Genomic DNA, 57,671 nt, shown 5'->3' on the forward strand with positions numbered 1-57,671 from the left:
GCGCAAGTTGCAGGCGCGTTATCTGGCCGGGGATTACGCAGCGGCCGCCGATTGCGCGGCGCAGGCCCGGGAACTGTTGTGGGTGATCTCCTCGTTTTTTGAAGAGGCCGAATTTCACTTTTACGCAGCGTTAACGTTGGCTGCCCACGGCGAAGCCGATACCGACCGATTGCAACGCTTGGGCGAGCACCACGATCAACTGCAAACCTGGGCGCAACAGTGTGCGGAAACCTTCGCCAGTCAGACGGCGCTGGTCGCAGCCGAAATCGCTCGGGTCACCGGGCAGTTGATCGAAGCCGAGATGCTGTACGAGCAAGCGATTCAGTTGGCCAGGGACAACGGCTTTGTGCATGTCGAAGCCTTGGCCAACGAACTCGCAGCGCGGTTCTACAGTGCCCGTGGTCTGAGCAAAATCGCCCGCCTGTACCTGCAAGATGCGCGCTACGGTTACTTGCGCTGGGGGGCAGAGGGCAAGGTGCGGCAACTGGAGCTACAGCACCGCTATCTGCGCAATGAAGATACGGCGCCCGGTCCGACTGCGACCATCGCCACCCCAGTCGAGCATCTGGATCTGGCCACGGTTCTCAAGGTGTCCCAGGCCGTTTCAGGCGAGATCGTGCTGGATCGACTGATCGAAATGGTCATGCGCACCGCTATCGAACAGGCTGGCGCCGAGCATGGCCGGCTGATTCTGACCGAAGGCGAGGCGCCGTATATCGCCGCGAAAACCAGTGTCGGTGACGACAGCGCGCTGCTTTGCCATGAGCCGGTAAGTTCATCGATGCTGGCCGAATCGGTGCTCTACCAGACCCTGCGCACCGGTGAAAACCTGTGTCTGGACGATGCCGTCGCCGATCCGGCATTTGCCGCTGATCTGTACATTCATCAACGCGGCGCTCGCTCGATCCTGTGCCTGCCGTTGATGAATCAGGGCCGGATTGCCGGGGCGCTGTACCTGGAGAACAATCTATCTGCGGGTGTGTTCAGTCCGGCGCGCATTGCCGTATTGCGACTGGTGGCTTCGCAGGCGGCGATCTCGCTGGACAACGCGCGGCTGTATCGAGACGTCGCCGAGCGCGAGGCGAGGATTCGCCGGTTGGTCGACGCCAATATCATCGGCATCATCGTCTGGAGTGTCGACGGTGAAATCATTGAGGCCAACGACGCGTTCCTGCGCATGGTCGGTTACGAGCGCGACGATCTGCTGTCAGGCAGGGTGCATTGGCGCGACATGACACCGCCGCCACTGCGCATGAAAAGTGAAGCCGCGCTGGCGACGGCAATCCGCACCGGGCGCGCCCAGCCGTTCGAGAAGGAATACATCCGCAAGGACGGCACTCGCCTGCCGGTGATCGTCGGTCTGGCCGCATTCGAAGCCAGTCAGCAGCAGGGCGTGGCCTTCGTGCTTGACCTGAGCGAACGCAAACAGGCCGAAGAGCAAGTGCGCGAAGGCGAGCGCCGATATCGCCAGGTACAAGCGGAACTGGCCCACGCTAATCGCGTGGCGACCATGGGCCAGTTGGCAGCGTCCATTGCCCATGAAGTCAACCAGCCAATCGCCGCCACCGTGATCAATGCCAACGCGGCGTTGCGCTGGCTCGGCGCGCAACCGCCGAACACCGATGAAGTTGAACAGGGCCTCAGACGCATCATCAACGACGGTAACCGCGCGGCCGACGTGCTCGGACGTATCCGCGCATTGATCCGCAAAACACCGCCGCAACGACATCCGGTGGACCTCAACGCGGTAGTGGGCGAGATGGTCGGGTTTACCCGGGGTGAAGCGGCCCGCTATGGCGCGGCGGTCACCACGCGCCTTGTCAACGATTTGCCTGTCGTGCTGGTTGACCGCGTCGAGCTGCAACAGGTGCTGCTCAATCTGATCATCAACGGTCTGGAGGCCATGGCGGTGATCGAGGAGGGCGAGCGTCGGTTAATCATTGTCAGCGAGTCTGTCGGGAAAGACGTGCGGATTGTCGTAAGCGACTCGGGACCGGGATTTGCCTGCGATCAGGTGGAGGAGGTTTTCACCGCGTTCTACACCACCAAAGTCACCGGGTTGGGGATGGGGTTGTCGATCTGCCGGTCGATCATCGAAGCCCATGACGGTCACTTGTGGGCGGAGGCGAACGCGCCGTGTGGGGCGCGTGTGGTGTTTACGTTGCCGGGGTGTGCGGGGAGGTGAGGGCGAGATGAGGGTATCTGTCGTCAGATACTGGGTGACTTATCGGTATTCATTGAGACCGATTGGTTTCGATATGTCGATATCAGACACAACCATGACGCAATCAGGCTACTGAATCATCTGACAGGCCGGGTAAGGTGACGCGTCTTCACATCAAAATAATCCCATCCAGATCATGGGGTTGATAAGAACTGCGGCGGTTGAAGGGGGCTTCTTTCGGGGGGCTCGGCAGGCAACGACAGTGCTCGATTGCCTTGGTCAACTCGCTAGAATGTCGTTCAGCAGAGAATAAAAAAACCAATGATCAGCCCGAACTCAACGGATTCGAGTAGCCAATTGGCGCAGGGCTTCAAGCCTCGTCACGTCACTATGTTGTCCATTGCCGGGATTATCGGCGCCGGATTGTTCGTAGGTTCAGGACATGCCATTGCGGCGGCGGGGCCGGCGGTTCTGCTGGCTTATCTGTTCTCCGGTTTGCTCGTTGTGCTGGTCATGCGCATGCTCGGTGAGATGGCGGTGGCTAACCCCGACACTGGCTCGTTCTCGACCTATGCCGATCAAGCCATCGGACGCTGGGCCGGTTTCACCATCGGTTGGCTCTACTGGTGGTTCTGGGTTTTGGTGATTCCCATCGAAGCGCTCGCCGCCGGGCATGTGCTGAACCAATGGTTTCCGCAGGTCGATGCCTGGCTGTTCGCGTTGGGCTCGATCATTGCGCTGGTGGTGACCAACCTGTTCAGCGTGGCCAAGTACGGTGAATTCGAGTTCTGGTTCGCCATGGCCAAGGTCGTGGCGATCATCGGTTTTATCGGCGTCGGTTTTGCCGTGTTGATGGGCTGGGTGCCGGATCGTGAAGTCAGCGGCTTGAGTGGGTTGATGGCCGAGCACGGTGGGTTTGCGCCCAATGGCTTGTCGGCGGTGGTCGGCGCTTTCATCACCATCATGTTCAGCTTCATCGGTACCGAAGCGGTGACCATCGCCGCCGCCGAATCGAATGACCCGTCGCGAAACATTGCCAAGGCCACCCGTTCGGTGATCTGGCGTATCGGCGTGTTTTACCTGCTGTCGATCTTCGTCGTGATCTCCGTGGTGCCCTGGAATGATCCGTTGCTGGCCTCGGTCGGCTCTTATCAGCGCGCTCTGGAAATCATGAACATTCCCCACGCCAAGTTCATGGTCGACGTCGTCGTGCTGATTGCCGTGGCCAGTTGCATGAACTCCTCGATCTACATTGCTTCGCGGATGCTGTACTCGCTGGGCCGGCGTGGCGATGCGCCGAAAGCGCTGAAGGCGACCTCTTCTGAAGGTGTGCCGCGCGCAGCGGTTATCGCCAGCACCGTGCTCGGTGCGTCGATTACTGTGTGGAGCTACTTCATGCCTGCCGGGCTGTTTGAATTCCTGCTGGCCAGCTCCGGAGCGATTGCCCTGTTGGTGTACCTCGCCATCGCGGTGTCGCAGTTGCGCATGCGGCGGATATTGCAACAGCGCAACGTCGAGCTGACCTTCCGCATGTGGCTGTTTCCCTGGTTGACGTGGCTGGTGATCGTATTCATCTGCGCCGCGCTGGCGGTGATGATGATCACCCCGCAACACCGCACTGAAGTCACGACAACCATTGGCCTGGCGCTGGCGATTTCCTTCATTGGCCTGTTGACGTCGCGTCATCCCGCGCCGACGGCGAGGGTCACATCGGTGGGGTAGGCGTTTGCGCCGAACCTGATACTCCCTCCACGTATGTCGGAGGGAATGGCAGACGCCTGCGTCGCGACCGATATTTATGAGGCCATGATGTCATCGACCCCCTCCGTAGCCGACGGTGCAACCCAATCCGTAGGGTTTCTGCTGTTGGACAAATTTACCCTGATGTCATTGGCGTCCGCCGTCGAGCCATTGCGCATGGCCAATCAACTGACGGGGCGAACGCTGTATCGCTGGCATACCTTCAGCCCCAATGGCGCGGCGGTCTGGGCCAGCGATGGCGTGCCGATCACCCCGGATGGGTCGTGGAGCAATCCCTCCGTGGCGGACACGGTTATCGTCTGCGGTGGCGTCGGCATCCAGAGCGCAATTACCCGCGAGCACACGACGTGGCTGCAAGCTTTGGCGCGACAGTCCAAGCGCTTGGGCGGGGTCTGCACCGGTAGCTGGGCGCTCGCCAAAGCCGGGTTGCTCGACGGCTATGAGTGCAGCGTGCACTGGGAATTTCTGGCGGCGATGCAGGAAGCTTTTCCGCGTGTGAGCGTCAGCACCAGTCTGTTTACCCTCGACCGCAACCGCTTCACCAGCTCCGGCGGCACCGCGCCGCTGGACATGATGCTGCACCTGATTGCGCGCGATCATGGTCGTGAACTGGCCACCGCCATCTCCGAGATGTTCGTCTACGAGCGCATCCGCAATGAGCAGGATCACCAACGCGTACCGCTCAAGCATGTGGTCGGCACGCACCAGCCCAAGCTGCAAGAAGTGGTGGCGTTGATGGAGGCCAATCTCGAGGAACCGATCGATCTGGATAATCTGGCCGAATACGTCGACCTGTCACGGCGACAGCTGGAGCGGTTGTTTCAGAAATACCTGCAATGCACACCGTCGCGCTACTACTTGCGGTTGCGGCTGATTCGCGCACGACAACTGCTCAAGCAGACGTCCTTGTCGATCGTTGAGCTGGCGTACGTGTGTGGGTTCGTCTCAACGCCGCATTTCTCCAAATGCTACCGCGAGCACTTTGGCGTGCCGCCGAGTGATGAGCGCTCCGGCTCTGAGATGAGTCGCAAACCGGTAGCGCAGCCGTCAACAATCAAGCCGCTGACGACGCTCGACCAAGCGCGCAACGAATCGACGTTTGCCAGTGTTCGAATGATGGAGCGTGGCGATCTGGCGTCCACGGGATGATCGGTCGGTCCTGCTTCGACAGTTGATCACTGGAGATTTCGCATCCGTATAGTTCTTGCTCCATCAGGCGATTGCCAATAAACCCTCCCATTAAGGTCAATGAAGCCGGTGAGTCACCGGCACCAGGAGGGATCATGAACGCCACGCCAATTCCCGAAGGTTTCACCGCGTTTACCCGCAGCAGCCCGTTGCTTGATTTGCTGGGCCCGATCTACGCGAGGGGCAGCGGGCTGCAACTGGAACTGGGTTTATTGACCGACTCACGCCATGCGAATGGCCGTGGCACCTTGCATGGCGGGGTATTGGCGACGTTGGCCGATGTCGGGATGGGTTACGCCATGGCGTTTTCCAGCGACCCTCCACAGCCATTGATCACGGCGAGCATGACCCTAGATTACCTCGGCGCCGTAAAAATGAATGAGTGGCTGGAAGTGCGTTTGGAGTACTCGAAAAAAGGCCGGCAGTTGGCGTTTGCTGCTGTCAGTTTGCATGTTGGGGAGCGCACGGTGGCGCGGGCCAGTGCGGTGTTTGCGGTGCCAATGGGTTGAAAATGTGTGTCCATCAAAAGGTAGGTCATCGATGGAGTGCGTTTTGACGAATAGCGGGTAAATGTTTCCACGTCTTGGATAATTGCTTCTGGGCGATATCCGCACACGAATGACTGCTGTCGGCCAGAAGCTACCGTTCGAGAAACGCAGCTTCTGACCCATTACAGACATCAATTCATTGGCCACTGGTATAGATGAGCACAGCTATTAGCGCTGCGAATGGAGATAGCAGAATCAGTCCACCGACGACAACTGCCCAGCCCCAGGCAAAACCACTCTCACCCTTGAAACGGCCGCCACTCAGTAAGCCCAACACAAACACGCCAATTCGATGAGCTATCAAATCGATAATGAAGTCCATTGACCGTTTCTCCTTGCCGTTTTCCATGAAACGTCAGAACGTCCACTCCCGACCAATACTGACCACTCGATTCCGCTAGGTTCATCTGGAAGTAGACGGTGATACGAGTTGCTGAGTGCCAAAAAGATCAGCTCACTCGTAGGAAAAGTCCTACATTTCCGTCGGAAAAGCCTGAATTTTTGCCGCTAAATTTCCTGTTCAAATTTCTCCCCAGTGACTTTCGAGCGCCGGCTTGTTTAAGCCTGTCCTGAAAAAAATCAATGAATGAGAGATTTATGAACAGCATCTACCGAACTATATGGAATCGCACGTGCACCTATTTTACGGTGCCGTCGGAGTCGGCGTCTGGCGTATTAAAATCGCGAAACAGCGTTGCGCGCTTATCTTCAAGAGCCCCGGCTTTTCCCTTGAGCACGTTGTCTGCCAGCTTGTTGTTGGCCTTTTCCAGCATGGGGCACGCCACTGGTGTGCTCGTCGACGGTACGATCTATAACGGTACCGGGAAAATGGTGACATCAGGTGACAACAACCCTGCATTGCGGGTTATGAATGTCGGTGATGCGACTTGGAGCAACGGTATTCTCAGCACTTCAGGCACTGGCTTGGGCGCTGTGCTGGTAGAAACCAGCTCCACGCTGAACTTGATCGGCATGACCGTGAACTCCCTCATGGCCAATACGCCTGGGTTGGTGGCGTCTGGTGGCTCTAAGGTAAACCTTCAAAACACCGAGGTCGCTACGCTGGGCAACAGCGTCGCGTTGGATATCAAAGAAGCAAGCCAGCTAAGTGGTAACAATGTGCAGATCAATAGCACAGGTTCGGGCCTGCTCGTGACGAATGCGACGGCTGATGTCAGCAATCTCGATATCGTTACCCTCGGAGCCAACGGGTATGGAATTGCAACAACGGGGACCAGCAACGTCAACGTTCGCGGAGGCTCCATTGAAACCACCAATAGCAGGGGCTATGGAATATACGCCACCGCAGGCGGGACGGTGGTGGCGGACGATATTGCGATCAGTACTTCAGGGGGCAACAGTCGTGGAGCGCTGGCCTCAGGAGAGGGGGCTTACATAAGTCTGGACGGCGGCAGCATAACCACCACCGGATCAGGGTACGCCTATGGTGCTCAGGCATCCCAAGGGGCGACCGTTGATGTCAAGAACATGGACATCAACTCTAACGCCGAAGCCGTATTTGCTGATGTTGGAGGGACGGTGAATGTTGAGTCGTCAAACCTGCACTCAACGGCCACTGCCATCTCGGCCAAACAGGGAGGTGTGGTCAATGCGAACAATGTGAAGATCACCAGCGACGGATCAGGGCCTATGCTCCGGGCATCTGCAGGCTCAACCCTCAACTTGACTAACAGTGAAGTGGATTTAGGGGAACACGGCCTCTGGAGCAGCAAAATCGATGGCGGGAAAGCAACGTTCGATAATGTCCGCATCCACGGTGAGCACGGCGGCATCGGTCTCTACTCTGCATCTGGGGGTACTGTCATCGGTAAGAATGTCGATATCGCTCTCAATGGTAATGGCAGCTACGGTGTCTATGTAGGCACGGACGTCAGTTCATCGTTGAGCCTCGAAGACTCACGTGTTGTGGTCAATGGCACGACCGCTGTCGGGATCGCCGCTCTGACATCGGGCCAGCATAGCGTTCATCTCAAAAACAGCCTGGTCAGCTCCAATGACTATGCCATCAAAGGAGGGGTTCTCGCCGGTGTTGATGTGACCGCTGACGGTTCAACGATTGAAGGCAACATCTTGATGGGCTCCCGCAGCGTGGAGACTAGCGGCAAGAAAATCGAACGTATGACACTGGCCGCCACCAATGGGTCGCGACTGAAAGGCGACGTGTCGATCGATCATGATCACACGCTAGACAGCAGCATCAACCTTGAAAATGGTTCGACCTGGCAAGGTGCAGCGCAATGGCTGGATAAACTGGGTGTAAACAGTGGAAGCGCCTGGACAATGACTGGCGACTCTTCGTTGGGTGCTCTTTCGTTGAACGACGGCCGTGTCAATTTCGACCACGCCAACGGCTTGTTCAAAACGCTGACGGTGGGCAATTTGAGCGGCAATGGCAGCTTCTTGCTCAACACTGACCTGGCAACGCTGCAAGGCGACTTGCTCAAGGTTGAAGGACAAGTTGACGGGGAGCACACGCTGATCGTTGCCGATTCCGGCCACCAGGCCCAAGGTGGTGCACTGATGCTGGTGGATACCAACGGCGGCGCGGGCAAGTTCGATTTGTACGGCGGCAAAGTCGACGTGGGTGCCTTCCGTTATGGCCTCGAACAGCGTGGCGATGACTGGTACCTGGCTGGCACTGCACAGGATGCGGGCGGTGGCGAGGGGCCAGTGGGTGATACCGCTGGCGGTGCCGGAGACATCGTTGCGCCCATTGAACCCATTATCAGCAATCCTCAACCAGAGAACCTGAGTAAGGGCGCGAACGCTGCCATCGCTCAACAGGCGGCGGCCACGGGACTCATCGGTGCGCAGATGAACGCCTTGACCAAACGACTGGGCGAGTTGCGTATGGGTAATGATGAGGGCGGTCTGTGGACACGTGGCTTCGGCAAGGAGCAGCGCATCGATACAGGTTCCAGCCGTGCCTTTGAGCAGCAGGTCAACGGTTTCGAGATCGGCGCCGACAAGGCCATTCCTTTCTACAACGGCAAGCTGTACCTCGGCGGTATGGCCGGACAAGGTGAGGCTCGTCAGAACTTCGGCGAAGGCAGCAAAGGCCACATCGACAGCGCCATGCTCGGCACCTATGCCACCTACATCGACCAAAACGGCGTGTACGTTGACAGCGTGCTGAAATACACCCACTTAGACAACAAGGTCGACATCACCAGCAATATGGGCCAGAAGGTCGACGGTAAATACAAGAATCACGCAGTAGCGGCGAGTGTAGAAGTTGGCAAGCAAATCGATCTTGGACAAGGCTGGTTCGTTGAGCCACAACTGGAACTGCAAGCGTTCCGTGTGGGCAGTGGCGATTACACCGCAAGCAATGGCTTGAAAGTCGAACAGGATGCCGTTACTTCTGTTCAGAGCCGAGTTGGCAGCCTGTTCGGTCGTAACATGAAGCTGGATAACGGTATGACTGTGCAGCCATACGCCAAAGCATCGTGGATTACCGAACATGCCGGTGACAGCCATGTGAGCGTCAACGACGTAAGTCTGGACAGCAAATTGCCAGGTTCGCGGGCCGAAATCGGTGGCGGGGCGATCCTGCAAACCGCCGAGAAGCACAAGTTCTTCATCGACGCGGAATACACCAAAGGCGATGGTATCGAACAGCCTTATTCGGTGAACCTCGGCTACCGCTACGCTTGGTAAAAGCCTCTCCTGAAGGCAGTTTCAGATAAAGCGAACAGGACCCGGATCTTTGAATTCGGGTCTTGTTCGTTTGTATTTTTGTTGATGACAATCGGCAGGTTCATTTCGTTATTTCAAACAAGAAACGATTCCTTCCCAGGAAAGTAAGCGCACCTGGGGCAATTGGGGCAAATGACTAATATGCAATTGACGTTTTTGTTGGCCATTGGACGTTTAGACCACTTTCCGATAATGGCCGATAGCAGTCGCTCACAAGCGACTGCTCCCCACTCAGCCCCACACCCTCAAGCCTGATCCATCGCCGTCGCCACGCCCTGATCCTCACCCAGAAACCCACCACTCTGATGCTGCCAGAGCCGCGCATAAATACCGTTTCTGCTCAGCAACTCAGTGTGCGTCCCTTGCTCGATAATCCGCCCCTCATCCATGACAATCAGTCGATCCATCGCCGCAATCGTCGACAGCCGATGGGCAATCGCGATCACGGTTTTGCCCTGCATCATTTCATCGAGGCTTTCCTGGATGGCGACTTCGACTTCCGAGTCCAGCGCGCTGGTGGCTTCGTCGAGCAGCAGGATCGGCGCGTTCTTCAGCATCACTCGGGCGATGGCGATGCGTTGGCGCTGGCCGCCGGAGAGTTTGATGCCGCGCTCGCCGACCAGCGTGTCGTAGCCGCTGTGGCCCTGCTTGTCGCTCAGTTGGCTGATGAAGCCGTCGGCCTGCGCGTTCGCGGCGGCGCGGCGGATATCTTCGTCGGTGGCGTCCGGGCGGCCGTAGGCGATGTTGTCGCGAATCGAGCGGTGCAGCAGCGACGTGTCTTGGGTGACCATGCCGATGGCGCTGCGCAGACTGTCTTGCGTCACGTGCGCGATGTTTTGGCCGTCGATGCGGATTTCACCGCTGTCGACATCATAAAAGCGCAGCAGCAGATTGATCAGCGTCGATTTGCCCGCACCGGAGCGGCCGACCAGGCCGATTTTCTCGCCAGCGCGGATGCTCAGGCTCAAGTTGTCGAGGACCTGACGTTCACCGTTGTAGTTGAAGTTCACCTTGTCGAACGTCACCGCGCCGCCCGCCGGCACCAGCACGCCGGCGTTCGGTGCGTCCTGCACTTTGGGGCCACGGGTGAGGGTGGCCATGCCGTCCTGCACGGTGCCGATGTTTTCGAACAGCGACGTCATCTGCCACATGATCCAGTGCGACATGCCGTTGATGCGCAGCGCCATGGCGGTGATCGCCGCCACTGCACCGGTCCCGACCTGGCCCAGATGCCACAGCCACAGGGCATAGCCGCCGGCACCGATAATCAGCCCGACCACCAGCGCCTGATTGACGATCTCGAACTGGCTGACCAGACGCATCTGGCGGAACCCGGTGAGTTTGAAATCCTCCATCGCCGCGCGTGCGAAGTGCGCTTCACGCTTGGAGTGCGAGAACAGTTTTACCGTGGTGATGTTGGTGTAGGCGTCGGCAATGCGCCCGGTCATCGACGATCGCGCATCAGCCTGCTCCTGACCGACCTGGCCCAGACGCGGCACAAAGTACACCATGGCCAACCCGAACAACGCGACCCAGATAATGAACGGCAGCATCAGTTTCAGGGCAAAGCCGCCGGCCAGGGCGATGATCGCAATGAAGTAAACGCCGATGCCCGGTGCGATTTCGATGAGGGTGAACAACACTTCGCGCACGGCCAGTGCGGTCTGCATGACCTTGGTCGTGACCCGTCCGGAGAACTCATCGGAAAAGAACGAAAGGCTTTGCCGCAGCATCAACCGATGGAAGTCCCAGCGTAGCCGCAACGGCAAATTGATTGCCAGGATCTGGTGCTGAACCATGGTGCGCAGCGCCACCAGCCCGATGCTGATAAACAGCACAATACCGATGCCCCACAGCACACGACTTTCCTGCGCGTTGACTCCACCGCCGGCCTGCCACGTCGAGAGCAGATCGACGACCTGGCCGAGAAAGGAAAACAGCCAGGCTTCGTAGATCGACACGCCGGCACTGAGCAGCGCCAGCGCGAGGATATAACCGCGTGCACCGCGCGTGCAGGCCCACAGGAACCGCATCAGGCCGACGGGCGGAGGCGGTGCTTCGTCGGGAGGAAATGGGTCGAGCCGTTGTTCAAACACGCGCAGCATTGTGGTCTCCGAAATCATCAGGGTCAGGGGATTCTGCCATTGAATCGCGGTGTTGCGGGTTTGCATGTCACCGACTTGTCCCCATCGAGTGTCGTTGCCCGGGATCACTGCGGCGGAGAACCCCACGGATTCCGGGGCATGCCGATCAGCTAAGCTGTTTGCTCAGACGACTTGAGCAGCGCGCGATGCAGCGAACAAATCCGGTTTCATGTTGGGAGTCGATGGACAAAGTAAATGTTTAATTTCTTTTTGACGTTTTTGTTCGTGTTGATCCCCACGGCGTCGCTTTCGCTCGACAGTTACCTGCGTTACCGAGTCGCCAGAAACAAACCGGTGAGCAACGTCTGGAAGGGCTGTAATCATTTGCTTTCCATTCTGCTGCTCATGCAGTTGCTTGGCTTGGCGCTGTACTTCTTCTATATCGCCTGAGCGTGGTGATTGTCGGCCTTCCAGGGAGAGGAACCGTACGTGATCCCTAATTATCGAATTCGCTTCTACTCGCTCATTGGTGCGCTGTTATGCCTGCTCGGGGCGTGGGCCAGTGCTGATGCGATACACAGCGCCGCGACCCTTTGGCAGTTCGACGTCACGACGGGGCGAGGCGTTTCCAAAGTCCGAGAGCACTTGGTCTTCGATCAACAGCCATGGCGCTTCGGTTTTTATCTGCTGATGACCATTGCCGTTTTTATTGCCTCGACGGGTGCTGGGCTGTGGTTGTGCTGGGGTGTTTTGCGCGGGCGGCGGGCGTTCAAGCGCTGGAGTGGGAAGTTCCGTTAATTGTTGGCTCGTTTTGATAGAGGTGGTCGATATGGTGAGTTTGGGGGCCGCACTGTTGGTGATAGGCGTGGGGCTGATTTTGTATGTATCCGATATGTTCGGGTATTCCAGGTCCGTAAACGCCGAACGAGCGCAATTGAAGTCTGCACAGTTGCTAACCAAGGAGCAGAGGGATAATCGCCGTTATTATCAGTGGGCAGGCGCAGGGAAAGTTGTCGGTGTGCTTGCGATAGCGGCAGGACTTTTAATCCTGGCTGTCTTTGCTTGAGCAGCAAAAAATATCGCGCGAAGTTCCCCTTTCAACGAGGCGCGGAAGCTTCTCGCATTTGTTGCGAACCAACTGCCTCGACCCGCGCCGAAATCCACTTGCGACTGTACGCCAGCACACCTTGAGCGATGGCCGTGGGAAAGTGGATAAAGCCATGCGGCGAGTCGGGCAACATATACATTTCGACCCGCGCCGATTGTGCCCAGCGCCTGGCGATGTCGAGGGTGTCGTCGCGCAGTGGATCGAGTTCGCCGGCAAACAGCAGCGCGGGCGGGAAACCGGCGAAGTCGCCGTACAGCGGAGAGAGCGGTGGCTGTCGGCGCTGCTCGTCAGTCAGCTCAGGCGTCAGCAAGCGTAACGCCTCGACCATGCCGGGGCCGTCCAGCACCAGCGTGTCGGCAGGCGCGCTGCGCACACTTGGCGTGCCGGTCAGGTCGTAGACGCCGTAGTACAGCAGTGCGCCGCTAATTCTTTGCAGCAGATCGGGCCATTGTTTCAGCGCCAACAGGGTCGCCGCCGCCAGATGACCGCCCGCCGATTCACCGACCACCACGACGGGCAGCCCGGCAAACTCCTCCTCGTGCAATAACCAGCGAGTGGCGTTGAGGCAATCTTCCAGCAGTCCTTCGATGGGCGTGGACACGGCCAGTCGATAATCCACCGAGACCACGGTCACCTGGCAGCTGTCGACGATGGCCGCGTTGAAGTTGTCGTCCATTTGCGCGTTGCCGATTACCCAGCCGCCACCGTGAAAATCCAGTACCACGCCTTTCGCCGGGCCCTTGGGGCGGATGATCCGCACGGGCACTTTATCGATCAGTCGGCGCTCAGCTGTCAGGCCAAATTTGCCCAACACGCCGGAGCCGCCGATCTGGCTGACGCGCAACAGCGCCTGAATCAAGCGTGGCGTCAGGCGGTTGCGGATCTTGAACCGCGGCAGCCAGGCCAGCTTCCTGTTGAAGGCGCGCACCTGCACCAACTCGCGCTCGCCCTGCGGCCATGGCGTTGCACTGCCCCGATTGGCACTGCTCATCAGCGGTTCTTGATCAGGATGGAAAAATTCAACGCCGCCGCCACACACAGCCACGCCAGATAAGGAAACAGGATCAAGCCAGTGATCAGGTCCAGTTGTATCGCCAGCACCACCATCGCCGCGACCACCAGCCACAACACGGTGAGAATCACCATCGCTGCCAACACCTGATGCGCACCGAAGAACACCGGCGTCCACAGCGTGTTCAGCGCAATCTGCGCCGCCCACAACGCCAGCACGGTCTGGCTGCCGGGGATCAGGCTCAAGCGGTAACCGGCCCAGGCCAGCAGCAGATAGATAATCGTCCAGGCCACCGGGAACGCCCAATTGGGCGGGGTGAAACCGGGTTTGTTCAGCCCTTCGTACCACGGCCCCGGTTTGAACATCACGCCGGTGGTTGCCGCCGCTGCGCAGGCCAGAAGAAAAATGAAAAAGGTCATCGCCAGTCCTTGGCTGAAATCAGCCGGTTGGGGGTTTAAGAAAGGGACGCCTGGGCAAGGAAAAAGTTTGCCATGAATTCAGATTGGCCAGAGAGGCGATTCAATTTGAACTAAAAACTGACCATCGCGTCAGGATAATCAGTGCCTCTTCCTACTGACGTGGATGACATCATGTACACCTATCACATCAAATATCTATTCAACGGCGAGCCTCGGACTTTTCTGCTTGAACTCAAGGAGCAGCAGTTGGCCGAGCATGAGGCTGCGATGCATCTGCTGGAATTGCATCTGGGCGATGCGGAAAACGGCTTGATCATGCCTACAGCGGATTCAACGCCCGAGCAGATTCTTGAACACGCCGAGCGAGTAGGGATTACGGAGATTGAGGTTTTCAGCCAGACCAATTGAAGCAGGCTGACGGCAAACCCATCGCGCGACCGAAGATGGGTTTGTCCGCGTGTTTATGCGCGCTTAAACCGGCATCGCTGCTTCCTGCGCATCGTGCTCCACTTGCGCGCACTCTCGATAGAACCGAAAAAACTCCTCCGCCGGCATCGCCTTGGCAAAAAGCCAACCCTGCCCAAACTGCACACCCTGACGGCGCAAGTAATCGCGCTGCGCTTCGGTCTCGATACCTTCAGCAACGATCTGCAAACGTAAACTCTTGGCCATTTCGATGATGTGGCCGGTCACGGTGCCGGTCGCGGCATCCTGATCGATATTGTCGACGAACGACTTGTCGATCTTCAGCACATCCAGCGGCAGTTGCTGCAAATGCTGCAGGCTGGAAAACCCGGTGCCGAAATCGTCGATGGCCGCTAGATAACCCAGCTCGCGGGCATGGTTGACCGTGGCCCGAGCGGCGTCGATCTCTACAAAACCGCGCTCTGTTGCCTCCAGCCAAATCTGATGCTGCTGCACGTTGGCCCGGTCCAGCGCGGCCTCCAGTTTCGGCAGGAAGCGGCCGCTGCTGACGTCTTTCGCCGCCAGGTTGATTGCCACGTGCAGACTGCGTTCCTTGACCAGCAGCGGACCGAGATCGTCCATCACGTGGTCAATCACTTGATCGGTGATCGGCAGAATCAAACCGCTGTGCTCGGCCAGTGGGATAAACGCATCGGGGCAGACCCGCGTACCGTCCGGGTGCTGCCAACGCACCAGTGCCTCAGCGCCGACGCAGGCGCCGTCGTCCAAGCGAATAATCGGTTGATAGTGAACGACGAACTCGCGATTACGCACCGCCAGTTGCAATTCGGCCAGCGGCGACAGGCGTTGGCGAGTGCGGCGCACGATCAGCAACACCAGCAGGCCGGCGAGTAAACCGCCGATGGGCAGCATCAGCATTTCCCGGCGAACCAAGCCCTGCATCAACTCATGGCGTGACAGCGCGGCGATGGCGACCCAGTCGCCGCTGTGCACGAGGGTGTAGAGGTAGCCGTCGTCGAGCCCCGAGTGCGGACCAGAATGCACCCGAGCGAGAAAGTGTTCCGCGCCGGGGCGCGAGGCGCTGACCAGTTGCCCGGCAGCGGTGCCGACGGCCAGATGCAGATCCTCATCGAGCGTTACATGCAGGAACTGCTGGGGATCGACCAGCACATTGAACGCGGCGTATTGCAGCGCCATCATCGGCTTGGCCGCGACGATGCGCGACTGCACACCGAGGGATACGCGCACGCCGTCGGAGGTGATGAAGTCTTCCTGCCACGGCGTCGCATGCTGGCCGACCGTACCCCACGAACCGCAGGCGTAAATCTCTTCTTCGACGTAACCGATCGACTTCACTGACAGGGTGTTGATGGTCAGCAGTCGCATCTCGTCGATGCTCTCGGGCGTGCAGGGGGCGAGGTTCGAACCGGCGACGCTCTTCAACGCACCGGCCGCTTCGCTGAAGGTGCCATTGGCGCGGCTGGAGGCCACCGCCGCGAGGGTTTCCAGACGTTGCTGCGCAGCCACCAGATTCAACATCCAGGCGACATAACCCATCAAAAGTACCGGAAGCAAGACACACGGAAGGCCCAGGAGAATGCTCCCCCAGACAATGCGTTTTTTGTTCATTTAGCGCCACCTTGGCCACAAGGCCTGTGACGTGCGCACAGCACGGCTGTTTTCAGCCCGTTCAGAATACCGCCGCCGGGATCGGCGGATATTGTTGTAGATCAACTATTCCAATGCCGGCCTTCAATCCCTGTGGCTTGCTCCCACAGGTTTGTGGCAAACCACAGATCTCCAGTAGCCCAAAGAACCCTGTAGGAGTGAGCCTGCTCGCGATCGCGGTCTATCTGCCACATCATTGCTAAATGACCCACCGCTATCGCGAGCAGGCTCACTCCTACAAAATTTGTGTCAAATTCAGGATATCCAGCAATCCCGAGCTCCTAGAGTGTCGCCGCTCAAACTCCACCATCCGACCCGATGGACAATTCACGCACCCCACGGCCCATTCGCGCAGGCATTTTCGTGCTACGCGAATTTGTCATATTTCGTGTCAGTTCAGTGCAGATAGTAGGCAGCCCTACGCTAACCGAAATGAGGCTGCACTGTGTTTCAACGTCTTCTGTGTTCGCTGTCCGTACTGAGCCTGTCCATCGCCGCCGCCCATGCTGCCGAGGCTGTACCGCTCGACACGCCGCGCCTGCAAGGCATCGACAACTTCCGCGACGTCGCCGGCATCACCACCGCGTACACCACGGCCCACGACGGCACGATGCGCGCCGGGGTGTTCTACCGTTCCAACGCGCTGACGCCGACCGCCGCCGATCTGGCGATTCTCAACGGCCTCGGCATCAAAGCCGTTTACGACTTGCGTACCCCCAGCGAAATCGCCGCCACCCCCGACACCATGATCAGCGGCGCAACCTGGCAGAACATCGACATCATCGGCAGCACCACCTCCGGCTCGAACATCACCAACATCTCCTTCAAAAGCGCCGCCGACGCCATCGCCATGATGGAACAGACCAACCGCGCCTTCGTCAGCGACGCCGGCATGCGCGGCCAGTTCGGCAAGCTGTTCAATGAACTCGCCAGCGTCGACGCCGCGCAACTGTTCCACTGCACCGCCGGCAAGGACCGCACCGGCTGGACCGCCGCCGTGTTGCAGAGCATCGCCGGGGTCGACAACGCGACCATCATGGCCAATTACCTCGCCACCAACGACTACACCGCCGCCCGCGTCGCCGCCACGCTCAAAGCGCTGCCGCCGAGCATGGCCGCGATCTACGAGCCGCTGCTCGGCGTGCAGGCCAGCTACCTGCAGGCCGGCCTCGACGAAGTCACCGCGCAATACGGCAGCATGGACAACTACCTCAAACAAGGTCTCGGTCTGTCGCAGGAAACCATTTACGTCCTGCGCGGCAAACTGGTCGAATACAACAGCCTGCCGGGTCAGGCCGGGCTGATCGGCAACGCCGCCGCTGGCGCCGAACTGCTTCGCCAATTGCAGAACAGCAACCTGTCCGGCACCTACAGCGCCTACAACTACTACCTGCAATCGGCCATTGATGCCGGCACCCTCGGCGGTGTCGAATCCCAGGTCGGCGGCCAGGTTCACGCCGACGCCGCCAGCTACCTGCTGCGCCAAAACGCAATGATCGAACAAGCCGCTGCACCATTCGCCAGCGGCACTGACCTCAAGGTCGGCCAATATCGCCTCTGGACCACCGCGCTCGCCGGCTACCTCGGCACCGACGGCTCGGCCCACGCCGAGAGCAGCAACGAACACAGCCAAGGCCTGATGGTCGGCATCACCCAGCGCTTCAGCGAACAACTCAGTGCACGCGGCGGCTTCGGCTACAGCAAAGGCACGGTCGGTGGCGCGGGTGGTGAAGCCGATACCGACTTCACCTTCCTCAACATCGGCGCCCGCTACGGTTTCACCAGCCTTGAACAAGGCCTGTTCCTCGACGCCAACGCCAGCGCCGGCTACGTCGACTACGACAGCAAACGCGACCTCGGCGGCGGCCTCGGCACCGCGAAGGGCGATACCCACGGTAACCTCACCGGCGCCACCGCAGCCCTCGGCTACCGCGCCCCGCTCAACGGCATGACTTTCGAACCGAGCCTCGGTTTCCGCATCAGCCACCTCGACCTGAACGGCTTCAAAGAGAAGGGCAGCGAACTGGCGCTCGACGTCGACGACAACACCGCCACCCACCGCAGCGCTGTCGCCAACCTCAACGTCGCCTTCGCCCCGGTGGCGATGGGCGCATGGCAACTGGTGCCGGGCGTGCAAGTGGGTTACGAACGCACACTGGGCGACAACCAGGTCGACAGCCAAAGCCGCCTGCTGGGCCTCGACATCGAACAACGCGCCGCGTTTGATAATCGCGACCAGTTCAGCGGCGGCGTCAACCTCATGGCCAGCCTCGGCGCCCTCAGCCTCGGCGCAGAAGTCGGCGCCAATGGCGGTGGCGACAGCCACGGCTTCAACGGCGGCCTCAAGGCCAGCTACGCCTTCTAAAAGACACACGGGATCAAGGATGACCCCAATAAACCCCCCCCAAAAAACCAATGTGGGAGCGAGCCTGCTCGCGAAAGCGCCAGACCAGTCAACATCAACATCAACTGACCCAGCGCCTTCGCGAGCAAGCTCGCTCCCACAAATTTGATTCCATCCAATAGCAGCCAATCAAAAGCCCCTCACCCTAACCCTCTCCCGAAGGGAGAGGGGACTGACCGAGGCGTCTTGCGTCATTCATCGACCTGAAAGATCAAGGCGATTATGGATTCAAAGCAAGACTCTCAGTTCGGTGTAGATCTTCAATATCCCCGGCTCGGTCCCCTCTCCTTGGGGAGAGGGCTAGGGTGAGGGTGAGGGGAAAGCCGTTACCGCAAAATCAACTGGCCAACTCGGTCAAACGCCTCCGCGCCCACTCCTCGATCAACCGCGCCGGCGTGCCATCCCCACGCTTAGCGACCCATCGGCGCGGTGCGACGTTTAGCTAAATCTTCTCACCACACGTTACCTTGCAAACCTGTTACCCAATCACCCCCGAGCCCGAAACTCCGCTGGACTCACCCCAAAAGCCCCCTGAAAATACTGACAAAACCGCCCCACATTACTAAACCCAAACCGCAACGCCACCTCCGTCACCGACCCCGAACCCCGCCGCTTCAAAGCATCATAAGCCCGCTCCAGCCGCACCTGCCGCTGATACGCCACAATCGACATCCCGACAAACCGCCGAAATCCCTCCTGCAACGCGCGCTGACTGACATGGCTCAACCGCGCCAGATCCACACCACTGACCAACTGCTCCGGATGCGCCTGAATAAACTCCACCGCCAACTTCACATGCCGTGGCGCAACCATCGGCGCCGGCCGCTGCAACGCCTCGGAAAAATTGTGCGGCCAAGCCTCCAGCACCGCATCAACCAACATCTCGCGCAACCGCGACGGCATCAGCGTCCCGCTGTTGAGCAACAAATCAAACTCCGTCCCCGTGGCCAGATCAATCAACGCCCGAATCCCCTGAAACGCTGCGGTGTTCAGGTCCACGCTGGGTGCAAAAACGATCTTCTGCAGAATCGGTTTATCCAACAGCATCGACAACCGCTCAGTGAGTTGATGACGATTGATCGACATGCCGTGATGCGCATGATCATCAACAAAGCGCATCGTACGAATGTCGGCCTTATCAACCGCCAGGCCCACATGCGTCACACCGATGGACTCGGTCGCGTGGTTGAAGACAATCTTGCCCGCCGTAGGGATCACAAACGTGATCTCATCCTGCGGATCGGGAAACGAAACGCTGAAATCGCCGTGGTAATGCATGCGCCGGAAACTGACGCCATCGTGCCGCCCGTAAACGCCGCCGATAATGATGTTCGACGGCAGCGGCGGGGAGTCGGAATAACGGTTGCCGAAGAATCGGGAGAACAGCGCGCCGAAGTCATCGGAACGGAGATTGTCGGAGCGCAGGATGATTGGCTGGCGAACGGGAGTCGGAAACACCTTGGCGGCACCTTCGGTTGGGGGCTCTAGGACTGGGGTGTAGGGCAGGGCGCCGAGCAGATTAGCAGAGGCAATATGACGCGTTTGTGACAGTCGGAAACATGTCGTTACAGCGCCGCCCCACGTTTACGCAACGGACACTCGGCAGGCCATGGCCGACATGGCAACCTGCTCGCAACTGTACTCAGCAAAAAAACCAAGGCATCGCGCCGAGCGCCCAGCCTTGTTTACCGAGACCTGAAAGCATTCAAGTTAATTGGAGCGGCAATGCAAGCCAACACGCAAACACTCCCCATCAGCCTGACCCCGGAACTCAACTTCGACCACACCGCCGCCAGCGCTTTCGGCGAATCGCTGGCCAGCGAATACACCCAGGCCACGCCATTCCCGCACATCGTCATCGATAACTTCCTGCAAGCAGACGTCATCGCCAGCATCCGCGAACACTTCCCGGTCGAACCGACCCACAACGAACAAACCTACGAGCGCGGCTACAAAGGCCAACTCAAACGCCAGATCAGCCCCAACGCCTGCAGCCCTTACCTGAAGAACGTCTTCAACACCTTCAACTCCGCACCCATGCTGGAATTCCTCGAAAAACTCACCGGCATACAAGGCCTGATTCCTGACCCTTACTTCGCGGGCGGCGGCCTGCACGAAACCAAAACCGGCGGCTTCCTCGGCGTGCACTCTGATTTTCGGCTGAACAAAAAGCTCAACGTTGAGCGACGGTTGAACGTGATTATTTACCTGACCGAGGATTGGCAAGAGGCGTACGGCGGCAACCTGGAGCTTTGGGATGTGGGGATGAAGAAGTGCCTGAAGAAGGTGCTGCCGATTTATAACCGGTGTGTGATTTTCAATACGGATAAGGACAGTAATCACGGGCATCCGGAGCCGTTGACTACGCCGGAGCACATCACTCGGCGGTCGATTGCGCTTTATTACTACACGGCGAGTGGGGTGGGCGGGGAGCCGGGGCAGAGGAATAAAACGCACTATAAGCCGCGGCCGAAGGATCGGTGGAGTTTGGGGTATTACTTGAATAAATTGTTTAAGAAGAAGGGGTGAAGGCTCATACACATTCTGTGTTCTTGCTGATTTTATGCGCACGGATTTGTGCAGGAAATTGGGGGCGGCAGCCATTGTCAAGATGGCGGTCGGCGCCGGCTTCCTGAGCTACACATTACCTTCCGTTCCCCGCGACGTATTGATTACGCTGTTCCCCTAAATCACCGTCGTCTTCCGGGTGCCCCAGGCTCGAGCACATTCTTATCCAGAACCGGTTTACCAAAAAACCGAAAACCGCTAAGTCAACCGATGCCAATTCTCCCAAATTCTGAGAAAAAAGCTCATAAATTGGTGTATTTTGCTGGCAGTTGGCTATTATTTAGAGTTCAATCGAGTTGTGAGTACTTAAAAATAAAAATGGAGGCGGATATGGTAAATCACAACAGGGAAATGGTTTCTTCTTTGTTTAGGGAGCGTAGTAAATTTGTTGTAATTGGACTGACTGGTCGAACTGGCTCCGGTTGTACCACCGCAGCAAATATTTTAGAGAGTTCCAATCCAAGTTTTCCCCGTGTAGAGGCTGTCCAATATAAAGGAAAGCCTTTTTTTGAGCGGCTAAATGGCCGGCGATACGAAATACTTAAGAATTACGCGGATCGCAATATTGTACAGTTTTATTCGATTAAAGTAAGTGATCTTATATCTGCGTACCTTTTATCAATGGAGGAGGAAGAGCTGATTTCTTTTATTATCGGCACTCAAGAAGTTCCCATTGATAATTCTAAGTTGCTTGAGGTTTTAGGTAGTGGTTCTTACGGTAAAAATAAGATAAAAACTAAGTTTGCTCCGATAATGAATAAGTTGTTGGATCACGATGAAAAGTTTGTGCTTTTGGATAAGGAGAAAGAAAAGTTTATTTCGTTTTTGCGGTTGATGCGCAAATTTACAAATGATTTCAAGAGTGATTTGAGAAAGATTGATAATGCTCTCTATGTTTCGATATATCAATCGGCTGGAAACTCGATAAGAAAAATCGGATGTATTCATAAGGATTACAAGTCGGTTGATTTTATGCCTACAAGCGTTTTTCATCTGCCCGAAACGATAAATCGAGTCGTGAAAGGAATCAGGAGCATAAAGGATAAGGCGCTGATAGTTGTTGATGCCATTCGTAATCCATATGAGGCAAGGTTCTTTAAGGATCGTTATTCAGCGTTTTATCTCGTATCTATCAATGCACCTAATGATGATCGTGCAGCATATCTTCATAATGTTCATAAATTTACGGCTGATAAGCTGCGTGAGATAGATGAGCATGAGTCGGGCAAAACGAAAGTTACTCATGCGGATTTTATTAGTCAGAACGTTAAGCAGTGTATAGAAATGTCGGATATTCACTTATTTAATCCAAGGGGTGAGCTCGATAATAGTAATGTTTTAAAGGCTCAGTTGGCGTGGTATGTCGCGTTGATGCTTCATCCGGGGCTTGTCTCACCAACTTCGATGGAAAGGGTAATGCAAATTGCATACTCGGCAAAAAGTAACTCGGGATGCGTCTCTAGACAGGTTGGTGCTGTTGTCACTGATGCAGACTTCTCTATCAAGGCTGTAGGGTGGAATGACGTAGCTAAGGGACAGGTTCCATGTTCATTACGTTCGCTTAAAGGGTTGATTAATGACTTTGACCCAGTTGCCTATAGTAGATATGAACGGACAAACGCCGAATTTAGAATGAGTGCGAGCAAGAAATTAATAAAGTTAGCCGACGTGATGGAGTTTAGTGGTCAGAACTTATCCTACTGTTTCAAAGATATTCGTAACGGGTTGGAAAGTAGCGAGCGTACGCGCGGCAACCAAGTTCATACCAGATCTCTCCATGCGGAAGAAAACGCATTTTTACAGATTGTTAAGTATGGTGGCGCGGCAATTGAAGGTGGGAAACTTTTTACTACTGCTAGTCCCTGTGAGCTTTGTGCTAAAAAGGCTTATCAGTTAGGCTTGAAGGAGATAGTTTTCATTGATCCTTACCCTGGTATCGCAAATGACCATATTCTAGAGGTCGGAGAGAATCCACCCGATCTTTTGCAGTTTTATGGGGCGGTAGGTAAGGGGTATCATCAACTGTATGACTCTGTACTGCCATATAAGGATGAAGTTGCATATATGGAGTAGATCCATGCGGGCCAAGCCACCATTAATCCAAAGTGGTTTGGCTCTCAGGAAGATAACGTTTATTTAGATTTTTAATAAAGACCTAATGTTGGTTCTTTAAGACTAAGATTTTTTACAATCTGTCATAATCTATATTATGGTTTTTCTCATCATCTCCGCCACTAGCTCCTCTCTTTCTAAATATTTCCCTTTGAGCTTAACTTTGCCAAAAGTATCGTCAACTACTCTCTTTTTATCTTTGTGTATATGGACGTGTATGCCGAATTCCTGTGGTCGATGCGCTGTCCACAATATCGCGGGCGTAGAAGCCCAAACTGTGTATGTACAGCCTGTGTAATCGTCTAAGTCTAATTCTTTATCTGGGGTTACATAGTTGAGTGTGTGAGCGTACTTGTCGTGAAGCGGTTTTAATGGAGTTGATGCTATCGGAACTTTGCTCCATGTACTGTCTCGTCCGCAATTTCCACAAAAATGTTTTTTGTGAGGCACTCGAGCGTACTCGGCCAGATCTAAGTGGGGATAACCACATGAAGAGCAATTTACACATCCCATCGCGATATTATTTTCTAGGCAATAAACGAAATCGAATGCTGCTGGCGGGGTGATTTGAACGTGAGTAATATCTTCATTGCGAAATAGCCCAGTTTCTTGGCTATAGCGCATAGAAACGGCCTGAAAGTCACGGTCAACCAATTTTTTACCATTTTCTGCCTTTCTAACATGCACGTGGATGTTGGGAGCTCTATTTTCAATAAATTCTGTGGAAATGGCTGCTGGCATTGAGCACCACACACCAACCTCGGCGTTCTCATCTACCTCGATTGCGTACGGATTAACAACATAGTTCATTGGTTGGTTTTGATTCGCACATCGCATTTCTTTCGATTGCTCATACACCAATAAATCAGCTTTATTGCCCCAGTGAGTTTGATGCGTAGTACACCACCATCTAAGGGCGCCATTTCTAAATTTTCCTGCGCTTATGAGTGCGCAAGGTAATTGGGCGTCATTTCCGGATTGAGCGGGGAAGTTTCCAAGAATTGTATCTGAGAAGACTGCAATGTTACCCAGTGTTCTACCATATGACCAACAAATAGCGGTCGATTTATCACTAAATAACTCGACAGGAGGAGTTGCTTGCTGTTCTGGACCAATTTTTTTTTCAAAAACTTTATGAGCAGGTTGACTACTATTATCCCAACGGCACTCCCATAGCTCGACGATGCCAGTCGATGTATTTACTCGCCTTTCGATAAACATTTTGCTCGCTCCCTGAATCGCCAAAAAATTTGGTTTGCGCAATAATTTCAAGCGTAGCTCACACTTGAATATTTTGGCATTGAGCGATTTTTTTTCTTCGGTCTTTTATGTATTCACTGATAAATCAAAAGGTTGGAGTAGAAGTGAAACGATTGGCGTGGTGCTTAAAATCAATTGATCTTAGAAAGGCTTGGTCTAAATGATTTGAACAAATAGGAGGGGACGATTTTCATACGCCTAAGATGGTAATACTGATCAGCAAAGATTCGGACTTCAGGTGCTTTGTTCGGGTGAGCGTTTTTGGCCACAGTGCGATGATCCCACAATATCGAACACTTTCGAGGCCTCTGTGAAGAAATTCTAAGCTCCGCCACAGAGGCATTATTTTTAATCCAATGGCACTACGTTATCCAACGCCCGATTCACCGCCAACTCCCCAAGCATCACCACTTGCGCAATGCCTTGCAGTGTCTTGCGTGCAGGTCCGTGAACCAGCCCGATCACATCCCCAAGCATCACCGAAGCCGAGCCGAGTGATTCACTGGCATTCACCAGCAATTCTTCAGTCTTGGTTTTTGGATTGGCGATAAACATGGTGTTGGTTTGATACGAGGTGGCCATGATTTCCGGAGCGGGACCGAGGTAATGGGAGAGGGCGCGGTCGACGGCTTCGTTGAATTTCTTGGCGTCGGGGGATTCGTCGCCCGAGATCGGATCGATTTCTGGCGGATTCGGCGTAATTTTGAACATAGATGAAACTCCTGGGAAACGATTAAGGAGCCATCACACTTCGCTACCAAACGAGGGGTGGCGGCCATGCACAGGTTGGTAGACCGGTCCAGGAGCCCGGCGCGTCCGAGGACGCCCTACGCATGGCCACCATAAAGCGGAGACCAAAAAAGAGATCTCTGCGAAAGGTGCGCAATGCGCCTGGGAAAGTCGGGCTACCAAACCCGATCACTGCTATTCAGTGACCGACCCACGATAGAACCCGCCCACCCGGCGCACAAGCCGGCGGATTCTGGCGTAGTCGTAGGCAACGGCGCAAGGCGTTGTAGCCTGTCGGACGTATCTCGGAACGTTTTTAAACCCGTCGTTGAAATGCCAGGCGTGTGAGGCCTGGCATTCTTAAACCGCGTCGATCATCACCGCGCATCAAGCCCCGGTTTTACTTACACACGGCATCCGCCACGCGATAACCATCCACCAGCAGTGCTTTGCTCACGTCCAGTTCGATGCGGCAGCTCTGTTCGGCTTTTTCGCCCCATTTCATTTGGTAGACCTTGCCTTCACCCACCGACAGCAACACTTGACCGGCCTGGCCGACGACGCCAGCGCTGGCGCCTTTTTCGTTGGTGATGGGGGTGCCGAACGGCGGTTGTTTGCCGTCCTTGAGGCGCACGTTGAGCAGGGCTTTTTCCGAGCGGCTGGCGGCGAAGCTGGCTTTGACCACGGCGCCGCGACGGGGCACGACGTTGGTCACGCCTTCTTCGATGTCGATGTTGTTGTCCAGCTCGCCGGTGTCGAGGGCCACGCGGTTTTTGCGGTACGGCGTGACGTACGGCACGAGGGCGTAACCCTTGGCGTTGGTGAGGTTGCCGTCGCGCCCGCTCAGGCCGGCGCGCTGGTCGAGGCTGCCGTCGTTGTTACGCGTGACGGTGTAGGTGCCGGTGCTGCGCGTCTGGCCGATGGGCATCGACACGCTGAACACCACTTGATTGTTCTGGCCGAAGTTGTCGGTCAGGGTCTTGCTCGCGTAAACGCCGTAGGTCACGCCTTTGTACTGAGTGTTGAAGCCCAATTGCATCTGTTTGTCTTCGCGCGAGGTGCCCCAATAGTTCTGCTTGCTCATGTTCAGGTAGAACGAGCCGTAGCTGTCGAGCGCCTGGTTGATGCTGGCTTCGACTTTGCTGCGCTTGGAGAAGGTGTTGAATTCGTTCGGCTCTTGCAGACGCACCGCTTCATCAAAGTCGCGATAGCCTTCGGTGGAATAGCGATACCCGGCGAAGCGTACCGAGGTGCCGGTCTCGGAGGCCTTGCCGTGTCGCCCAGGTGCAAGCCGCCATCGCCGGTGCTGCCGTCAGCATCAACGCCGATGCGCCAAGCCCGCCCAGCATCCGTAACCCGATCTTCATGGTGTGTGCCCTCCTGAGAAGAAAACGGCCATTCAATGCAGGCTGACTGCATCTGGACGTTGTTGGCGTCGGCCAACGAAGGGCTGAATTATCAGGATCACGAGGCATGCATCGAATAGTCGGCTTCCCGTTGGCGTGTAGGAAATTTCCCAGAGGTTTCGGTCGCGACGAGATTCAAGGCGTGTTTCTCGAGGTAATTGCATCGGCTTGATGTTGATCAGCGAACATTGCTGATGCAGTCATTCGAAACTGCCGAAAATCAACTTAACGTTGAATCTCGTTTTACGCTCCAGCGCAGCTCGATCCCGTCAACTTGCAGTGAATTCGTTGCCTCGGCCACGGCTGGTTCAAGATCTGCTCACTGAGCCGATACAAGCTAAACGAAAAATAATCTGTGGCGAGGATGCAGGCTTCGATCCTTGATCCCCGTCATTCGCGTCCAAGGAGCGACGATTTGAAAAAGCTTGGAATATTTTCATTTTTGTTTTGTACCAATGTGATTGCCACCGAGTCGCGCTACGACCAATACGCCGCCGGTAACGGAAAACTGGGTGCGCGCATTGCTCAGCTGGATAGCGGGACAATTCTGGCTGAGGAAACACTGCTCGCCCCCATGGCCAGTGACCTTCTGCTCAAGGTCAAACCGATGATCCGCGAGGGCGGTAGCGGTATCGCGATTCAGGACTTTTTACTGAAGCAGTTTTCGCAATACGGCTGGCGGCCGATGGCCGTGGGGTACAAGGGATACCCGGAGGCAGTGCCGGTATCAGTGAATAACCAGGTGGGCAACGCTCCTCCCACTGACAAGCCTTTCCCCGAGGCTGCATTGGTCAAAGTGGAGTTGATCGCCGCATCACCCCAAGCCCATGTTGCCCAGGCATGGACATTCGCTACCCCCGATGCCACTGAACAGCAGCGGCAACTGTTGATGACGGCGCGCCGCGCGCTGCAAAGTGGTATCGCTCAGATTCGGGCCGGCGAGCGTGTATCGAATATCGGTAGCGCGATTCAACAGGAGCTTGATGCCGGCGATGCGGTCGCCGTGCAGGAGCTGTCGGGTTATGCCATGGGCCAGATGCGGGTTCAGGCACCTCACGTGCTCGGTTACAAGGGCGAGTACGCTGATGCAGCCTTGATGGAGACCGGGCAGGTGTTAAACGTTTATGTGGTGGCAAAGTCCGGTCGCGTCGGCGTGCGGTTTCTGCCGCCGAAACTCTGGACCGTGCTCACCCGGGACGGTGCAGATAGTGTGATGCTATCGGCGATGGTCGAGGTGACGGAGGATGGGCACCGAGTCCTGAGCAAGTTGATCGACTGAGTCTGACTGAGCGCGACGAGTTATTCGCCGCTCAACTCAAGCGCTTGCGCACCGCCTTCAGCACCGCCTCGATGTACCGGGTTTCGACGCCGATGGCGACGGCTTCACTGGCATCAGGCACTAACTCGATTTGAGTGGTGATGCCTTGTTCACGAAGCAGTCGCTGCGCATCTTCCAGACGTCTGCGTGTACCCGTGAGCCATAGCCGTTGCGGGCCCGTCAGCAACGCGAGGGTTTGCGGGTAGGTGCATTGCAGTTTCCGGCGCAGATTGATCAGTGCCGGTTTATCGGCCCGGTCGAGTTGCGGGGTCAGTACATACTGTTTGCCCGCCGCCGCGGTCAGGTCGTATTTGTCCTGTAGATACTCCTCGACACTAAAGCAATTGGCGACCGTCTCGCGCTCGCCGGTCACCACATTGATCAAGTGTGCATTGACACCGACGTAGCAGAACTCTGTCATGCCGTGGACGACGCAGTCCTCGCTGTTACTGCGAATGACCCAGTAATCACCGTTGGCGGACAGCTCACAGTGCTGAATGACAAACCGCTCGGGTTTGCCATCTCTCATCACACCGTCAAACAGCGCGAGCACGATTGCGCACGCCTGATCTGCGGTCAGTTTGGGGTTGAGCTCGGTCACGCTTTACCAAAACCAAACAATGAACGCAGTTTGCTGCCCAACGTCCGCTGATAGAACGGAGTGGTTTGTGTAAAGAAGTAATCGCTCAGGTCCTGTTCGCCTTCCTGAATGCGATACAGGCCAACGTCTTCGCCATCGGGTGCGGTGTCCCTAGCAACTTGACTGGCTTCGCGCAAGATCAATTCAATATCGCCGTCCGCTTCGATGCCAACCACCAGGTGAGGTTTTTCATCCGTCGTTACGTTGTACATCAGCGCCAGAAACCCACGTTTGATGTTGCGATGTTTGGCGAATAGCTGCGTGAGCGCGTTAACCATTTTTGTTGGATATTGCGCGGGCTGCCCGAGTTGCACGTGGGCGTCTTTTTCCAATGTGCGTTGTGTGGTCCGGCCAATCTCGGCGGACAGCAGGTTCTGCACTTCTCCCGGGAGAAACTCTTTGCCATAGGGCGACTTCGGTTCCAGGAACAGCGGAGTGCCCAGTGTCATTTCAAACAGGGATCTGGCCGGAATTTCCAGGTAAGACTCGCCACGAGCTATGGACTGTTCCAGCGTTTGCAGCGAGGTAAAAAACGGGATGACTGCCGTGCCGTCCTGTTTTTCCCAATGTGCGATGCTGATTTGGCTGCCAGCCTCAAGGTCAATGTGTCCCTTGCCCGCGCCGGTCGAGCCCGGGACATAAACTATTGAGTTCAACAGCGTCTTAAAAAATTCAGGTCGGCGGGCAGGTTCTTTCGCAGCCAACTCGAGCGATTGTTCTAGGGTGTTCTCTTCCTGGGTATTGCTGATGTCCATCGGTGGTTCCATAAAAACAGACAAAAAATGAATGGCAAAGAGTAGATCAGTCGCTGCTGCACCCTAGCAGGATCCAGCGTTTCCCTTGAGCGTGTACGTCGTAGGCAAACTCCCAGAACACCGGATAACCCGGGTGCCCCTTTACGTATCTGAAGGCGCTTATCTGGTCAGCCTCATCGACATGTGCAAGTTGCATCATCTCGTTGGCAAGTCGCGTGATTTCTTCGCGTTTAACGTCAAGCTCAATCGGACCAATCCCTGGCTCACCGGGATATAGCAGTAACTCGATCACGTCCTTTTGCACCTCGGCAATGGATGTGGTCGTTATGTTGGCGACCACACTGCGCGGCGAGATTGCGTTTTCAAGGGCATCAACTAATGGCTGACTCGCATCGAGCGGGCCATAGACGTTTACCCATACCTGATAGTTGAAGCCGTATAGAAGGTGTTCCAAACGTTGGAATGCTTCAGGCCTGTCGTCGCGACTTACTTTCATACGCCTCCCTTGTTGTAACGGCTTGCCCGGCAGAACCCTGAGCAGTTTTTTACGCGCCTGAAAAAACTTTCAGAAAAGCCGGCTGATAAATCCAAAATTCGATGGGGTAGGATGCTCACACACTGGAATAGCCTTCTACATCAAGGACGCGATATTTATGGGAACCCTTTTTTCTCAAGTCAGCGAACGTTTGCACGATCGCCGATTCGCGGTAGCGAATAATACGCAGGGACTGTCGGGTCGCGGCACGGTGTTTCATTACTGTGTTGAGGGTTCGGCCATTTCCAGCACTTACCAGGGCGGCCGGATTCGTATGGGGCACCAAGTGGGGCGCGTGACCGGCCCTGACACCATTGAGTTGCTGTTTCATTGCCTGACGACTGAGGACGAGGTTTTGTCCGGTTGGTCCCGTGGCATTGTCGGGGTGGATGACGCGGGACGAACGACTTTGAGCTTTGTGTGGGGGTGGTTGTCCGGTGCCAGTGGAGGCGGGGAATCGAGTTACGTTGAGGTATCCCCGGACCGTATGTCGGCATAGATTCGGTCTCGTTTAGCCCGCTGATTTGGGCGTCTGTTCAGTAATAAAGCGCTGAGGCTCAGCACGGCCAATGACATCATGCCCATTTCCGGTGAGGGCATAGGGCCGACTGTCTGCAAGGAATAGAGGAGGGATATTTGATGAGCAAACTGTCAGCAATGATCGCGCAAGCGAGTGTGGGCCTTTCCGTACAGCAGCGTATTTCGGATGAGAAGTGGGCGGCAATTGCGCACCAGTGTGGGTATGAAGAGATTGCTGAAATTCGCGATCGAATTGACGCGCTTAAGGCTGAATTGGCGACCGTTGAGGATTGGGATGGTGATACTCAGGATGAGATTCATCGGGCGATTGCTCAATTCACCAGGTTGCTGGAGCTCGCGTCTAATGGTGTTTAGCGGGTGAATGTGCTGTTGTCATAACTTTTGTCTCTTCAATCCGCGATTGGCGCTTTGGACCCGAAGCTGAATGTCGTTAACGCCGGCAACCGGCCAGAAACACCTCATCTAAATTGTGGCTTTGCAGCCATGTTAAGGTCTCAAAACCAAGAGAAAATCCACGGAATTAAAATCATGGAACGGATTCGACTCACCCCCGCGCAATATCACACCGACGACAGCTATTGGCGACTTTTCAAGGCTGAAGATGGTTCTGTCTACATCCTCGTTGAATGTGAAGCGTCTTTTGTGGGGTACCAATCCATGATCAAGCTCAACGCCGAGGAGATGCGTGACTACCACGGTTTGGGCTGGTTATCGATTCAGTATCTGGCTAACCGAATCAATTACTTTGTCAGTGATTACAGCGGCCGAAGGATTACGGGTTCTTTGCTTGAGGAAGCCAATCAGGTTTCTGCGCAGGAATAGTTCTATTGGCTCAGCCCCTTGGAATCCGCCAACCCGCCCTCATAACCATCGCTATACCCAACACCCCGAAGAGGAACGACACGCCATGACCACTCAAACCGAAACCGCCATCCTCGCCGGCGGCTGCTTCTGGGGCATGCAGGATCTGCTGCGGCGCTATCCCGGCGTGTTGCAGACTCGCGTCGGTTACACCGGCGGCGACGTGCCGAACGCTACTTATCGCAATCATGGTGACCACGCCGAAGCTATCGAAATCACCTTCGATCCTGCGGTGATCAGCTATCGGCAGATCCTCGAGTTCTTCTTCCAGATCCACGACCCGAGCACAGCCAACCGGCAGGGCAATGACCTCGGGCGCAGCTATCGTTCGGCGATTTACTACCTCAGCGAAGCGCAACGCGACATTGCCGAAGACACCGCGGCCGACGTCGACGCCTCAAAACTGTGGCCAGGTCGCGTGGTGACCGAAATCGAACCGGCGGGGCCGTTTTGGGAAGCGGAGCCGGAGCATCAGGATTACCTTGAGCGTATTCCGAATGGCTACACCTGCCATTTCATTCGGCCGAACTGGAAATTGCCGAAACGCGGGTGAGTCCAAAACGACCTAAAACGACAGAACCTCAAATATGAATCATGAGCTTTGGCAGGAACCTGATGGCTGTCAGACCTTTTGTCTGGCCGGTGCTCAAGGTGATGGTGCGCGTGCACTCATGGATTCGGACGCGAAGCTTGTTTGGGAGGTCGAGGCTGACAGTCATTTCGAAGCGATGACCAAGTACTATGCGCACATGCAGTGGGGCGAGTACCGGACTGACTTTCCCGAACAAGACAAGACGTCCTACAGAGACCTGGGCTGGGCGATCTGTCGCCCATCCAGCGCCAGCACATAAGCACTGACATTGAGCTGTCGATGCGACTGGGCTGAAGCCCTCCTTTCGGGGCCATCTGTTGCAGGATGGCGCCCGAGTGGAGCGGCAACGGTGTTCAATTCACACGCGTACTCACGACTTCCCCGGTGGCGGTGTCCTCCAGCCAGACTTGCAGACGATTGAGGCCAACGTATTGCGAGCGCGCCATGATTTTCTGGCCCGGCTTGCCATCGAACTTCAGATCCGCATACATGAAATGTAGCGGCAATCGGTATTCCAGTTGGATGGTATAGGTGCCCGGTTTTAGCACCGCGCGCTGCGGCGAATCGTTTTTGTAGTAGTACGTGGAGAACGGGATGTTGCCGACTTTTTCATCGTTGATCCGGATGATGTTCAGGTTCGCCTCGCCGTCGGCAAAGTGCCGCTGGGGCCTGCCGGCATAGGTGTCGGTTTCGACCACGGTGTAGCGCGACTCGTCTGCTGCGGTGGTGGCGCCGACGTTGGAATACGCTGGCATTTCTGCGCAACCTTGCAGGCACAACAGCGCCATGACCAAGGGAAGGACAATCTTTTTCATCGATAAAACCTGTTTTTACTCAAAGTTGATTCACGATCAGACGGGCGTCTGACTTTATTGATCTGCTGATTGCGAGCGGGCGTTTGCCAACAGAGCGCCAGCGCTCAAGCTTTGCCCAGGCCAAACAATGAACGCAGCTTGCTGCCCCAGTTGCGCTCATAGAAGGGCGTTGTTTGCTTGAGAAAGTAATCGCTCAGCCCCAACTCACCTTCGCAGACGCGGAACAGGTCAACGGGCTCGCCATCCGGCGCCGTGTCCCCGGCGACATTGCCGGCTTCGCGCATGACCCGCTGAACATCGCCGTCCGCCTCGATCCCGACGATCAAGTGCGGTTTTTCGTCCACCGAAGTGTCGTGCATCAACGCCAGAAACCCACGCTTCACATTGCGATGTTTGGCGAGTAACTGCGTCAGCGAATGGATCATTTGTGTCGGGTATTGCGAAGGCTGGCCGAGCAGGACTTTGGTTTCTTTTTCGACGGTGCGTGAAGTGGCGGTCTGGCCGACTTCATCGGAAAGCAGATTGGCCACTTCCTGCGGGAAGAACTCTTTGCCGTAAGGCGATTTCGGGTTCAGAAAAAGCTGCGCGCCCAGCGTCATCTCGAACAGAGACCTGGCCGGCAACTCCAGATACGTCTCTTCACTGTTGATCGACTGTTGCAGGGTTTGCAGTGACGAAAAGAACGGAATGACCGAGGTGCCATCCGGTTTTTCCCAATGCGCGATGCTGATGTTGCTGCCGGCTTCGAGATTGACCACGCCGTCTGCCGTGCCCGTAGTGCCGAGGATGTAAACCGGCGAGTTCAGCAGTGTGGTGAAGAACTCAGGCCGGTGCGCGGGCTCGTCGGCGGCCAGCCTGAGCGATTTTTCCAGTGGGTTTTCTTGCGGGTTATCCATAATGTCCATCCGTGACTCGCTAGAAAATTGCTGACTTGGGTTTTCGCCACCGGCTCGTGTCAGAGCAAACTCCACGACACCCCGACATAAACCCCCATCCCTTCACCCGGCGTAGACCGCGCGGCATCCAGTCCTTTGTCGTCATACCCCGGCGTGACCGTTGCCGCGTATTGTTTGTTGGTCAGGTTGCGCATATCCACCCACGTCTGCCAGTCACCCTTCGGCGCGTTGTAGCCCAGCGTCGCGCCAAACAATGCGTAAGGATCGGCGTAGTAGCTGTTGGCGTAATCCACGGCAACTTTCGACACCAGTTGCGTGTTGACCGCGGCGAAGAAGCCCTGAGGCCAGTCGTAGCGCAACTCGCCCTGGTAGTAATGCATCGGCAATCCGGGCAGGCGATTATCGCCAAAGCGATCATCATCGCGATAGTGGAAATCGCTGAAGGTATACGCCTGACGCAGGCGCAACTGGCGGCCATCGGCGGCAGACCAGAGTTGGCTGTTGAGACTCGCTTCGACACCTTGGTGCACGGTCGGGCTGGCGTTCAACTCATACGGCGTGACGGCATTGGCATCCGGCAACACCGACAGCAACTCATGCCGCACCTGCGCGTAATACCACGCCAGACTCCATTCGCCGACGGCGCTGTCGCCACGGCCACCCAGCTCCAGTGTGGTCGCGGTCTGGTTTTGCAGTTTGATCGGGTCTTTCTGCGTGCCGGTCGCCGCGCCATTGCCGGCGGGGAAGCGCACGTTGGAGCTGTAGATCAGCGACCACGGATGCGGCGCTTCAACCGATCGGCTGAGGTTGCCGAATACTTGCAGATCCGGGGTGATCTGGTAACGCAGGCCGAGGCGTGGCGCGTAATCCCAGTCGTTCATGCTGGTTTTGCCGCCGCTCTGCGGATAGGTCACGGCACTTTCGCGGCGGGTGTAGATAGCGGCGAGACCCGTAGTCAGCCAGAGGTCGTCAGCGATTTCCAGATCGTTGCCAAAGTGCAGAACGGTGTCGGAACCCTGATAGGTGAAATTGCGCATGCGCGTGCCCGGCACGTAGCTTGCGGTGTTGCCGGTGGGAATGCGCACGAACTCGCTGGCGCCGTCGTTGGGCAGGTGTGTGGTCACGCGCAGGCCGACGTTGCTGCGGCTTTCCATGCCGAAAATCGTGTCGCGGCGTTTGTAGTCGAACGTGCCGCTGACGTCGGTGTAGGCGACCTTCAAACGGTTCGGGCCTTCGCGCAGGTCCATCGGGTAATCGTGATAGACGAGGCCGGTCTGGATGCTCGAGTCGTCGTCGATATAGAACGTAGTCTTGTTGCCGATGAAGGTGCTGCCCGGTTGCTTGCGGCTGTCATCGCGTGCCACATAGGACGGATTGGCCGCGCGAGGCGAGTGCTCGATGGAGTGCTTGGTCACACGCCCTGCGAGGTCGTTGTCGGTCTCGCGGTAGCGGATATAGAAGCGGGTTTCCAGGTTCGGGTTGAAGCGATAACCGAAGTTGGCGATCAGGCCTTTGCTCTCGCTGCGGGTGTGATCCTGATAGCCGTCAGCGTTGGCATCGGTCAGCGACACGTAGTAATCGAAGTCGCCGAGCACTTGCCCGGAGCTGACCTGGCGCTGCTGATAGCCGTGGCTGCCGGTGGCATAGCGCACTTGCAGTTTCGGCGCGTTGTAGCCGGTGTGGCTGACGTAATCGATGGCGCCGCCCAGTGCCAGCGCGCCGCGATCAAAGCCGTTGGCGCCGCGCAGCACTTCGACGTGATCGACCCACAGCGGTTCGAGCAACTCATACGGCGTGCCGCCCGGGCCGGTCAGCGGCAGGCCATCGAGCATCGTGTACAGCCCCGACGCATGAGCGCCCGGCGCGCGGTTGATGCCCGAGCCACGCACTGAAATCTTCACGCCTTCGTTGCCCGCCGACTGCGCATAAACGCCCGGCTGATAGGCCAGTACATCCTGATTACTCGCCACGCGGCCCTGCAACGGCTGACGCATGTCGACCACGCTGGTGCCGCCGGGCACCTGATCGAGGCGGGCCTTGGCTTCCTCAACAGAGACATCACTGCCGTTGCGATCCTCGGCCGAAATCAGCACTTGCCCCAGTTCCAGACCTTGAGTCTCGGCCATTGCCGGGCCGGCGAGAGCCAGACCGAGCAGGGCGGCGGGCAGGGATTTGGACGCGGGCATCGAGAAAACTCCAGGCAGACAAGGGCAGGGCAATGAACAGTGCGACGCAACAAAGAACGAACGAAACACATGGCAATTTTGCTTTTTGCCCGGCAATGGCAAACAGCACGGCATGAACTAACCTCACGTGTCTGGTGTATCCCGTCAATCAACACTCTGTTTCTGCATTTATTGGAGAGGGCCAAGGTCATGGCAAAAGGCAAAAAGAAGGCCGCCACAGCGCCTGAAAGTCTGAAGCTGAAAAACAAGGATTACCTCGACCAGTTGCGCAAACTGCACGTCGAACTGGTCAAGTTGCAGGAATGGGTGATCGCCAAGGGCGTCAAGGTCTGCATCGTTTTTGAAGGGCGCGATGGCGCCGGCAAGGGCGGCACGATCAAGGCGTTGACCGAGCGCGTCAGCCCGCGTGTCTTTCGCGTGGTGGCGTTGCCGGCACCGACTGATCGCGAGAAAAGCCAGATGCATGTGCAGCGTTATCTGCCTTATCTACCGGCGGCGGGCGAAGTGGTGATCTTCGATCGCAGTTGGTACAACCGCGCCGGTGTCGAGCGGGTGATGGGCTTTTGCACCGACGAGCAGGCTGACAAATTTCTCAAATCGATTCCCTTGGTTGAACACGCCATCGTCCAATCCGGAGTGATCCTGCTCAAGTACTGGCTGGAAGTCAGCCCCGAAGAGCAGACCCGCCGGCTCGAAGCGCGAATCAACGATGGTCGCAAGACCTGGAAACTGACACCCATGGACTTGAAGTCCTACAGCCGCTGGTACGACTACTCACGGGCACGGGATGAAATGTTTAAACACTCCGATACCGAACACGCGCCGTGGCTGGTAGCTGACTCCAACGACAAGCGCCGCGCACGGCTGAACATCATCACCGATGTGCTCAGCCGCATTCCGTATGAGGATGTGAAACGCGAGAAAATCGAGCTGCCCAAACGGCAGAAACCGGGCAAGTACCGGGATCCGCATTATCCATACCGGCGCGTGGCCGAGAAGTTCTGACAAACTGCCTCAATCCCTGTAGGAGTGACCCTGCTCGCGATAGCGGTGTTTCAGCCAACACATCCGCCATAGACAATCCGCTATCGCGAGCAGGCTCACTCCTACAGGGTTCGGTGGTGTATCCAAAGCAAACAGTCCATCCGTCGACTGCGCTGAACCACTGCGATGATCTTTCTTTCTATCAAGGGAGTCCCTCACGAGATCATCCCCGATGTTCGATCAGCGCAAACAAGAAAAACTGGCGGCATGGCGAAAGCTGGCGATGCAATCGCAGATGCGTCTGGACCCAGAGGAACAGTACGACGAACTGCTCAAGGCAGCCGATGAAATGGAGGAGCAGGGACTGATCACCAGCGCCGAGTGGCGGCAATTGGTGCGGGATGCGGGCAATGTGTTCACCGGGGATACGGGGCGATCAAACGGTTGAACCCGCCGCAAACGGCTACAGCGATGGATCCGCCCTGTAGCCGTTCAGGTCACACGACCTGTCTTGGCTTTCAACTGTGCACCTCTGGAATCCTGCAGCAACCGCGCAAACGCTGCTTTGTCGATCGGCCGGCTCATGAAGTAACCCTGCACCTCATTGCATTGATCGACCCCGAGAATATCCAGCTGTTCTTCAGTTTCGACCCCTTCGGCAGTCACGGTCAGGCCCATGGCCTTGCCCAGGCCGATGATCGCCTGCACCACCGCGCGATCGTTAGTGCCGCTGCTGATCGAGGCGATAAAGCGCTTGTCGATCTTGATCCCGTCAAACGGGTAAGCGCGCAGGTAACCGAGCGATGAGTAACCGGTGCCGAAGTCGTCCATGTTCAGGCGCACACCCAATTCCTTCAGGGCATTCATGGTGGTCAGCGCGCAGTCGGTGTCGTTGAGCATCACGTTCTCGGTGATCTCCAGTTCCAGGCGACTGGCCGGGAAACGGGTTTGCACCAGCACTTCGCGAACATCCTCGACCACATCGCTGAGGGCAAATTGCGCCGGCGACAGATTGACCGACAGCAGGATGTCTTCCGGCCAGCCGAGGGCAGTCTCGCAGGCTTCGCGCAATACCCAGCGACCCAGCGGGACGATCAGATCGGTTTGCTCCGCCAACGGAATGAACAGGTCAGGGCCGAGCAGGCCCTTGGTCGGATGTTGCCAGCGCACCAGCGCTTCGACCGAAACGATGTGCTTGCCATCGACCTTGTAGCGCGGCTGGTAGTGCAGGATGAATTCGTTGTGTTTGAGCGCATGGCGCAGGTCATCTTCCATTTGCCGGCGCGTCTGGATCTGATCGCTCATGTGCGCTTCGAAATAACACCAGGTGTTTTTGCCCTCGGATTTGGCTTGATACAGGGCAATGTCGGCGTAACGGATCAAGTCGCTGGGCACATAACTGTGGCGCCGGCTGAGCGCGATGCCAATGCTGGCGCCGATGTGCAGCGGATGCTGCTCGAAGACCACCGGTTGATGCAGGCTGCCGATCAGGCGGGTGCAGAACTTGTCGATTTCGTGATGGCTGTCCATGCCATTAAGCACCACGATGAATTCATCGCCGCCCAGACGCGCGACGATGTCCAGTTCGCGTGTGCATTCACGCAGGCGTACGGCAACTTCCTGCAGCACGGCATCACCGGCCGGATGGCCGAGCGAATCGTTGATCGGTTTGAAGTTGTCGAGGTCGATCATCAGCAGCGACAGCGGCGGCGCGTGCTCCTTGAGCAGCAGCGCTTCATCCAGATAACGCGCGAGTTTGTTGCGATTGGGCAGGCCGGTGAGGGCGTCGTGCATCGACAAATGCTGGATCTGCGCATGGGCGGCGACTTCGTCGGTGATGTCGCTGGCGGTGCCGCGATAGCCGATAACCGCGTGCTTGTCGAAGATCGGCCGGGCGGAGAGCCGACAGTGGCGATGCTGGCCGGCGTGGTCACGGTAGGTGCAACGCAAGTCACTGGCGCTGTCTTGCTCGGTGAGATTCCTCAGCCACAGTTCCAGAGGCGTGGTGTCGCAAAACAGCAGTTGACCGATGTCTTGCCCCAGCCACAGGGTTTGCGGGTAACCGGTTACCTCGCTAAAACGTGCCGAAAGGTAGGTCAGTGCCAGGGTGCGGTCGACTTCCCAGATCCAGTCCGACGCGGCTTCGGCCACCGCGCGAAAGCGTTCTTCGCTGGCTTCCAGTTCGCGGTTGGCGTTCTCCAGTGCGTGATTGGAAGTTTGCATGACAGCAAAACTCTGATCGACGTACTGCGATGACCGCAACGCGTGGCGGAAGAAGTACGCGGTCAGCAGCATTAGCACCACTATCGTCGCGCCGAGTGGTGGCAACAGTGACCACAATAAATGTTGCCCGGGCCGCTCCAGATCGGCGATCAGGCTGTAACCGGTGTTGTCCAGTGGCACCCGAGGGCGCTGCGGGTCGATGGTCTCGTCCGGCGCCAGGGTCAGGTTATTCAAGCCGTAACCGCTGCCGATCAGACGCAATTTGGTCGGCGTGAGTTTGTCGACGAACACCAGCACCGAAGTTTTCTGCGGGTCGCCGAGTGGTCGCTCATCGTTGGGAATAATCGCTGCCGCCGAGACCAGCGCCGGCCAGCCTTCGAACAGTGAATAGCGGCTGACCGGCTTGGTCAGATCACCTTGGCCCAACGCTTGATCGAGTAACTCCGTGGCGCTGACCTGCACGAACGCGGACAACTCGGCATCGACCATTTGCCCGCGCACCACCGCGTAGCGGGTGCCTTCACGGTTGAGCACGAACACGCCGTCATAACCGTCGGTGGTGAACAGGGTCTTGCCGAGGTTCTGCTCGGTGTAGGCCCAGTCGGTGTCGACCTGACCGCTCAAATGCTCGTAGGCCGTGGTCCAGTAGGCGTAGCTGGTGATGTAGTTTTTCGAGGCGGTGATGCGGTTTTCCAGCGCGCGAGCGGAATAGAAGCGGGTTTTGTTGATCTCGTCGTTGTCGAGGCGTTCGGCAATGCCGAGCAAGGCCACGGCGGCGGCAATCACGCCACTGACAAACAGCGCACCGACCGCGAAGGCCAGGCGGCGGGTGACGGCGCTCTGGCGCGGTGGAAGCGGGGCTGCAAAGCTGGAAAGGTCCATGTGCTCGTCCTTGATCCGCTGTCTTCTGAATCTAGAACCACGGCGCGGGCGCAATGTTCAGATTCTTCTGGGGGACTGCATTGAAAGCGTAGTGAAACCCGCGTGATTTGCCTCCCCAAGTGCAGCGCGCCGATCAGCGGCCAATCCCGAAAGGGCAAGACTTCCCGCGCAAAAACCGGATAATGGCGGCCATTCGTTTAGCCGTATTCTGGTAATCCCGCATGGAAATCAAGGTCAACTTTCTCGACAACCTTCGACTTGAAGCCAAGTTCGACGACTTCACGGTGATCGCCGATCAGCCCATCCGCTACAAGGGCGATGGTTCGGCACCGGGGCCGTTCGACTACTTTCTGGCGTCGTCGGCGTTGTGTGCGGCGTACTTTGTGAAGTTGTACTGCGACACGCGCAGCATCCCGACGGAAAACATTCGCCTGTCGCAGAACAACATCGTCGACCCGGAAAACCGCTACAACCAGATCTTCAAGATCCAGGTGGAATTACCGGCGGACATCTCCGAGAAAGATCGCCTGGGCATCCTGCGTTCCATCGATCGCTGCACGGTGAAGAAGGTCGTGCAGACTGGGCCGGAATTCATCATCGAAGAAGTCGACAACCTCGACGCCGATGCCCAGGCGCTGTTGATGCCGGTGGCCGGTTCGGAGGCAGGCACCTTCATCGCCGGCAAGGACCTGCCGCTGGAGCAGACCATCGCCAACATGTCGGGCATCCTCGCCGACCTCGGCATGAAGATTGAAATCGCCTCGTGGCGCAACATCGTGCCCAACGTCTGGTCGCTGCACATTCGCGATGCGCATTCGCCAATGTGCTTCACCAACGGCAAGGGCGCGACCAAAGAGGGCGCACTGGCCTCGGCGCTGGGCGAGTTCATCGAGCGCCTGAACTGCAATTTCTTCTACAACGACCAGTTCTGGGGCGAAGAAATCGCTAACGCCGAGTTCGTGCATTACCCGGACGAGAAGTGGTTCAAGCCAGGCCCTAAGGACGAGTTGCCGAGCGAAATTCTCGACGAATACACCCTGAAGATTTACAACCGTGACGGCGAATTGCGTGGCTCGAACCTGTTCGACACCAACTCCGGCAACACCCAGCGTGGCATCTGCTCGCTGCCGTTTGTGCGCCAGTCCGACAACGAAGTGGTGTACTTCCCGTCCAACCTGATCGAAAACCTTTACCTCAGCAACGGTATGAGCGCCGGCAATACCCTGGCCGAAGCGCAGGTGCAGTGCCTGTCGGAAATCTTCGAACGCGCGGTCAAGCGCGAAATCCTTGAAGGCGAAATGGCCCTGCCAGACGTGCCGCAAGAAGTACTGGAGAAATACCCGAGCATCCTCGCCGGCATCAAAGGCCTGGAAGAGCAGGGCTTCCCGGTTCTGGTCAAGGATGCGTCGCTGGGTGGTGAATTCCCGGTGATGTGCGTGACCCTGATGAATCCGCGCACTGGCGGCGTGTTCGCCTCGTTCGGCGCGCACCCGAGCCTGGAAGTGGCGCTGGAGCGCAGCCTCACCGAGCTGTTGCAGGGCCGCAGTTTTGAAGGTTTGAACGACTTGCCGCAGCCGACGTTCTCCGGCCAGGCCGTGACCGAGCCGAACAACTTTGTCGAGCACTTCATCGATTCCAGCGGTGTGGTGTCGTGGCGCTTCTTCAGTGCCAAACCGGACTTCGAATTCGTCGAGTGGGACTTCTCAGGCCAAGGCGAAAACTCTAACGTCGAAGAAGCTGCGACGCTGTTCGGTATCCTCGAAGACATGGGCAAAGAAGTCTACATGGCGGTCTATGAGCACATCGGCGCCAAGGCTTGCCGCATCCTGGTGCCGGACTACTCGGAGATCTACCCGGTCGAAGACCTGATCTGGGACAACACCAACAAAGCCCTGCAATTCCGCGCCGACATCCTCAACCTGCACACCCTGAGCAAGGTCGGTCTGCGCAACCTCGCCCAAGGCCTGGAAAACAGCGAGCAGGACGATTACACCGAGATCACCACGCTGATCGGCGTCGAGTTCGACGACAACACGCCGTGGGGCAAGCTGACCATTCTCGAACTGCGCCTGCTGATCTGTCTCGCGCTGCAGAAGTACGAGCAGGCCAAGGATCTGGTCGAAGCGTTCCTGCAGTACAACGACAACACCGTCGAGCGCGGCTTGTTCTATCAAGCGGTCAACGTGGTGTTGGAGATGGAACTGGACGAGGATCTGCAACTGGAAGACTACGAAGCCAACTTCCGCCGGATGTTCGGTGACGAGCGCATGGACGCGGCGATTGGTTCGGTCAACGGTAGCGTGCGTTTCTACGGGTTGACGCCGACCAGCATGAAGCTGGAAGGGCTGGATCGGCATTTGCGCTTGATTGAGAGCTATAAAAAGCTGCATACGGCGCGGGCGAATGTGAAACAGGTCTAAGCCGGTTTCACATCGGGTTCGGTGGAATTCACCCCTCATCGGAACGCCGCCCGCCCAGCCCTCTCCCCAGGGAGAGGGAGCCGATCTGTGGGCTTTTCAACTCCAGAGTTCGACTCGATATCTCAGGTCGGCGTATTTCAACCAGACAACTCGGTCAGTCTTTTCTCTCCAAGGAGAGGGCAGGGGTGAGGGTTTTTCGAATCCAGAGTTCGACTCGATATCTCAGGTCGGCGTATTTCAACCAGACAACTCGGTCAGTTCCCTCTCCCTCTGGGAGAGGGCTAGGGTGAGGGGCTTTGGTTTTTCCGCCCATGCGCCGCATTCGCCAGTTGCCCGGTATCCACTCGCACAAACACTGAATCGCCCACGGCCGTCAGCACATCCCCGGCAAACACCTCACAGATCACCCGGGTCTTGCGCCCGACGTCACCCTCGACTTTCGCGCGCAGAGTCAACGGCACGCCCATCGGCGTCGGTTTGATGAACTTGATGCCGAGGTTGCCGGTGACGCAGTCGATGCGCGGCAGGCTGCCGGGTTCGCGGTTTTCAGCGCGGTAGTGGTAGGCCATGGCCGTCCAGTTGGAATGGCAATCGACCAGCATCGCGAGCAGGCCGCCGTAGACCAAGTCCGGCCAGCCGCAGTACTTGGCGTCGGGCAGGTGTTCGGCGATCACGTGAACGCCGTCTTCGTGCCAGCGGCTTTTGACGTGCAGACCGTGCGGGTTACGGCCACCGCAGCCGTAGCAAACGCCTTCAGGTGCGGCGAGGTCTTGCAAAGGGATATCGAGGCTGGACATGGTTTTTATTATCCTGGAGGGGTGAGTCCGGTCAGGCGCAAGCGGTTGCGTCCGCCGCGTTTCGATTCGTAGAGAGCGGCGTCGCCTTGTTCGATCAGCGCCGTCAGGTGCGCGGGCGGCTTGTCGAACAGGCTGGCGCCGATGCTCAGGGTCACCGCAGCGGTGGTCGGGAACGTCTGGGAGGTCATGCTCAGAAACTGCTCACGCAACGCGTTGCCCAGTTCCATGACGCGCTCACCCGAGGTGCTGCTGAGCAAAATGACAAACTCATCACCGCCCAGGCGTGCGGTCAGCGCATTGCGCGGCAGCACCGAGCGGATCATCTCGCTCAAGGCGATCAGCAAACGATCGCCGGCGGTGTGGCCGTATTGGTCGTTGACCAGTTTGAAGTTGTCGATGTCGATCAGCAGCAAGGCGCCGGGATGCGCCGGCGAAACCTGTTCAAGCAGGCGCGGCGCGCGTTTTTCCAGGGCGCGGCGGTTATACAAAGCGGTCAGCGGGTCGCGCTCGGCGAGGCGGGCGATCTGTTTTTCGCGGCGATAACGCTCGGTGCCGGTCATCGACAGGGCGATCAACATGATTGCCATCGCACCCTCGACCAGGGAAATCTGAATGATCTCGCCGCGAAACGCCGCCAGATCGATCAGCGTGCCGGGGATCACCACGGTCAAGGCTTTGGCCACGTAGAAAAGCCCGTGACCGAGCAGCACATAGCGCAACTGCACCGCGCCGACGCTCAACGATTTGCCATGGGGGCGCAGCAGCGAGCTGGCCTTGAGGGTCGACAGCGCCACCAGCAACGAATTGGCCGCCAGCATGACCTTCGACCACAGCGGCCCCTCCGGCAACAGCAGCAAGACCAGCCAGGTGACAAAGATCAGGTACCAGGCCGTCGACAAGCGTATCTGGGTGAAGCGCGCCACGCCGAGCAGAAACAGGAAATGCGCGGTCACCAGCAGGCCGTTGGCGAACCAGATGCCGATCAGCAAAAGCCGCTGCTGCGCAGCAGGGCCAGGGTGGAGCCGACGGTGATGGTGGTAAAACCGGCGCTCCAGAACAGCAGCGAAGGCTCACGAATGCTGCGCCATTCGATCGCCAGGTACAGCGCTGCGGCGGCTGCGAGGGCGATGGAAAGGGTCAGCATCGTAGGTGGGTCGAGCGGCATTTCTTGATGAGCCTGTCTGAGTGGCAGTTTGACCGGCGATTGTAAGCGTTCGGGCGGCTTTTTCGCAGAGGTCGTGTTGCCGCGCAGATCATTGGCAGCGGGGAAGGCGCGGTCGCTCGCCGCCACCCTGACCGCCGTGCCGATCGGTCATGGCTTGGGCTCAAGCCAGGTGTCGACGACTCGGCGATCCAGCTCTTCCCAATAGGCCATGCCCAGCACCCGGGTGGTGTTAAGCCCGCGCAGGTAACCGCGCAACTGGTTGGCGGTGTCTTGGATGAGCTGCGGGTCGGTAATGCCTTTGTCCAGCAATACGCTTTCGTACTGAACCAGATATTCGGCCACACGCTCGCGAAAATCGGGCAGAACGGCGTCACGGATCAGGTCAAACGTTCTCAAGGCGAACTCCTCATTTCATGTTTTTCTCGTTGTAGTTGAGTGTGTATCAGTCTGCACATCGCGCAACTATTGCTAGAAGTAATAGTGACCATCAAGAAACGCAAGTTCTGCTTTGTCGGCATTCGGCGGAAAATCGCTTCCATCGAACACGCAGCTCAAGGAATTTGCGCGATGAACACCCTGACCCGACTGGCTTTTGTCGCCCTGCTGACAGGCGGCGCACTGTTCACAGCTCCGACTTACGCAGCCGACGCCGGGTCGTGTCACTTCCAGACCATCACGGGCAGCAGCGCTACGTTGCAGCATTCGCAAACCGTGGGTGTGTTGCTCAGCGAGAGCACTCTGGACAACCTGCAATACCTTGAGCGTTACCACGACATGGCGGTCAACGGCGCGAAAGATGCGCTGGATTCGCGGATTCGTGAAGCGTTCGTTGACAGTTCCGATCCGGAACTGGCCATCGACTGGCTGGTGAGTTCGCTGCAACAACAGTTCTTGTCGGTGACCGTTTACGACAACCTCGATGCATTGGTGCAGGCGCATCCCGACGTGGTGGTGAAACTCGACACCTTCAATCGCTTGCTGACGCAGCAAAACAGCCTGGTCGAAGCACGCTTTACCGCGCGTTTCTACGACGCCGACCTGCAATACATCGGCAAGGCTGAAGGTGCTGTCGAGAAACAGTTGCCATCGGTCTGGGTGCATAACCAGGCGGCACCGGCCATCGCTGCGCAGATCGATAAACAGCGTGACTTGCAACTCAACGCGTTGAAGCAATTCGATGTGTCGCTCAAGGCGCTGGTAGCGTCGAGCTGATCACTTAAAACATAAATGGCAACGGCGGCTCCGTGAGGCTGAACCGTTGCCGGTTGAACCGAACCTTTATTTTCAGGATGACACCGATGCGTCTTTTATTTGTGCCAGCTCTGGCCGTTGCCTCTTTGCTGCTCGCCGGTTGCGCTTCGGCGCCGAACAATCCGAGCCTGACGCTGCAGACCAGTAAGACGCCTGCGCAGTACGCCGATTGTGTAGTGCCGAAGTTGCAGGGCAGTGCGTTGAACCCGACGGTTTCGCAGACTCAGCGTAGTTATCGGATTGTGGTGCCGAGCAAGATTTCTGCTGACAACGTGCTGGAGGCTTATAAAGCCGGTAATGGCGGCAAGGTGTTTATCTATGAGCGCCATTTGTTGGCTTCGAATCTTTTGCCTTCGAGTTTTGAGCGGGCGGCGCAGGATTGCATCTGATTTTGGCTTTTTTACGTATTGACTGAGCTCCTTTGGTTGGCCGCAACCAACCAATTTTTTGCCTCGCGCCCTTATGGGGCTGCGGGGCTTTTTTTTGTTTGGGCTTGGCGGCCTTTGGGCCGACCATGCTCGGGGTGTTCTTTGTGAATATCCGTTGCTGCGGTGATGGCTTATTACGGTTTCGCCCTTACGGCGACTCACTTTTTTTCAAACGCCAAAAAAAGTAAGCAAAAAACGCTTGCTCCTACGTGCGGCCCGCTCGCTGGGGCTCGGGGTTCCTTCGCTGCGGGATCGATCCGGGCGCAGCGCCTACGGTTTGCTTCGCTGCACCTCCTCTCGCTGTGTTTGGCTGCGCCAAACGGTCGCTGCGCTCCCACCCCCGGATCAATCCCTCCACTCAGCCTTCCGACGTCGCCTTACAGATCAAGATCAAAAGCAGGCGAGCTGACACTCGGCCCATTGAGTGGTGAAGAGCGGGGCGTGGTCGGCTTTGGATTTGTGGTGGTGCTTCCCCTCACCCCAGCCCTCTCCCGAGGGAGAGGGGGCCGATCTGTGGGCTTTTCACAGCCTGAGTTCAACGCGGTATCGCACGTCGGTGTAACTCTCCCAAACACCACCGTCAGTTCCCTCTCCCTACGGGCGGTCCGACGTTTCGGGAGGGCTAGGGTGAGGGGCTTTTGATCTGGGCTATGCAGCCGGTTGTTGTAAGATGCGGCATCTTCAACCTTGCGAGCAGCGAAAATGGATTCTCACTCGATATTGACCTTCACTGTGGTCGCGGCGATTGCTATCGCCAGCCCGGGGCCGGCGACGCTGATGGCGATCAACAATAGCCTTGCTCACGGGCAGCGCAGCACGATCTGGTCGTCGCTGGGTAATGCCAGTGGGCTGTTCTGTTTGTCGGCGGCGGCGATGTTGGGGCTGGGGGCGTTGTTGGCCAGTTCTGAAGTGTTGTTTAACGCGGTGAAGATCATCGGGGCCGGGTATCTGTTCTACCTCGGGGTCAAGCAATTGTTCAAAAGGGGCCGATGCTGCCGGATGGGATTGAAGGTGAGGCGGGCAGAGTGCGACCGACTCGCGGCAAGCTGTACAAGTCGGCGTTCCTGACGGCGGTGACCAATCCCAAGGCGACGATGTTTTTTACTGCGTTGTTTCCGCAGTTCATTGATCAGGGCGCGACGCTGCTGCCGCAGTTTCTGATCCTGACCTCGATCTTCATGGCGTTGTCGGTGTCGTCACTGAGTGTCTATGCCGCGCTGGCTTCGCGCGCGAAGGGCGTGCTGACCCGTCCGGCGTTGTCCCGTTGGGTCAGTCGTGTGGTTGGTTCGACCTTTATCGGTTTTGGCGCGGCGATTCTGACAATGCGGCGGCAGGCGGCTTAAAGCCATTTGTACCGGGCCGGGAATCTCGCCACGAAGCAGGTTCCCGACTCGGCGCTTGAGGTCACGCTCAAGGTACCGTTGTGCGCCATCGCGATCTGCGAGGCGATATACAGTCCCAGCCCCAAACCCTCGCAACGTTGCCCGGCCTCGGCCCGGGAGAACGGTTCAAACAGCAGTGGCATCAGTTGCGCTGGAATCGGTGTGCCCTGGTTGGTCAGGGAGATCACGATCTCGTCATTTTCCGCATACGCCTTGAGGACGATTGGCGCGCTGTTCGAGCCATGGGTGGCCGCGTTACCCAGCAGATTGGAAAGCAATTGGCTGATGCGCAGCGCATCGCAATAAATGCCCGCCGGCACATCCAGTTCATGGATAAACACCGCTTGGGGATGGGATGCTTGTACCTCGGCGAGGGTCAATTGCAGGGTGTGCTGCAAGTCGTCCACCAACTTGCGCTGCACCGGAATCCCGCCACCCAGACGTCCTCGTGCAAAGTCGAGGATGTTTTCGATCAACACGCCCATGCGCACCGAGCTGTTGCGAATCGCCGCAATCAGGTTGAGCGAACGCTTGTCTTCGGTTTTGCTTTCCAGCAAGTCGGCGCTCATGCGCACCGCGCTCAGTGGTGTGCGCAAGTCGTGGCCGAGAACGGCGATGAATTGCTCGCGCAGGCGCCCGAGTTCATTGGCGTTGTTCAGCTCGATCTGGGTCGCTTCCAGATGGCGTTGGGTGTCCAGGTTCATGGCGATCAATTGAGCGAACAGGGTCAGTGTTTTGGTGATGGCCGGTTCGTCGATATTGGCCGGGACCGAGTCGATGGCGCACAGCGTGCCGAAGAAGTCGCCATTGGCTTTGACGATGGGAATGGAGATGTAGCTTTCCAGCCCATAGGTTTTCGGCGTGTGGTGCAACGAAAAGACCGGGTGCGCGCTGGCGTGCCCGAAGATCACCGGCTGCTTATGTTGGCGGATCTCGTGGCAGATGGTCGATTCAAGTACCAGTTCGCCACCGGGTTTGAGCCCGAAATCAATGGAGTCATCGACAGCGCATGCCACCCAGTTGCTTTCGGTGACCCGCGCGACTGCGGCGAAACGCATGCCGGTGAGGTGTTTGACCATGCTCAGGATGACTGGCACCGCGTCAATGCTGCGGATCGCGTCGATATCAGGGGTAAAGGCCGGATTGGTCATGGCGCGATGCTTCGTGAAGAGTTCGCTCAGAGACTAACGGTTATTGCTGCTCATGACTAATGAAGAGGCCAGAAAGTACAAGGGCGCCGTGGCTTTCCCCGGCGCCCTTGTTTGTTACTGATTAGAAGGTCAGCGACTCAGAACTTGTACTTCGCCGTCAGCATATAGCTGCGCGGGTTGCCGTAGTTGTCGTTGGAGCCCCACGTAACATTGGAGCCGATGGCGGAGTAGTAGACGCGATCAAAGATATTGTTCGCGTTGACCTGCAGATCCAGGTGTTTGTTGACCTCGTACCCGGCCATCAGGTCGGTGACCGCATAGCCGCCCTGTTCAAGGCGGTAGCTACCGTTATTGGCCAGAGCGACGTCGTTGTACATGCGGCTTTGCCAGTAAACGTTGCCGCCCACGCGCAGGTGTTGCAGCGGACCCTGGAAGCGATAGACGGTGGACACCTTGAACAGATGCTCCGGCGTGTCGGTTTCGAAACGTTGATTGTTGTTGGCCGGGTTTTCGTCCTTGATGTAGTGCGCGCGGGTATAGGTATAGCCAGCGCCGACCTGCCAGTTGTCGGTCAGCGCGCCTTGCAGTTCCATGTCCACGCCCTGGCTGCGTACCTTGCCCGATGAGCCGTAGCAGGTCAGGACCGGGCAGCCGAACTGATTGTCGGCCTGGGTGGCGCGGCCGGTCTGGTCCATCTGGAACACCGCCAGACTGGCGTTGAGGGCGCCGTCAAAGTACTCGCCCTTGATGCCCACCTCGTAGTTTTCGCCGACGATCGGTTCGAGCACCTTGCCGCCGAGATCCTTCTGGGTTTGCGGGGTGAAGATGTCGGTGTAGCTGGCGTACACCGAGTGATGGTCGTCAAGTTTGTAGATCAGGCCGGCATAACGGGTGAGGTTGCGCGTGACTTTGTAGTCGCCATCGGCCGTGCGGTCATCGTAGTCGTACCAGTCGAGACGGCCGCCGAGGATCAGCGTCAGCGGATCGGCCAGGCTCAGGCGAGTGGTCAGGTACACCGCGTCCTGGGTGGTGACGTTGCGGGTTTTGCCGTCCCGTACAAAATCAGGCTTGGGTGCGCCAATCGGCCAGGCCGTGGTGTACGGATCGTACTCCTTGGTGGTCGCGTCATACACCCGGTTGCTGGCCCCGACCACCAGTTCGTGGCTGCGGCCAAACGCTTCGAACGGGCCACTGGCGAACACGTCGAGCGAGCGCTGCTTGTCGGTGTGATGGGATTGATAGGCCGTGGTTTCCAGCGGGCCGGCGTAACGCGACAGGTAAGTCCCGGAGAACTCGCCGTCGAGGGTCGAGGAAGAGCCGGCGACGTGCAGTTTCCAGTCGTTGTCGAAACGATGCTCGACCTCGCCGAACACAGTATCGATCTGCAGCTTGCGGTTTTCCCAGTCGGTGCCCGGGTAGGTGGAGCGGGGCAGGTCGAGGTGATGGCCGTTGGTGCCGATCGGCAGGCCGCCCCAGAAATAGTTGGTCTGTTCGTTCTGACGCGAGAAGCCGAGGGTCGCGGTGGTGCTGTCGCTGAGGTCGGCTTCACCGATGGCGTAGAACAGGCCATGGTCGTTTTCTTCCTTGTCGCGGAAGCTGTCGGCGCCTTGATAGGAACTGACCACCCGGCCACGCAGGGTGCCGCTTTCGTTCAACGGGCTGGAGGCGTCGATCTCGCCACGGTAGTCATCCCAACTGCCGGCGGCGCCGGTGAGGGTTACACGCTGATCGGCCGTCGGGCGTTTGCGCACCAGGTTGATCGCCGCCGAAGGGTTGCCGGCACCGGTGACCAGGCCGGTCGCGCCACGGACAATTTCGACGCGGTCGAACATTGCCAGGTTCGGTTGCACCGCCATCGAGAACGGCGAGTAGGAACTCGGCAGGCCGTCGTACATGATGGTGTCGATGTCGAAACCGCGCGAACTGTAAGTCTGCCGACCCGGGCCGCTGGCCTGACTGAGGAACAGTCCCGGCGTACCTTTCACCACGTCGTTGATGCTGGTCATATTCTGGTCGTCCATGCGCTGACGGGTGATCACCGTTACCGCTTGGGGCGTTTCGCGCATGGTCAGCGACAGCTTGGTCGCCGTCCGCATCGGGCCAGTGGTGTAGGACTGGGTGTCTTCGGTGGTGCTGCTCATCTGGGTTGCGCCGATTTCAGTCGCGTCCAGTTCCAGTGTGGTCGGCGCGGTTTTTTCAGGCGTGGCGGGCGTTGTCTCGTCGGCCAGTGCCGGTGCGATGCTGGCCATGCAGATGGCGAGTGCCAACAGGTTTGGTGAACGGTTTGAGCGGCGGTGAATAGTGCGAAACGACATCAATCTGCTTCCCCAAATGATACGAAAACGAATCCAGTGCGAGTGCGTGTAGGAATTATTCGCATTAGTGTGTCAGATCATTCCGGGTGAAGAAAGCCGTACGGCTCAGTTAGTTAACGAATTTTTCACAATTGACCGGAGGCTCTACCGCGGGGGATTGGCAGGGACGTGTGAGTTTTCGGGGGCGTGCGAGGGGCAAATCAGGGCGCAGCGGCCCGGCACAAGAAACTGCGCCGGCGCTGCTGATGGGGGCACGCTCAGCGGATGAGCGTGAGGCAAAGAGGGCTCAGTTCAGATCTTCGGCCTGGTGCCGCTCGGGCACTTGAGTCGCTTCATCGCCCCAAGTGCGATTGACGCGTTGTCCGCGAATGACGGCCGGCCGTTTGGCGATCTCCTCTGCCCAGCGCTGCACGTGCGTGTATTCGTGGGCCGCTAGAAACTCGGCGGCTGAGTAGACATTGTTGCGCACCAATTGCCCGTACCACGGCCAGACTGCGATGTCAGCGATGGTGTAGCTGTCGCCGGCCAGATAGGCGCTTTCGGCCAGACGCCGGTCGAGCACGTCCAGTTGCCGCTTGGCTTCCATGGTGAAGCGGTTGATCGGGTACTCCATCTTCTCCGGCGCATAGGCATAGAAGTGCCCGAAACCGCCGCCCAAGTAGGGCGCCGAGCCCATTTGCCAGAACAGCCAGTTCAAGGTTTCGGTACGGCCCGCCGGATCCTTCGGCAGGAATGCGCCGAATTTTTCCGCCAGGTACAGCAGGATCGAACCCGATTCGAATACGCGAATGGGCGGCTCGACACTGCGATCGAGCAGCGCCGGGATTTTCGAATTGGGGTTGATCTCGACAAACCCGCTGGAGAACTGATCGCCCTCGCCAATGCGGATCAGCCACGCATCGTACTCGGCAGCGCTGTGCCCCAACGCCAGCAGCTCTTCCAGCAGAATCGTCACTTTGACGCCGTTGGGCGTGGCCAGCGAGTACAGCTGCAATGGATGCTTGCCGACTGGCAGCGTTTTGTCATGGGTAGGGCCAGCAATCGGCCGATTGATGCTGGCGAACTGGCCACCGGACGGGGCTTCGTTTTTCCAGACCTGGGGCGGAACGTACGGCGCTTTGCTCATCTAAGGGGCCTCATCTTGGCAAGTGGAAAAAATACCTCGCTGATCATAGACAGGACACCACAGAACCCGCTTCCTGTACCAGAGCGCGATTGATCGGTCGCATCAGTCATTTCGCGCGCAGGTAGCGAACCCATTCGCTGGCTTTTCTGAAGCCATAAAAACCCAGGATCGAGACGGCGATGACCGCGATCATCGGCCCGATCACGCCCAGCCCTGTGGTCATCTGGGCGTAGGCCGCGAGGGACAGGGCAAGCACCGCATAGCCGGCGAGGTACTTCCTGTAGGCGATCAAGAGCGTTGGCACCATCAGGACGACGAACAGATGAGTGGCGATGGTGATCAGGATTTGTGCGACCAATTGGACAGGCACGCTGCCCATGGATGCCTGAGCCATGGTTATCTCGGCGTCGTACAGAAACATCTGCAGTGAAATGACAGTTATTGCGGCCATTACCAGCGCAGCCAACGCCGCAATTTTTGAGCGTTTCATCTGATCTCCAACGGGTGAAGCAACGTCTGATAAATGAATCTTTCAGCCTCAGCGCTGCGGCCATTGATCCTTGATTTCAAACCACGGCGCCTTCGAAGTGACTTCCACATGTTGCTGTTTTTCAGTGGTGAACGTCGTGTCGAGCGTGCCCAGCGCAACCGAGATCCAGCCGTTGAATTCCCCTTGATTGCTTGCCCAGAACAGCGACGAGCCGCAGTGCGTGCAGAACTGGCGTTGTACCGATTCAGACGATTGATACGACTTCAGCTGGTCAGCACCTTCCAGCAATTCCAGGTTCTGGCGCTGCACGCTGCCATAGCTGGCAAACGCCGCGCCGTGGCTTTTGCGGCACTGGCTGCAATGGCAATGCGAAAGCGCCTTGGGCCGCGAACGGATCTGGTATTTCACCGCTCCGCACAGGCAACTGCCCCGGAAGGTCTGAGGGGAGGGCGTGAGCATTGTTATTGCGAATCCTTGTAGGTAATGGCTTGTTTCAAGGGGGCAGGTGACGGCGCCAGAAACCCGCTGATCAGGGAAATCACCTGTTGCTGAATGACCGCACGCGGACGACCACCGTCGCCATCGGTGCAGATGATGCTGTCGCCCGGTACATCCTCGTCGAGCATGGCCACGGCGCCAGGTTTGCAGATTGCCATGAAACTGAAGTGACTGGCGTCGCTGATCTCGACGAAATGCGATGAGGTTTTTGGCAGACGTTTGGCGAGGTCGACGGACTCCAGTTCAGCGGGCAGTTCTTTCGACGGCACGCCGGCAGCGATCACCAGGATCGGCACGGGGTAGGCCGCGAGGCTGGCGTCGGTCATCCCGCGCGACAGGCCCAGATCCAGTGAAACCACGGCAGTGACGCGCTTGTCACGCCAGTCGGCGGCCAATTGAGCTTTCGCTTGCGCAGTGTTTGCAGTGTTCATTTGTTGGTAGGCGGTGCAACTGGCGAGTTGCGTGTGGACCTTGCAGTCTTCGGCAAATCGTTCGGGGTCGAAGCGCGCGCCGCCGGTTTCGAGCACTGTCCAGCCGCCGAGAGAATGGCCCACAACAGCAATTCGATCCTTGGTCACTGCGCCGAATTTTTCTGGCTGAGCCGTCACGGCATCGATGGCGCGGCTGAGGTCAACGGGGCGTTGCCACAGCTGCGCCGCTGCTTGCGGGCTGCGGTCGCGACTGGTGGTGCCGGGGTGGTTGACCGCCGCGACGATGTAACCTTGATGGGCCAGTGCACTGGCCAGCCATGTCTGGTTGATCCAGCTACCGCCATTGCCGTGGGACAGCACTACCAATGGATGCTCGCCCTTGGCGGCCGGGGCGTCGAGCACCGCAGGCGCACCGACGAAGACCGGGTTGTCGCCGAACAATTGTGGCGTCGCAGCGGTGGTCGCACTCGGGTACCAGACGACCATTTCTACCGGGCGCTCATTGCGCGGATCCGCCAGCGTGGCGTACTGGAAACCAACGGGTTGGGCGTCAGCGAAGGCGTGGCTGCTCAAGCAGATCAGTAGCAGGGCCGTGAGCGTTTTTTTCATTGTTGTTATCTTCCGTGATGGGCCGATTGGGCGAGGTGGACTTTGCCCGATTTCGCGCGCTTCAGCGAGCCTCTTTGAACCCAGAATCTTAAACATTTTCCATCGGCCAGCGCGTGGCCAGATGCGCTGTCAAATAATCCAGAAAGGCTTTGACCTTCGGCGTCATCGCCGCACGTTCCTGCACGCAGGCGTAGATGTCCATCGGCTCGACAACGGAGTGGGTGGCGTCGCTGTGTTCAAACAGCGGCACCAATTGCCCGCTCGCCAGATAAGGCGCTGCGACAAACTCCGCCAGCCGGGTGACCCCGGCGCCGTGAACCGCCATTTGCGCCAGTGCATCAATGTCATCACTGATGGCGGTGGCGTTGATATTGGCGTCGAAACGCTGCCCGTCGCGGATAAAGCTCCAGCGCAGAAAACGCCCGTCCAGGGGATAACGAAAGGCCAGGCAGGCATGGTTTTGCAAATCATCCGGCGATTGCGGCCACCCGGCGCGCTGAAGATAGGCCGGCGCGGCGCACATGATGAAGGGCAGCGAAACGATCTTGCGCGCGACGATGCCGTCCTCCAGTTGCGGCTTGATCCGCAGGCTCAGGTCGATACCGTCCTGAATGTGGTTGATCTTGCCATTGGTGGTCGACAGTTCGATGAGCAGGCGCGGGTGCTGTGCGGTGAAGCCGGCAATCAGCGACGCCAGCACATGGCGGCCAAAAGCAGATGTCGAGGCGATGCTCAGCCGGCCCTGCAACTCGGTTTCATCGCTGCTGATCAAGCTTTGCGCCGATTCCAGATCCGCCGCAATCCGGCGGACTTTCTCGTAGTACACCGCGCCGTTTTCGGTCAGTGCCATGCTGCGCGTGGTGCGTTGCAACAGCCGTACACCGAGGTGTGCTTCTAGCCGATTGAGCGTTTGGCTGACCGCTGCCGCACTGACGCCGAGGGTCTTGGCGGCGCCGACAATCGAGCCGGCTTCGACCACTTTGATAAAACTGGCAATCGCCGCTAACAGATTCATTCATCGTCCCGTTGTGGGTTGATTCGTAAGTTCTGCTTTATAAAGTACCTGCGGCTGAGCGTCTAGTTGCGGCAGACCGGCTTTGCTAACGTGCGGTCTCCCTGTCAATGGATGGAAACGCCTTATGAATCAACCAACAAGCTCCGAAGCCCTGATCCTTAGCCGACGCAAGCTGTCGCCGCGCGCCACCCCGTATGTGTTTGCGTTGTACATGGCGACGATCATGGCATTCCTGATGTCGTTGGTGATCACCGCTGCCAATTCGGGCATTGATAACAACTACCTGAGTAATGCCTTGCACGCCTATAAGTTGGCGATGCCGGTGGCGTTCCTGTGCATCCTGGTCGTGCGGCCGATCGTGATCAAACTGGTGGCGTTCACGGTGCATCCGCATCGTTGAAAGGCCCCGCCTCAGCAGTGACTGTTCTGGCGCCTTCGCGAGCAGGCTCGCTCCCACATTTGCAACTCAATTCCCTGCGGGAGCGAGCCTGCTCGCGAATGGCCTCACCACCGATCGACAGGTCTTGTGGGGGACTCAGAAAAACAAACAAGGATTGGCCTGAGGAAACCAATCGAAACTTCGCCAACAACCCAACTGTCCAGACCCTTAGACCTCTCGGCGGATGTTCTGCCGGGGCAGCTCCATGCAGCGGAGAAAGACGAGGATCGAGATGACGATGACAGTGGGAGATTTTCTGGTTGAGCGGCTCAGTGAATGGGGCGTTACGCGAATTTTTGGTTATCCGGGCGACGGGATCAACGGCGTGTTCGGCACGCTGAGTCGGGCCAAGGGCAAAATCGAATTCGTTCAGGCGCGGCATGAAGAAATGGCCGCGTTCATGGCCTCGGCACACGCGAAGTTCACCGGCGAGCTGGGTGTGTGCATCGCCACTTCCGGCCCCGGCGCCTCGCACCTGATCACCGGCCTCTATGACGCGCGCATGGACCACATGCCGGTGCTCGCCATCGTCGGCCAGCAGGCACGCACGGCACTGGGCAGTCACTATCAGCAAGAGCTTGATCTGGTGTCGATGTTCAAGGATGTCGCCGGGGCATTTGTGCAGCAGGCCTCGGCGCCTTCGCAGGTGCGGCATTTGCTCGATCGGGCCGTGCGCACGGCCGTGGGAGAACGCCGGGTGACCGCGCTGATTCTGCCCAACGATTTGCAGGAACTGAAGTATGAAGCACCGGCTCGCGCGCATGGCACCGCGCATTCCGGGGTGGGTTACACGAAACCCAAAGTGCTGCCTTATGAAGAGGATCTGCAGCGCGCCGCCGATGTTTTGAATGCGGGCGAGAAGGTCGCCATTCTGGTTGGCGCCGGGGCATTGCAGGCGACGGATCAAGTCATCGCCGTGGCGGAGAAACTCGGTGCCGGCGTCGCCAAGGCATTATTGGGCAAAGCCGCGCTGCCCGATGATCTGCCTTGGGTCACCGGTAGCATCGGCCTGCTCGGCACCGAACCGAGCTACAAACTGATGAGCGAATGCGACACTTTGCTGATGATCGGTTCGGGTTTTCCGTATTCGGAGTTTCTGCCCAAAGAAGGCCAGGCGCGCGGCGTGCAGATCGATTTGCAGCCCGACATGCTCAGCCTGCGTTATCCGATGGAGGTCAATCTGGTCGGCGACTCGGCGGAAACCCTCGCCGCGTTATTGCCACTGCTCGAACAGAAAACCTCCAACAAGTGGCGCAAGAAAATCGAAGGCTGGCGCAGCAGTTGGGAGAAATCCCTGGAAAGACGCGCCATGGCCAAAGCCGACCCGGTCAACCCGCAACGGGTGGTCTATGAGCTGTCGCCACGCTTGCCCGATGAGGCCATCATCACCAGCGACTCTGGCTCCTGCGCCAACTGGTTCGCCCGTGACCTGAAAATCCGCCGTGGCATGCAGTGCTCGTTGTCCGGTGGCCTGGCGTCCATGGGCGCCGCAGTGCCTTACGCGATTGCCGCCAAGTTTGCTTATCCCGAGCGTTCAGTGATTGCGCTGGTGGGCGATGGAGCAATGCAGATGAACAACATGGCCGAACTGATCACCGTCGCCAAATATTGGCGGCAATGGGCGAGTCCGAAATGGATCTGCGCGGTGTTCAACAACGAGGATCTTAATCAGGTCACGTGGGAGCAGCGAGTGATGGAGGGCGATCCGAAGTTCGAAGCGTCGCAAAGTATCCCGGACGTGCCTTACCACTTGTTCGCCATTTCCATTGGCCTGAAAGGCATCTTTGTCGATCGCGAAGAAGACGTCGCCGCTGCGTGGGAAAAGGCATTGGCCTCGGAAGTGCCGGTGGTGATCGAGTTCAAGACCGACCCGAACGTGCCGCCCTTGCCGCCGCACATCAAGCTTGAGCAGGCGAAGAAATTCGCCACGACGTTGCTCAAGGGCGATCCGGATGAAGCCGGGGTGATCGTGCAAACCGCCAAACAGGTGCTCGGCGCGGTGCTGCCCGGCAAAAAAATAACAGGTTAACGCACAGGTTTGATCGTTCCCACGCTCTGCGTGGTAATGCAGCCCGTGACGCTCCGCGTCACTGGACACGGAGCGTCCCTTGAGGCATTCCCACGCAGAGCGTAGGAACGATCAGGCAGGAGAAACCCGCAGGTGTGCTTTTGATTTTCATCGGCTGTGCAGGCTGGAGTCTGGGACGCGAGCACTGGCCGGTATTTCCGGTAGAGGGCACGCATTTGCAGCGCTACGCCGCGCGACTCAACGGCGTGGAAATCAACAGCTCGTTCTACCGCCCGCATCGCCGGCAAACCTATGAGCGTTGGGCCGATGGCGTACCGGAGG

General features: G+C 57.6%; 50 protein-coding genes and 3 pseudogenes (2 of these 53 cut by a window edge). 26 read left to right on the forward strand and 27 right to left on the reverse strand.

Annotation, left to right across the window (positions count from 1 at the left end; genetic code table 11):
- From LOY43_RS12605 to LOY43_RS12620, 4 genes are all read left to right on the forward strand, one after another.
- Positions 1-2,185, forward strand: partial view of an ATP-binding sensor histidine kinase gene (locus LOY43_RS12605; RefSeq protein WP_258709755.1) — the end only. 3,284 nt of this gene lie to the left of the window's left edge; the window shows 2,185 of its 5,469 coding nt (coding positions 3,285-5,469); the start codon falls outside the window, past its left edge; the stop codon is at positions 2,183-2,185.
- 300 nt (positions 2,186-2,485) lie between these two features.
- A complete protein-coding gene (gene gabP, locus LOY43_RS12610) occupies positions 2,486-3,886 on the forward strand; it encodes a GABA permease (RefSeq protein ID WP_257358427.1) in 1,401 nt (466 codons plus the stop codon).
- 87 nt (positions 3,887-3,973) lie between these two features.
- Entirely contained in the window at positions 3,974-5,074 is a 1,101-nt protein-coding gene (locus LOY43_RS12615) for a GlxA family transcriptional regulator (RefSeq protein WP_095049986.1), read from the forward strand.
- A 134-nt stretch (positions 5,075-5,208) separates the two neighbouring features.
- A complete protein-coding gene (locus LOY43_RS12620; RefSeq protein ID WP_258709756.1) occupies positions 5,209-5,622 on the forward strand; it encodes a PaaI family thioesterase in 414 nt (137 codons plus the stop codon).
- 175 nt (positions 5,623-5,797) lie between these two features.
- Here LOY43_RS12620 and LOY43_RS12625 read toward each other — a convergent pair whose 3' ends face one another.
- Positions 5,798-5,983, reverse strand: coding sequence for a hypothetical protein (locus tag LOY43_RS12625; RefSeq protein WP_095049917.1), 186 nt, complete (start codon positions 5,981-5,983; stop codon positions 5,798-5,800).
- A gap of 275 nt (positions 5,984-6,258) precedes the next feature.
- Here LOY43_RS12625 and LOY43_RS12630 point away from each other — a divergent pair, with 275 nt between their 5' ends.
- Complete coding sequence (locus LOY43_RS12630) at positions 6,259-9,342, forward strand: autotransporter outer membrane beta-barrel domain-containing protein (RefSeq protein WP_258709757.1); 3,084 nt, start codon at positions 6,259-6,261, stop codon at positions 9,340-9,342.
- 284 nt (positions 9,343-9,626) lie between these two features.
- Here the strand turns inward: LOY43_RS12630 and LOY43_RS12635 are convergent, their stop codons facing one another.
- Positions 9,627-11,486, reverse strand: coding sequence for an ABC transporter ATP-binding protein (locus LOY43_RS12635; RefSeq protein ID WP_116255724.1), 1,860 nt, complete (start codon positions 11,484-11,486; stop codon positions 9,627-9,629).
- A gap of 234 nt (positions 11,487-11,720) precedes the next feature.
- On the opposite strand from LOY43_RS12635, the gene LOY43_RS12640 reads away from it, so the two are divergent.
- Together LOY43_RS12640 and LOY43_RS12645 are read left to right on the forward strand one after the other, a co-directional pair.
- The gene (locus LOY43_RS12640) at positions 11,721-11,915 is read left to right on the forward strand and encodes a hypothetical protein (protein ID WP_093433302.1); all 195 of its coding nucleotides are present in this window, start codon (positions 11,721-11,723) and stop codon (positions 11,913-11,915) included.
- Positions 11,916-11,954: 39 nt separating this feature from the next.
- Entirely contained in the window at positions 11,955-12,263 is a 309-nt protein-coding gene (locus tag LOY43_RS12645) for a hypothetical protein (protein WP_258709758.1), read from the forward strand.
- A 299-nt stretch (positions 12,264-12,562) separates the two neighbouring features.
- Here LOY43_RS12645 and LOY43_RS12650 read toward each other — a convergent pair whose 3' ends face one another.
- Complete coding sequence (locus tag LOY43_RS12650) at positions 12,563-13,564, reverse strand: alpha/beta hydrolase (RefSeq protein WP_258709759.1); 1,002 nt, start codon at positions 13,562-13,564, stop codon at positions 12,563-12,565.
- Entirely contained in the window at positions 13,564-14,004 is a 441-nt protein-coding gene (tspO, locus tag LOY43_RS12655) for a tryptophan-rich sensory protein TspO (RefSeq protein WP_007916213.1), read from the reverse strand. Before tspO ends, LOY43_RS12650 begins: the two co-directional genes overlap by 1 nt.
- A gap of 141 nt (positions 14,005-14,145) precedes the next feature.
- Between tspO and LOY43_RS12660 the strand changes: the two genes are divergently transcribed.
- Entirely contained in the window at positions 14,146-14,412 is a 267-nt protein-coding gene (locus LOY43_RS12660; protein WP_095126410.1) for a hypothetical protein, read from the forward strand.
- Between the two features lie 63 nt (positions 14,413-14,475).
- Here the strand turns inward: LOY43_RS12660 and LOY43_RS12665 are convergent, their stop codons facing one another.
- Positions 14,476-15,987: an EAL domain-containing protein gene (locus tag LOY43_RS12665; RefSeq protein ID WP_258709760.1), complete on the reverse strand. Its 1,512-nt coding sequence runs from the start codon at positions 15,985-15,987 to the stop codon at positions 14,476-14,478.
- Positions 15,988-16,543: 556 nt separating this feature from the next.
- Between LOY43_RS12665 and LOY43_RS12670 the strand changes: the two genes are divergently transcribed.
- Positions 16,544-18,463, forward strand: coding sequence for a tyrosine-protein phosphatase (locus tag LOY43_RS12670; RefSeq protein WP_258709761.1), 1,920 nt, complete (start codon positions 16,544-16,546; stop codon positions 18,461-18,463).
- 525 nt (positions 18,464-18,988) lie between these two features.
- Here LOY43_RS12670 and LOY43_RS12675 read toward each other — a convergent pair.
- The gene (locus LOY43_RS12675; protein ID WP_258709762.1) at positions 18,989-19,960 is read right to left on the reverse strand and encodes an AraC family transcriptional regulator; all 972 of its coding nucleotides are present in this window, start codon (positions 19,958-19,960) and stop codon (positions 18,989-18,991) included.
- Between the two features lie 267 nt (positions 19,961-20,227).
- Between LOY43_RS12675 and LOY43_RS12680 the strand changes: the two genes are divergently transcribed.
- Both LOY43_RS12680 and LOY43_RS12685 read left to right on the forward strand, forming a co-directional pair.
- Positions 20,228-21,031 (forward strand): 2OG-Fe(II) oxygenase, encoded by an 804-nt coding sequence (locus LOY43_RS12680; RefSeq protein WP_258709763.1) that lies wholly within the window; start codon positions 20,228-20,230, stop codon positions 21,029-21,031.
- A gap of 249 nt (positions 21,032-21,280) precedes the next feature.
- The gene (locus tag LOY43_RS12685) at positions 21,281-23,143 is read left to right on the forward strand and encodes an anti-phage dCTP deaminase (RefSeq protein WP_258709764.1); all 1,863 of its coding nucleotides are present in this window, start codon (positions 21,281-21,283) and stop codon (positions 23,141-23,143) included.
- A gap of 129 nt (positions 23,144-23,272) precedes the next feature.
- Here the strand turns inward: LOY43_RS12685 and LOY43_RS12690 are convergent, their stop codons facing one another.
- From LOY43_RS12690 to LOY43_RS28840, 4 genes and pseudogenes are all read right to left on the reverse strand, one after another.
- On the reverse strand, positions 23,273-24,454 hold the full coding sequence (locus tag LOY43_RS12690; RefSeq protein ID WP_258709765.1) for a hypothetical protein: 1,182 nt from the start codon (positions 24,452-24,454) through the stop codon (positions 23,273-23,275).
- Positions 24,455-24,790: 336 nt separating this feature from the next.
- The gene (locus LOY43_RS12695; RefSeq protein ID WP_258709766.1) at positions 24,791-25,153 is read right to left on the reverse strand and encodes a DUF6124 family protein; all 363 of its coding nucleotides are present in this window, start codon (positions 25,151-25,153) and stop codon (positions 24,791-24,793) included.
- 418 nt (positions 25,154-25,571) lie between these two features.
- Positions 25,572-25,874, reverse strand: coding sequence for a FimD/PapC C-terminal domain-containing protein (locus LOY43_RS12700; protein WP_408980841.1), 303 nt, complete (start codon positions 25,872-25,874; stop codon positions 25,572-25,574).
- Positions 25,851-26,423: pseudogene (locus LOY43_RS28840) on the reverse strand (fimbria/pilus outer membrane usher protein); the annotation flags it as partial. The pseudogene LOY43_RS28840 and the gene LOY43_RS12700, both read right to left, overlap by 24 nt.
- A gap of 569 nt (positions 26,424-26,992) precedes the next feature.
- Between LOY43_RS28840 and LOY43_RS12710 the strand changes: the two are divergent.
- Complete coding sequence (locus LOY43_RS12710) at positions 26,993-27,856, forward strand: M24 family metallopeptidase (protein ID WP_256587306.1); 864 nt, start codon at positions 26,993-26,995, stop codon at positions 27,854-27,856.
- A 31-nt stretch (positions 27,857-27,887) separates the two neighbouring features.
- Here LOY43_RS12710 and LOY43_RS12715 read toward each other — a convergent pair whose 3' ends face one another.
- The 3 genes from LOY43_RS12715 to LOY43_RS12725 are packed head-to-tail and all read right to left on the reverse strand — an operon-like array spanning position 27,888 to position 29,786.
- Positions 27,888-28,496 carry a hypothetical protein gene (locus LOY43_RS12715; protein ID WP_258709767.1) on the reverse strand — a complete coding sequence of 203 codons (609 nt, stop codon included), beginning with the start codon at positions 28,494-28,496 and terminating at the stop codon, positions 27,888-27,890.
- Entirely contained in the window at positions 28,493-29,290 is a 798-nt protein-coding gene (locus LOY43_RS12720; RefSeq protein ID WP_258709768.1) for an enhanced serine sensitivity protein SseB C-terminal domain-containing protein, read from the reverse strand. Before LOY43_RS12720 ends, LOY43_RS12715 begins: the two co-directional genes overlap by 4 nt.
- 46 nt (positions 29,291-29,336) lie before the next feature.
- The gene (locus tag LOY43_RS12725) at positions 29,337-29,786 is read right to left on the reverse strand and encodes a hypothetical protein (protein ID WP_095126401.1); all 450 of its coding nucleotides are present in this window, start codon (positions 29,784-29,786) and stop codon (positions 29,337-29,339) included.
- Between the two features lie 157 nt (positions 29,787-29,943).
- On the opposite strand from LOY43_RS12725, the gene LOY43_RS12730 reads away from it, so the two are divergent.
- From LOY43_RS12730 to LOY43_RS12750, 5 genes are all read left to right on the forward strand, one after another.
- Complete coding sequence (locus tag LOY43_RS12730) at positions 29,944-30,324, forward strand: hypothetical protein (RefSeq protein WP_258709769.1); 381 nt, start codon at positions 29,944-29,946, stop codon at positions 30,322-30,324.
- 140 nt (positions 30,325-30,464) lie between these two features.
- Positions 30,465-30,719 (forward strand): hypothetical protein, encoded by a 255-nt coding sequence (locus LOY43_RS12735; RefSeq protein ID WP_258709770.1) that lies wholly within the window; start codon positions 30,465-30,467, stop codon positions 30,717-30,719.
- 174 nt (positions 30,720-30,893) lie between these two features.
- Positions 30,894-31,187: a hypothetical protein gene (locus LOY43_RS12740; protein ID WP_095126398.1), complete on the forward strand. Its 294-nt coding sequence runs from the start codon at positions 30,894-30,896 to the stop codon at positions 31,185-31,187.
- Positions 31,188-31,272: 85 nt separating this feature from the next.
- Positions 31,273-31,779: a peptide-methionine (S)-S-oxide reductase MsrA gene (msrA, locus tag LOY43_RS12745; RefSeq protein ID WP_258709771.1), complete on the forward strand. Its 507-nt coding sequence runs from the start codon at positions 31,273-31,275 to the stop codon at positions 31,777-31,779.
- Positions 31,780-31,813: 34 nt separating this feature from the next.
- On the forward strand, positions 31,814-32,077 hold the full coding sequence (locus LOY43_RS12750; protein ID WP_093433253.1) for a hypothetical protein: 264 nt from the start codon (positions 31,814-31,816) through the stop codon (positions 32,075-32,077).
- 94 nt (positions 32,078-32,171) lie between these two features.
- Here the strand turns inward: LOY43_RS12750 and LOY43_RS12755 are convergent, their stop codons facing one another.
- The 3 genes from LOY43_RS12755 to LOY43_RS12765 all read right to left on the reverse strand — a co-directional run bounded on the left by LOY43_RS12755 (position 32,172) and on the right by LOY43_RS12765 (position 35,715).
- The gene (locus LOY43_RS12755) at positions 32,172-32,633 is read right to left on the reverse strand and encodes a hypothetical protein (protein WP_093433250.1); all 462 of its coding nucleotides are present in this window, start codon (positions 32,631-32,633) and stop codon (positions 32,172-32,174) included.
- Between the two features lie 104 nt (positions 32,634-32,737).
- A complete protein-coding gene (gene sseB / locus LOY43_RS12760; protein ID WP_093433247.1) occupies positions 32,738-33,529 on the reverse strand; it encodes an enhanced serine sensitivity protein SseB in 792 nt (263 codons plus the stop codon).
- Positions 33,530-33,588: 59 nt separating this feature from the next.
- Positions 33,589-35,715, reverse strand: coding sequence for a TonB-dependent receptor domain-containing protein (locus tag LOY43_RS12765; protein WP_258709772.1), 2,127 nt, complete (start codon positions 35,713-35,715; stop codon positions 33,589-33,591).
- 189 nt (positions 35,716-35,904) lie between these two features.
- On the opposite strand from LOY43_RS12765, the gene ppk2 reads away from it, so the two are divergent.
- Positions 35,905-36,720 (forward strand): polyphosphate kinase 2, encoded by an 816-nt coding sequence (gene ppk2 / locus LOY43_RS12770; protein ID WP_093433236.1) that lies wholly within the window; start codon positions 35,905-35,907, stop codon positions 36,718-36,720.
- 211 nt (positions 36,721-36,931) lie between these two features.
- Positions 36,932-37,147, forward strand: a complete 216-nt coding sequence (locus LOY43_RS12775) for a hypothetical protein (RefSeq protein ID WP_258709773.1) — start codon at positions 36,932-36,934, stop codon at positions 37,145-37,147.
- A gap of 44 nt (positions 37,148-37,191) precedes the next feature.
- On the opposite strand, the gene LOY43_RS12780 is transcribed toward LOY43_RS12775, so the two are convergent.
- A complete protein-coding gene (locus LOY43_RS12780; RefSeq protein ID WP_258709774.1) occupies positions 37,192-39,804 on the reverse strand; it encodes an EAL domain-containing protein in 2,613 nt (870 codons plus the stop codon).
- Positions 39,805-40,025: 221 nt separating this feature from the next.
- Here LOY43_RS12780 and LOY43_RS12785 point away from each other — a divergent pair, with 221 nt between their 5' ends.
- Complete coding sequence (locus LOY43_RS12785) at positions 40,026-42,224, forward strand: OsmC domain/YcaO domain-containing protein (RefSeq protein ID WP_258709775.1); 2,199 nt, start codon at positions 40,026-40,028, stop codon at positions 42,222-42,224.
- A gap of 281 nt (positions 42,225-42,505) precedes the next feature.
- Here the strand turns inward: LOY43_RS12785 and LOY43_RS12790 are convergent, their stop codons facing one another.
- The 3 genes and pseudogenes from LOY43_RS12790 to LOY43_RS12800 all read right to left on the reverse strand — a co-directional run bounded on the left by LOY43_RS12790 (position 42,506) and on the right by LOY43_RS12800 (position 44,582).
- Complete coding sequence (locus LOY43_RS12790; protein ID WP_258709776.1) at positions 42,506-43,021, reverse strand: PaaI family thioesterase; 516 nt, start codon at positions 43,019-43,021, stop codon at positions 42,506-42,508.
- Positions 43,022-43,029: 8 nt separating this feature from the next.
- Positions 43,030-44,186, reverse strand: a pseudogene (locus LOY43_RS12795) (GGDEF domain-containing protein).
- 147 nt (positions 44,187-44,333) lie between these two features.
- Positions 44,334-44,582 carry a hypothetical protein gene (locus tag LOY43_RS12800; protein WP_093433206.1) on the reverse strand — a complete coding sequence of 83 codons (249 nt, stop codon included), beginning with the start codon at positions 44,580-44,582 and terminating at the stop codon, positions 44,334-44,336.
- A gap of 171 nt (positions 44,583-44,753) precedes the next feature.
- Here LOY43_RS12800 and LOY43_RS12805 point away from each other — a divergent pair, with 171 nt between their 5' ends.
- From LOY43_RS12805 to LOY43_RS12815, 3 genes and pseudogenes are all read left to right on the forward strand, one after another.
- The gene (locus LOY43_RS12805) at positions 44,754-45,398 is read left to right on the forward strand and encodes an ATPase (RefSeq protein WP_258709777.1); all 645 of its coding nucleotides are present in this window, start codon (positions 44,754-44,756) and stop codon (positions 45,396-45,398) included.
- An 86-nt stretch (positions 45,399-45,484) separates the two neighbouring features.
- Complete coding sequence (locus LOY43_RS12810; RefSeq protein ID WP_095126388.1) at positions 45,485-45,826, forward strand: hypothetical protein; 342 nt, start codon at positions 45,485-45,487, stop codon at positions 45,824-45,826.
- A gap of 741 nt (positions 45,827-46,567) precedes the next feature.
- Positions 46,568-47,208: pseudogene (locus LOY43_RS12815) on the forward strand (LysE family translocator).
- On the opposite strand, the gene LOY43_RS12820 reads toward LOY43_RS12815, so the two are convergent.
- From LOY43_RS12820 to LOY43_RS12850, 7 genes are all read right to left on the reverse strand, one after another.
- A complete protein-coding gene (locus LOY43_RS12820; protein WP_095049956.1) occupies positions 47,205-48,398 on the reverse strand; it encodes a GAF domain-containing sensor histidine kinase in 1,194 nt (397 codons plus the stop codon). The pseudogene LOY43_RS12815 and the gene LOY43_RS12820 overlap by 4 nt on opposite strands.
- 137 nt (positions 48,399-48,535) lie before the next feature.
- On the reverse strand, positions 48,536-50,713 hold the full coding sequence (locus tag LOY43_RS12825) for a TonB-dependent siderophore receptor (RefSeq protein ID WP_095126387.1): 2,178 nt from the start codon (positions 50,711-50,713) through the stop codon (positions 48,536-48,538).
- 286 nt (positions 50,714-50,999) lie between these two features.
- Positions 51,000-51,839 (reverse strand): glutathione-dependent disulfide-bond oxidoreductase, encoded by an 840-nt coding sequence (gene yghU / locus LOY43_RS12830; RefSeq protein WP_095049958.1) that lies wholly within the window; start codon positions 51,837-51,839, stop codon positions 51,000-51,002.
- A 106-nt stretch (positions 51,840-51,945) separates the two neighbouring features.
- Complete coding sequence (locus tag LOY43_RS12835) at positions 51,946-52,329, reverse strand: hypothetical protein (protein WP_095049959.1); 384 nt, start codon at positions 52,327-52,329, stop codon at positions 51,946-51,948.
- Positions 52,330-52,377: 48 nt separating this feature from the next.
- On the reverse strand, positions 52,378-52,788 hold the full coding sequence (locus tag LOY43_RS12840) for a GFA family protein (protein ID WP_095049960.1): 411 nt from the start codon (positions 52,786-52,788) through the stop codon (positions 52,378-52,380).
- A gap of 2 nt (positions 52,789-52,790) precedes the next feature.
- Entirely contained in the window at positions 52,791-53,867 is a 1,077-nt protein-coding gene (locus LOY43_RS12845) for an alpha/beta fold hydrolase (RefSeq protein ID WP_095049961.1), read from the reverse strand.
- An 88-nt stretch (positions 53,868-53,955) separates the two neighbouring features.
- Positions 53,956-54,882, reverse strand: coding sequence for a LysR family transcriptional regulator (locus tag LOY43_RS12850; protein WP_095049962.1), 927 nt, complete (start codon positions 54,880-54,882; stop codon positions 53,956-53,958).
- A gap of 124 nt (positions 54,883-55,006) precedes the next feature.
- Between LOY43_RS12850 and LOY43_RS12855 the strand changes: the two genes are divergently transcribed.
- From LOY43_RS12855 to LOY43_RS12865, 3 genes are all read left to right on the forward strand, one after another.
- Positions 55,007-55,282: a DUF2798 domain-containing protein gene (locus LOY43_RS12855; protein WP_095049963.1), complete on the forward strand. Its 276-nt coding sequence runs from the start codon at positions 55,007-55,009 to the stop codon at positions 55,280-55,282.
- Between the two features lie 271 nt (positions 55,283-55,553).
- Positions 55,554-57,350: a thiamine pyrophosphate-requiring protein gene (locus LOY43_RS12860; protein WP_258709778.1), complete on the forward strand. Its 1,797-nt coding sequence runs from the start codon at positions 55,554-55,556 to the stop codon at positions 57,348-57,350.
- 140 nt (positions 57,351-57,490) lie between these two features.
- Positions 57,491-57,671: the beginning of a DUF72 domain-containing protein gene (locus LOY43_RS12865; protein WP_258709927.1), read on the forward strand. 590 nt of this gene lie beyond the right edge of the window; only the first 181 of its 771 coding nucleotides appear in the window; it begins with the start codon at positions 57,491-57,493; its stop codon lies off the right edge, out of view.

It is taken from the genome of Pseudomonas sp. B21-041, from assembly GCF_024748675.1.
GTDB lineage: Bacteria > Pseudomonadota > Gammaproteobacteria > Pseudomonadales > Pseudomonadaceae > Aquipseudomonas > Aquipseudomonas neuropathica.

Coding starts and splice junctions, on each gene's coding strand:
- gabP (WP_257358427.1), top strand. CDS start 2,486: ATGATCAGCCCGAACTCAACGGATTCGAGTAGCCAATTGGCGCAGGGC.
- LOY43_RS12615 (WP_095049986.1), top strand. CDS start 3,974: ATGTCATCGACCCCCTCCGTAGCCGACGGTGCAACCCAATCCGTAGGG.
- LOY43_RS12620 (WP_258709756.1), top strand. CDS start 5,209: ATGAACGCCACGCCAATTCCCGAAGGTTTCACCGCGTTTACCCGCAGC.
- LOY43_RS12625 (WP_095049917.1), bottom strand. CDS start 5,983: ATGGACTTCATTATCGATTTGATAGCTCATCGAATTGGCGTGTTTGTG.
- LOY43_RS12630 (WP_258709757.1), top strand. CDS start 6,259: ATGAACAGCATCTACCGAACTATATGGAATCGCACGTGCACCTATTTT.
- LOY43_RS12635 (WP_116255724.1), bottom strand. CDS start 11,486: ATGCTGCGCGTGTTTGAACAACGGCTCGACCCATTTCCTCCCGACGAA.
- LOY43_RS12640 (WP_093433302.1), top strand. CDS start 11,721: ATGTTTAATTTCTTTTTGACGTTTTTGTTCGTGTTGATCCCCACGGCG.
- LOY43_RS12650 (WP_258709759.1), bottom strand. CDS start 13,564: ATGAGCAGTGCCAATCGGGGCAGTGCAACGCCATGGCCGCAGGGCGAG.
- tspO (WP_007916213.1), bottom strand. CDS start 14,004: ATGACCTTTTTCATTTTTCTTCTGGCCTGCGCAGCGGCGGCAACCACC.
- LOY43_RS12665 (WP_258709760.1), bottom strand. CDS start 15,987: ATGGGTTATGTCGCCTGGATGTTGAATCTGGTGGCTGCGCAGCAACGT.
- LOY43_RS12680 (WP_258709763.1), top strand. CDS start 20,228: ATGCAAGCCAACACGCAAACACTCCCCATCAGCCTGACCCCGGAACTC.
- LOY43_RS12685 (WP_258709764.1), top strand. CDS start 21,281: ATGCCAATTCTCCCAAATTCTGAGAAAAAAGCTCATAAATTGGTGTAT.
- LOY43_RS12695 (WP_258709766.1), bottom strand. CDS start 25,153: ATGTTCAAAATTACGCCGAATCCGCCAGAAATCGATCCGATCTCGGGC.
- LOY43_RS12720 (WP_258709768.1), bottom strand. CDS start 29,290: ATGGACATCAGCAATACCCAGGAAGAGAACACCCTAGAACAATCGCTC.
- LOY43_RS12725 (WP_095126401.1), bottom strand. CDS start 29,786: ATGAAAGTAAGTCGCGACGACAGGCCTGAAGCATTCCAACGTTTGGAA.
- LOY43_RS12730 (WP_258709769.1), top strand. CDS start 29,944: ATGGGAACCCTTTTTTCTCAAGTCAGCGAACGTTTGCACGATCGCCGA.
- LOY43_RS12735 (WP_258709770.1), top strand. CDS start 30,465: ATGAGCAAACTGTCAGCAATGATCGCGCAAGCGAGTGTGGGCCTTTCC.
- LOY43_RS12740 (WP_095126398.1), top strand. CDS start 30,894: ATGGAACGGATTCGACTCACCCCCGCGCAATATCACACCGACGACAGC.
- msrA (WP_258709771.1), top strand. CDS start 31,273: ATGACCACTCAAACCGAAACCGCCATCCTCGCCGGCGGCTGCTTCTGG.
- LOY43_RS12750 (WP_093433253.1), top strand. CDS start 31,814: ATGAATCATGAGCTTTGGCAGGAACCTGATGGCTGTCAGACCTTTTGT.
- LOY43_RS12755 (WP_093433250.1), bottom strand. CDS start 32,633: ATGAAAAAGATTGTCCTTCCCTTGGTCATGGCGCTGTTGTGCCTGCAA.
- sseB (WP_093433247.1), bottom strand. CDS start 33,529: ATGGATAACCCGCAAGAAAACCCACTGGAAAAATCGCTCAGGCTGGCC.
- LOY43_RS12765 (WP_258709772.1), bottom strand. CDS start 35,715: ATGCCCGCGTCCAAATCCCTGCCCGCCGCCCTGCTCGGTCTGGCTCTC.
- ppk2 (WP_093433236.1), top strand. CDS start 35,905: ATGGCAAAAGGCAAAAAGAAGGCCGCCACAGCGCCTGAAAGTCTGAAG.
- LOY43_RS12775 (WP_258709773.1), top strand. CDS start 36,932: ATGTTCGATCAGCGCAAACAAGAAAAACTGGCGGCATGGCGAAAGCTG.
- LOY43_RS12780 (WP_258709774.1), bottom strand. CDS start 39,804: ATGGACCTTTCCAGCTTTGCAGCCCCGCTTCCACCGCGCCAGAGCGCC.
- LOY43_RS12785 (WP_258709775.1), top strand. CDS start 40,026: ATGGAAATCAAGGTCAACTTTCTCGACAACCTTCGACTTGAAGCCAAG.
- LOY43_RS12790 (WP_258709776.1), bottom strand. CDS start 43,021: ATGTCCAGCCTCGATATCCCTTTGCAAGACCTCGCCGCACCTGAAGGC.
- LOY43_RS12805 (WP_258709777.1), top strand. CDS start 44,754: ATGAACACCCTGACCCGACTGGCTTTTGTCGCCCTGCTGACAGGCGGC.
- LOY43_RS12810 (WP_095126388.1), top strand. CDS start 45,485: ATGCGTCTTTTATTTGTGCCAGCTCTGGCCGTTGCCTCTTTGCTGCTC.
- LOY43_RS12820 (WP_095049956.1), bottom strand. CDS start 48,398: ATGACCAATCCGGCCTTTACCCCTGATATCGACGCGATCCGCAGCATT.
- LOY43_RS12825 (WP_095126387.1), bottom strand. CDS start 50,713: ATGTCGTTTCGCACTATTCACCGCCGCTCAAACCGTTCACCAAACCTG.
- yghU (WP_095049958.1), bottom strand. CDS start 51,839: ATGAGCAAAGCGCCGTACGTTCCGCCCCAGGTCTGGAAAAACGAAGCC.
- LOY43_RS12835 (WP_095049959.1), bottom strand. CDS start 52,329: ATGAAACGCTCAAAAATTGCGGCGTTGGCTGCGCTGGTAATGGCCGCA.
- LOY43_RS12840 (WP_095049960.1), bottom strand. CDS start 52,788: ATGCTCACGCCCTCCCCTCAGACCTTCCGGGGCAGTTGCCTGTGCGGA.
- LOY43_RS12845 (WP_095049961.1), bottom strand. CDS start 53,867: ATGAAAAAAACGCTCACGGCCCTGCTACTGATCTGCTTGAGCAGCCAC.
- LOY43_RS12850 (WP_095049962.1), bottom strand. CDS start 54,882: ATGAATCTGTTAGCGGCGATTGCCAGTTTTATCAAAGTGGTCGAAGCC.
- LOY43_RS12855 (WP_095049963.1), top strand. CDS start 55,007: ATGAATCAACCAACAAGCTCCGAAGCCCTGATCCTTAGCCGACGCAAG.
- LOY43_RS12860 (WP_258709778.1), top strand. CDS start 55,554: ATGACGATGACAGTGGGAGATTTTCTGGTTGAGCGGCTCAGTGAATGG.